The organism is Cupriavidus sp. 01L46 (assembly GCF_056399905.1).
Genome location: NZ_JBFTSF010000053.1, coordinates 1 through 50,453, shown reverse-complemented (window position 1 = coordinate 50,453; position 50,453 = coordinate 1). Strand labels below are relative to the sequence as shown.

Sequence of the window (50,453 nt, the reverse complement as noted above, 5' to 3'; positions counted from 1 at the left end):
GCTTCTTTCCGGGCATTGCGCTGGTGGTCACCATCGTGGCCATGAACCTGGTCGCCGACCAGCTTCGCGATGTACTCAATCCGCGCCTGCAAACGCAGTAACGCAGCACGACAGGAGCGAATATGAGCAAACCGACCCTAGTGGTGGAAGGCCTCAAAACCCAGTTTTCCACGCGCGGCGGTGTCGCGCGCGCAGTCGACGATGTCTCGTTCTCGGTTGGCCGCGGCGAGATCATGGGCCTGGTGGGTGAGTCCGGATCGGGCAAGTCGATGACCGGCTACTCGATCATGGGCCTGATCGATCCGCCCGGCAAAGTGGTGGATGGCCGCATCGAGCTGACCAGCCGCGACGGCGTCACGCGCGACCTGCGCAACCTCACGCCAGCGCAGATGCGCGATGTGCGCGGCAACCGCATCGCGATGATCTTCCAGGATCCGATGATGACGCTGAACCCGGTCCTGCGCATCGACACGCAGATGATCGAGGCCGTGCTGGCGCATGAGAAGGTCGACAAGGCGGTGGCGCGCGAGCGCTCCCGCAATGCGCTGGCACGCGTCGGGATTCCTTCGCCGGACGAGCGCCTGCGCGCCTATCCCCATCAGTTCTCGGGCGGCATGCGCCAGCGCGTGGCGATTGCCATCGCGCTGCTGAACAAGCCCGACCTGATCATCGCCGACGAGCCCACCACCGCGCTGGACGTAACCATCCAGGGCCAGATCCTGTACGAGATGCAGAAGCTGTGCCGCGAGTCCGGCACCGCGCTGATCTGGATCACCCACGACCTGTCCGTGGTGGCCGGCCTGGCCGATACCGTGTGCGTGATGTACGCAGGCAAGATCGTCGAAGCCGGCGATGTGCGCCAGGTGCTGGAGCGACCCGAGCATCCCTATACGCACGGCCTGATCAGCTCCGCGCCGTCGCGCAACCCGCGTGGCGCGCCGCTGCGGCAGATTCCCGGCATGACGCCGTCGTTGCTGAACCTGCCGGCCGGCTGCGCTTTCCGCGAGCGCTGCGCCTACGCCACCGATGTGTGCAAGACCACGCCGCCACTCGACACCGCGGCAGACGGGCGCCGCCTGCGCTGCTTTCATCCGGTTCTCTCCCAGCAGGAGGCCGCATGAGCGCCGCCGTTGTTGATCCCGCCCTCRCCGCCATGACGACTGATCCCAGCGCCGAACCCACGCCCAACGCGCCCATCCTCGAGTTGCAAGGCGTGTCCAAGCGCTTCGTCAAATCGCTCGACGCCGCAGCCAGGATCGCCAACCTCTTCGGCGCAKGGGCGAAGGAAGAGGTGGTGCATGCGGTCGACCGGGTCGACCTGTCCATTCGCGCGGGCGAGGTGGTGGGCCTCGTCGGCGAGTCTGGCTGTGGCAAGTCCACGCTGGGCCGCATGGCGGTGGGCCTGCATTCGCTGACCGAAGGCTCCCGCCTGTGGCGGGGCGTTGACCTGGACCGCCTGCCGCCGGAAAAGAAGCGCGAGAAGCAGCTGGCGATCCAGATGATCTTCCAGGATCCCTATGCATCGCTGAATCCGCGCCTGCGCGTGATGGATATCGTTGGCGAGGCGCCGGTCGTGCACGGCATGGTGCTGGCCAGCGAGCAGAAGCGCTACGTGGAAGACATGCTGGTGCGCGTGGGGATGGATCCCACCGTGCTGCGCCGCTTTCCGCACCAGTTCTCGGGCGGGCAGCGCGCGCGCATCGGCATTGCGCGGGCGCTGGCGGTCAAGCCGGAATTCCTTGTGTGCGATGAGTCGGTGGCGGCGCTGGATGTCTCGATCCAGGCGCAGGTGCTGAATCTCTTCATGCGCCTGCGACAGGACTTGAACCTGACCTACCTGTTCATCAGCCATGACCTGGGCGTGGTCAAGCACATCAGCGACCGGGTGGTGATCATGTACCTGGGGCGGGTGGTGGAGTCGGCGCCGGCGGAAGATGTCTTCGCCAGCCCCAACCATCCCTACACGCAGGCGCTGCTGGCCGAGGCCCCGAAGCTGGAGGTGGGCAAGAAGACCTTCGTGGCGATCAAAGGCGAGATTCCCTCGCCGCTGAACCCGCCACCGGGTTGCCATTTTCATCCGCGCTGCCCGCATGCGATGCCGCGTTGCCGGGAGGAGCAGCCGCTGTTGAAGGAAATCGCGCCGATGCGGTTTTCGGCTTGCCACCTGAACGACATGGCGTAGGTGCGCTCAGCATCTGGCCCGTCTCATGCGTGCGCGAGACGGGCCATGTGCCCATCAGCGGATGACCTGCCCCCGCGAGTTGATGATGGTCATCTCGACAAATTTCGAGCCAACGTGGCTGTCCGGGCTGAAGTTGATGATGTAGCCGCCGAGGTCGACGTTTCTCATGCTTTCCAGCGCGGTGATCAGCTTTTCGCGGGTGRGGTCCTTGCCGGCGCGGCGCGTGCCTTCGACAAAGGCCTTGGCGGCGATGAAGCCTTCGATGCTGGCGTAGTCGAACTCGTTGGGCTTGCCGGCCGCCTGCAGCAGGCGCAGGTATTCGCGCACCACCGGCAGGGTGGCGTTGCCAGGGTGGGGCATGACTTGCGAGATGATCACGCCGCTGCCCTTGGCGCCGACTTCCTTGGCGAGTGCCTGGGTGCCGACGAACGAGACGTTATAGAACTGGCCATTGAAGCCGCGGCGCAGCGCTTCCTTCACGAAGGCGCCAGTGGTTCGGTACGCGTTGATCATCACCACCGCGTCGGGCTTGGACTTCATGGAGCCCTGCATGGCATCGCCGATCTCCACCGTATTGCGCACCACGCCCTCGCGGGCGACGATCTGCACGCCGCTGTCGGGCGCGGCCTTGAGGGCGCGTTCGAGCGCTTCCAGGCCGGCCTTGCCGTAGGCGTCCTCGTTGTAGACCACGGCGACCCGCTTGAGGCCAGTGACACGGACCTGGCGCAGGATGGCCGCGGCTTCCTCGTTGAAGCCGGCGCGCACGTGGAAGGCATAGCGGTTGAACGGCTCGCGCAGCGACTGGGCGCCGCTGTAGGGGGCGAAGAACGGCACCCTGGCCTGGGTGGCCAGCGGCAGCGAGGCCTCGCCGGTCTCCGTGCCGACGTAGCCGAACAGCGCGAAGGCGTGGTCCTCGTCGATCAGCGCGCGGGTGTTCTTGGCGGCGGATTCCGGCTCGTTGAAGTCGTCCAGCACCTTGAGCTCGATCTTGCGGCCGTAGATGCCGCCGTGCTGGTTGATGTAGTCGAAGTAGAGCTGCGCGCCAGAATTGAGCTGCTTGCCTAGCATGGCGGTAGGCCCGGTGAGCGCAGCCGACTGGCCCAGCAGGATGGTGTCCGCGCTGACGCCGTTCTCGGCGCTGGCATTGGCAACGAATGAGCCGATGGCGCATGCCACCAGCAGGCCGGCAATGCGCCAGCCCCTGACCCCAGAATGCACTTGCATGGTTTCCCCGTGAAAAACGGTGTGTTCTTTACCCGTGAATGCCTTGCCGGTCTGTGCCGGCGCTGCCCTGGCGCCATCCCCCGGCGCAGCGTCGGGCTATCATAATCGAATACAATCGGAGCCTAACAATTTCCCCCGGCGGCGCCCGTCGGGGCGACGCCGGCATACAACACGCGGCGCCGCCAGGCTAGTCCGGCAACGGCCTTTCCTGCACGGTGACCAGGTCCCGCCGCGTGTGGCCGCTCAGCCGCCCCAATGCATGTTGCCCCATGGCAGTCGCGCCGCCCGCTCCCAATTGCTTGCCAGGAGAATCCATGGCTTCCCGCATCGTCCGTGCCGCTTGCCCGCACGATTGTCCCGATACCTGTGCCTTGCTCGTCACCGTCGAGGACGGCCGCGCGACCAAGGTGGCGGGAGATCCCGACCATCCTGGCACCCAGGGCGTGCTGTGCACCAAGGTCTCGCGCTACACGGACCGCACTTACCACCCCGACCGCCTGCTGACGCCGATGAAGCGGGTCGGCCGCAAGGGCGAAGGCAAGTTCGAGCCGATTTCCTGGGACGAGGCGCTGGACACCGTGGCCACCCGCTTGTCCGCCATCGCCGCGCGCGACCCGCAKGCCATCCTGCCGTACAGCTATGCCGGCACCATGGGACTGGTGCAGGGCGAGAGCATGGCGGCGCGCTTCTTTCACAAGCTGGGCGCCTCGCTGCTTGACCGCACGATCTGCGCCAGCGCCGGTGCCACCGCGCTGCGCTACACCTACGGCGCCAGCATCGGCATGGATATCGAGCATGTGCCCGATGCCAAGCTCATCATCATCTGGGGCGGCAACCCCATCGCCTCCAACCTGCATTTCTGGACGCGGGTGCAGCAAGCCAAGCGGCGCGGCGCCACCCTGGTGGCGATCGACCCGTACCGCTCGCTGACCGCCGAGAAATGCCATCGCCACATCGCCTTGATGCCCGGCACCGACGGCGCGCTGGCGCTGGCGATGATGCACGTGCTGATGCGCGACGGCCTGCTCGACTTCGAGTACATCGCGAACCACACGGTGGGCTTCGAGGCGCTGCGCGAGCGTGCCCAGGCTTACACGCCGCAGCGCGCGGCCGAGATTTGCGGCGTCAGCGTGGACGACATCGAATGGCTGGCCGGCCTCTACGGGCAACTCGCGGTGCGCGAGCGCCAGCCGGTGGCGATCCGCCTGAACTATGGCATGCAGCGTTCGCACGGCGGCGGCCAGGCGGTGCGCGCGGTGGCCTGCCTGCCGTCGCTTGTGGGTGCCTGGCGCCACGCGGCCGGGGGCCTGCAGCTGTCCACATCGGGCTTCTTCCCGGTGGACAACCTGGCGCTGCAACGCCCGGACCTGCTGCCGGGCCTGCCGGCGCTGCCGCGCACGGTCAACATGAGCACCATCGGCGACGCGCTGCTGGATGCCGGCGACGGCGCGGGCAACCCGAAGATCGAGGCGCTGGTGGTCTACAACAGCAACCCGGTGGCGGTGGCGCCGCAGTCGGCCAAGGTGGCCGAAGGCTTCGCGCGTGAGGACCTCTTCACCGTGGTGCTGGAGCAGTTCCGCACCGATACGGCTGACTRCGCTGACATCCTGCTGCCGGCCACCACCCAGCTCGAGCACGTGGATGTGCACAAGGCCTACGGCCATACGTACTTCCTGGCCAACAACCAGGCCATCGCGCCGCTGGGCGAGGCCGTGCCCAACACCGAGATCTTCCGCCGCCTGGCCCAGCGCATGGGCTTTGCCGAGCCGTGCTTTGCCGATAGCGACGAAGATATCGCCGCCCAGGCCATCGTGGCCACGGACCCGCGCGCGGCAGGCATCAGTTGGGAGTCCCTCAAGGCACAGGGCTGGCAAAAGCTCAACCTGCCGGCGGCGCCGCTCGCCGAAGGCGGCTTTGCCACGGCGTCCGGCAAGTGCGAGTTCTACTCGGAGATCATGCGCCGCGACGGTCTCGATCCCTTGCCTGACTACGTGCCCCCGTACGAGACCCCCGCGATCGCACCGGAACTGGCTGCGCGCTATCCGCTGGCGATGATCTCGCCGCCGGCGCGCAATTTCCTCAACAGCTCGTTCGTCAACGTCGACAGCCTGCGCGCCACCGAAGGCGAGCCGCACCTGGACATTCATCCTGAGGACGCCGCCCCGCGCGGCATCGCCAGCGGCAGCATGGTGCGGGCCTTTAACGACCGCGGCAGCATGCTGGCGCGGGCCCGCGTGACCGACCGGGCCCGGCGCGGGCTGGTGGTGGGGCTGTCGATCTGGTGGAAAAAGCTGGCGCCGGATGGCAAGAACGCCAACGAGCTCACCAGCCAGCGGCTGACCGACCTGGGCCGTGCGCCGGTGTTCTACGATTGCCTGGTGCAAGTGGAAGCTGCGCCGGCTACGGCCACCGCCACCGCCTAGCCACCATGAACCTGCGCCCGGCACGCACGCTTCAAGCCCTGGCTGCACTGGGGCTTGCCGCGCTGCTGTCCGGCTGCGACACGGTCGGCTACTACGCGCAGTCGATCGGTGGCCACCTTGGGGTGATGGCGGACGCTCGGCCATTGCCCGACGCCATTGCCGCGGCGCAGCAAGCCAAGGACACGCGGCTGGCTCAGCGCCTGGCTCTTGCCGGCACCATCCGCGACTTTGCCTCGCATGAGCTGAAGCTGCCGGACAACGGCAGCTACCGGCGCTACGCCAACCTGCACCGGTCGTATGTGGTGTGGAGCGTGTTCGCCACCCCCGAGCTGTCGATGGAACTGCACAAGTGGTGCTTCCTGGTGGTGGGCTGCATCAGCTACCGCGGCTATTACGCGCAGGCGGATGCCGACGGCTATGCGCAGGGCCTGCGCAAGGTGGGCCTGGAGCCCTATGTCGCCGGCATCCCGGCGTATTCCACGCTGGGCTATTTTGACGACCCGCTGCTCAATACCTTCGTCTACCAGCCCGAAGGCGAACTGGCACGGCTGATTTTCCACGAACTGGCGCACCAGGTGGTCTATGTGCGCAATGACACCACCTTCAACGAGTCTTTCGCCACCGCGGTGGAAACGGCCGGGGTGGAGCGCTGGCTGGCGCTGGCGGCGTCGCCCGATGCCCGCGCCAGCTACCGCCAGTACGACCTGCGCCGCCAGCAATTTCGCGCGATGCTGCTGGACGCGCGCGATCGGCTCGATGCGCTCTATCACTCGCCCCTGTCAGACGATGCCAAGCGTGCGGGCAAGGCGGAAGTCTTCGCCGGCCTGCGTGCGCGCTATGCGAAGCTCAAGCAAGAGTGGGGCGGCTACAGCGGCTACGATCGCTGGTTCGAGCGGCCGCTGACCAATGCGCAGCTTGCCGCGGTGGCGACCTACCAGCAATGGGTGCCGGCTTTTATGGTGCTCCTGGCGCAAAACGGTGGCGACTGGACGGCGTTCTATGCCGAGGTCCGGCGCATCGGCGATCTGCCGCGCGCCGAACGCGATGCCCGCCTGCGCCAGCTGGCGCCGCCGGCCAGTGGCGGCAACGCGCTGACCGCCGGCGAAAGCGGGACCGCGGTAGGGGCCGCGATCGGCGCGGCACGCGCCAGCGGCGCGCCCGACACGCCATCCGCGCCCGCGGCGGGTGCCAGGCCTTGATGCACTGACTAGGTGCCCGCTGGGCGCTTCATCCGGCAGACCGACGGCAGGTTCAGGTCCCCCCCTGGCGTCGTGCTGTCGAGGCGGAAGCCGTACTGCGTGCCTTCCACGCCAACCTTGACGGTCTTGCCGTCCACCGGCGCGATGGTCGAGACCACCTGCGGCAGCAGCAACTGGTGATCGCTCTTGCGCATCAGCACGTCGCCGACGGGCGAGCGGTACTGCATGCCCTCGAGCGCGAACGCGATGCTGGTCGGGTCGTCGGATCTGGCGCGGCGAATCGCCTCGCTGAGCATTTGCACGGCGATCAGCACGCGCGGGGCGAAGTACTCGCCCGCCGGGGTTTGCCTGACCCGCGCCGCCAGCGCAGCCAGCACCGGATCGTCGCCGTTGGGCAGGTACTCGGCCACCCAGGTCAGGTGCGCGTTCTTTGCCTGCGACACGGCCAGCACGGTGCCGGGCGCGCCGCCGCCGCTATGGTTCAGGTAGTTCAGTTCGTAGCCGGCCTCGCCGCCGGCCTTGATCAGCAGGCTGAGGTCCTGGCCCCAGTTGCCCGTGACCACGGTATCGGCGCCGCTTTCCTTGATCCGGCTCATGTACGGCGCGAAGTCCTTGACTCGCGCCAGCGGGTGCAGCGCCTCGCCGACGAACTGCACGTCGGGCCGCGCTCCCGCGATCATCTGCCGGCCCAGTGCTGCCCAGATGCGGCCCTGGGTGTAATCCTGGTTAAGCAGGTAGACCTTGTGCATGCCCTTTTGCTCGCGCGCGAAATTGGCCAGCGCGCGCATTTTCATCGCCGTGTTCGCCTCGGTGGCGAAGTGCCAGAAGCTGCAGCGCGCGCCCGTCAGGTCGGGGTCGAGCGAGGCGTAGTTCATGATCAGCACGCGCTGCCCGGGGTTGCGCTCGTTGTGCCGGTTGACGGCCTCCACCAGCGCCGTGACCACCGGCGAGCCAGATGCGCCGGTGAACACCACGCGCACGCCGGCGTCGATTGCGCTTTGCAGCGCGATGAGGCTTTCCTGCGCAGAGAGCTTGTTGTCAAAGCTCACCAGCGCGTAGTTGCGCCCGAGCACGCCGCCCTGTGCGTTGGCGTCATCGAGCGCGAACTTCAGGTTGGCCTGGAAGATCTGGCCCACGTTGGCCAGCGGCCCGGACAACTGGTCGATGAACGCTACCTTGATGGGCGCGGCGGCGTTGTCTTGCGTTTTTTCCTGCGCGTTCTCCCGGGCCTGTAGCGGCAGCGCGCCGACCAGCGCGAGTGCGGCAACGGCGACGCAGCGCGTGAACACGCCACGCGCCAGCGCGGCGGCCCTGGCGGTGGCGCGTGGCGCGCGCCTCAAGTCATGGGACATCGATGCTCTCCTTCTGCTTGTCACCACGTGTCGATGAAACGGCGCGATCCGGCCGCCGGCGTATCGGGCGCGGCCGATGCCGGGAGCGCCGAAGCCAGGCCGCGCAGCAGCCAGTGGCGTGTGTCGGCCGGGTCGATGACGGCGTCGATTTCCAGGTGGCTAGCCATATTAAGCGCTCGGCCGCGCTGGTAGGCGCCCTCGATCATGCGCGCAAACAAGGCTTCGCGCTCGTCCGGGTCGGCCACCGCTTCCAGTTCCTTGCGAAAGCCCAGCCGGATCGAGCCCTCGATGCCCATCGCGCCGAACTCGCCGCTGGGCCAGGCTACGGTAAAGAACGGCGCGCCGAAGCTGCCGCCGGCCATGGCTTGCGCGCCCAGGCCATAGCCCTTGCGCAGCACCACCGTGAAGAAGGGCACGCGCAGTGCGCCGGCGGTGACGAACAGGCGCGAGACGTGGCGCACCGTGGCGGTCTTCTCCGCCTCCGGTCCCACCATGAAGCCGGGCGTGTCGCACAGCGAGACGATGGGCAAGCCGTGCGCATCGCATAGCTGCATGAAGCGCGCGGCCTTGTCGGCGGCCGCGGCATCGATGGCGCCGCCCAGGTGCCGCGGGTTGTTGGCGATGCAGCCGAAGGCGCGCCCTTCGATGCGGATCAGCGCGGTGATGATGCCCGCGCCAAAGGCGGCGCGCAGCTCCAGCACGGAGTCGTGATCGGCCAGCGCCGCGAGCACGCCGCGCATGTCGTAGCTGCGCAGCCGGTTCTCAGGGATCAGGTGGCGCAGCGCGCGCGCATCGCCGGCCTCCCAGCCGGTGAGGTCGCCCTGGAAATAGGACAGGTAGCGGCGCGCCGTCTCCACCGCCGCTATCTCGTCGTCGACCAGCACATCGATCACGCCGTTGGGTGCTTGCACGCTCACCGGGCCGACTTCCTCGGGAGCGAACACGCCGAGCCCGCCGCCTTCGATCATGGCCGGGCCGCCCATGCCGATGGTGGCGTTGCGCGTGGCGATGATCACGTCGGCGCAGCCTAGCAGCGCGGCATTGCCGGCAAAGCAGCGCCCGGAGACGATGCCCACCAGCGGCACCTGGCCGGACAGCCGCGCGAACTGGATGAAGGACGTGCAATCCAGCCCGGCCACCACCGGGGTGTCGGTGTCTCCGGGCCGCCCGCCGCCGCCTTCGGCGAACAGCACCACCGGCAGGCGCCACTGGCGCGCCAGCGCCAGCATGCGGTCCAGCTTCTTGTGGCCGTAGAAGCCCTGGGTGCCGGCCAGCACTGTGTAGTCGTACGCCAGCACCATGCAGCGCGCATCCGTTGCCGGGAAGTGCTCGGCATTGACGGTGCCAATGCCGGTGACGATGCCGTCGGCCGGCGTCGCGCGCTCCAGGTCCTCCACGCTGCGGCGCTGGCGTTGCGCGGCGATGGCGAGCGCGCCGTACTCGATGAATGAGCTGGCATCGCACAGCTGGGCGATGTTCTCGCGCGCGGTGCGCCCGCCCCTGGCATGGTGCTTGTCCACCGCTTGCGGGCGGGCCGCGTCCTGCGTGAGCGCGTGGCGGGCCAGGGCGTCGCGCAGGTCCGCCCGGATATGGGCGGGATCCACGGCGGCGCCGGCCTGCGCCCCATGATGGCCGCCTTCGTCCAGCGACAGCACGATCACCGGCGCGCCCGCGCGCAGCACGTCGCCGAGCGCGGCCAGCACGCGTAGCACTTCGCCCGCCCCCGGCGCTTCCAGCGGGTGCTCCATCTTCATGGCTTCGATGATGGCCAGAGATTGCCCGCGCCGCACGCGCTCGCCGGGGCGCACCTGCACCGCTGCCAGCGCGCCGTCCATGGGTGCGCAGAGCAGCGCCGCATCGTCGGGCAGGTCGTCCGGCAGCGTGGATGCGAGCGCTTGCGCGCTGCTGGCCGCAGTCACCGCATGCAGCGCCGGATGGCCGGGATCGCTGTCCAGCGACTGCGTCGCGAGGGCCGGTAGCGCCGCGTCCAGGTACTGCGTGTGGACTGCGTTGCGCCGCACATCGTCGCGCAGCAGCAGGTCCTGCAGCAGCCTGCGGTTGGTGTCGATGCCCTCGATGCGGAACTCGCACAGCGCCCGATAGGCCTGGGCCAGCGCGCGCGCGTAGTTGCCGCCGGGTTCATGCACGATCAGCTTGGCCAGCAGCGAGTCGAAGCGCGGGTTGACCGTCATGCCGGCATGGCCCGCGCCATCGACGCGCACGCCGGGGCCGCTGGGCGGCTCGTAGGCATCGATGCGGCCGCTGGCGGGGCGCAACTGGCCTTGCGCGTCGAGGTGCTCGGCGTTGATGCGCAACTGCACTGCAATGCCGCGCGGCGCGGGCGCTTGCGCCAGCCCGAGGTGGCCGAGATCCTGCCCGGCGGCAATGGCCAGCTGCACCTGGAGCAGGTCCACGCCGGTCACCATTTCCGTGACGGTGTGCTCCACCTGCAGGCGCGGGTTGGCCTCCATGAACCAGAACTCACCATCCGCGCCATCCGCACCCAGCAGGAACTCGAAGGTGCCAATGCCGCGRTAGGCGCTGGCGCGCGCCAGCGTGATCGCGGCCTGGGCCAGGCGCGCACGCATGCCTGCATCGAGCGAAGGGCTGGGCGCCACTTCAACCAGCTTCTGGTGCCTGCGCTGCAGGCTGCATTCGCGCTCGCCCAGGGCGATCACGCCGCCGGCCGCGTCTGCCACCACCTGGATCTCGATATGGCGAGGCGCATGCACGATGCGCTCCACGTAGACGGCGCCGTTGCCAAACGCGGCCGTGGCTTCGGAGACGCAGCGGGCATAGGCCTCGTCGATGTCCGCTGCCGCGTGCACCGCGCGCATGCCGCGCCCGCCGCCACCGGCCAGCGCCTTGATCATCATGCCGGCCGCCTTGCCTGGCGCTTGCAGCGAGGCAAAGAACGCGTGCGTAGCCTGCAGCGTCGTCGGCCCGGTGGAGCCCGGCACCACCGGCACGTCGCACTCGCGCGCCAGCGCGCGCGCGCGCGCCTTGTCGCCGAACAGGCGCAGCACATCGGGTGCGGGGCCGGCAAAGGCCAGGCCGGCGTCCAGGCAGGCCTGGGCAAACTCGGCGTTCTCGGACAGCAGGCCGTAACCCGGGTGGACCACGTCGCAGCCACTGCGGCGCGCAGCGTCCACTACCTGCGCGATATCGAGGTAGGCGCGCGGGCCGGTGCCGGGCAGCGCTACCGCGCCATCAGCCTTGCGCACGTGGAGGGCGTCGCGATCGTCCTCGCTGTACAGCGCCACGCTTTCCAGGCCCATTGCCGCTGCGGCGCGGGCGATGCGGATGGCGATTTCACCGCGATTGGCGATCAGTAGCTTGCGGAACGTCATGATGCGAAGAAGGTGAATGTGGCGGATTTCATAGGGAAGGGCATCACGGGATCAGCCAAGCTGCTCGGCCAGCGGCGCCAGGTCCTGCTTGCGCACCTTGCCCGTGGCGGTTAGCGGCAGGGCGTCGACAATATGCACCAGCGGCACCTTGTAGACGGCCATGTTGGCACGGCACCATTGCACCAGCGCGGCGTTGTCCACCGTGCCGATGGCCTCGGGCTTGAGCATGACAAACGCCACGGGCAACTGGCCGCGGTCCTCATCCGCGCGGCCCAGCACCGCCGAGCCGAGAATGGCCGGATGCTGACCCAGCAGCGCCTCGATCTCGGCCGGGAACACGCTCATGCCGTTGACCTTGAGCATCTCCTTGCGCCGGCCCAGGTAGTGCAGGTAGCCGTGCTCGTCGATCAGGCCGATGTCGCCGGTGTGGAACCAGCCGTTGCGCAGCGATTCGCGCGTCGCGTCGGGTTTGTTCCAGTAGCCTTTGAGCAGGGTCGGCGTGCGCACGCACAGCTCGCCCTCGGCGCCCGGCGGCAGCAGCTCGCCGCTGGCGAAGTCGCAGATCTTGAACTCGGTGCCGGGCACGGGCAGGCCGACAAAGATGGGCTGGGCGCGCAGGTCCAGGTCATCGTCCTGCATGCCGTAGGCAAAGGTGTTGCAAGTTTGCGTCTCGGTCATGCCCCAGGCGGTCTCGGCGATGACCGAGCCGGTCAGCGCCTGCCACGCGCGGCGATACGGCAGGTTGAGCTTCTTGACGAAGGACGATACGCCCACGTAGCGCAGCGAGCGCAATGCGTACTGCGCCGCGCGCGGGTGCTCCATCACCTCCACCGCGTTGTCCACCAGCATCGACGCGTTGGTGACTTGGTAGCGCTGCACCGCCGCCATGAAGGTCTCGGGATCCCAGCGCGCCAGCAGTACCAGCGGGATGCCGAAGAAGGCGGGGAAGATCAGGCAGAGGTTTTCGCCCGCGATCCAGAACTCGGGGAAGAAGCCCAGCATGACGCTGTCGTCGGCGATGTCGAGCGAGACCGCGCCGAACGCGGCCGCCATGTCCACCATATCGCCCTGGGTGTGGATGCAGCCCTTGGGCAGGCCCGTGGTGCCGCCGGTGTAATTGAGCGCGGCCACGGCATCGAGCGAGGCCGGTGTGGCAGGGGCTGCGAGCGTGCACGCCGCCATCGCGGATAGCAGGTCGATGGCGTGGCCGTCGGCTTCGCAGTCATGGCGCGGCGCCTGCACCATGGGCGGCAGCGGCAGTGTGGGCTCGGCGGGAATCACATCGGCAAAGCTGGTCGAAAACAGCAGGGCGAGCGGATCCTGCGCGCCCAGCGCGGCGCGCGTTTCGCGCACCAGCGGCACCAGCTGGTCGAGCGCGATCAGCGCGCGCGGCGTGCTGTCGGCGAGTGCGTGCTGCAACTCGGCGCGCTGCGAGAGCGGGCTGATCGGCACGTACACGGCACCTAGCTTGAGGATGCCGAAGAACACGATGTGGAACTGCGGGCAATTCGGCATCAGCACCGCCACGCGGTCGCCGGCGCCGATGCCGTGTGCTGCCAGCAGCGCGGCGCAGCGGTCGCTCTGCGCGTCCAGCTCCGCGTAGGTGGTTTCGTGGCCGTAGAAAATCACCGCGGGGCGATCCGGCCGGGTGCGGCCCCAGTGGCGCAGCATGTCCGTGAGCGGCATGCGCCCCAGCGGATATTGCGGCGTGCGCGGGGTGCGCTCGGGCCATGCGCGCTGCCAACGCGCATGCATGTCGGCCAGGTAGGTGGTCTCGTCCATTGGCGGTGTCTCCTTGCTGGTGGGCCGCCAAGCCGGCTTGGGTTGGCGAAATTTACTCTTTGGTATATTTGTTTACCCTTCGGTATGATCGTATTGGCATTGCCGTCATGCGTCAAGCCAGGTGCCGCCCGCGTGAATCCATGGTTCACGGGGAGCGGGTCAACGCCAAAACGGACTGCCGGGCCTTCCAGCCGCGGCGCCATGCGAGAATCGCGTCATGCCGACTGCACAGAAAACCGCTCCCGCCGCCGAGGCCGCTCCGGAGATCGCTCCGGACGCCGTACCCGCCCGCTCGCATATCGCCGAGCGGCAGGAAGCGCGCCGCCGCCAGATCCTCGATGCCGCTGCCCAGCTGTTCTATACCAAGGGCTATCCTGGCATGACGATGAACGACCTGTGCCGCGCGCTGGGCGTGACCAAGCCGGCGGTGTACTACTACTTCACCGACAAGTACGAGATGTTCGACATCCTGTGCCGCGAGTCCGCGCAGACCTGCCTGCCGGTCATCCGCGAGACCGCCGACCCGGCCTTGCCGGTGCGCGAGCGCCTGCATGCCTGCCTGCTGGAAATGGCGCGGCGTTGCATTGCCTGCTACGTGCCCGCCACGCTCAGCTTTCGCGACAACCAGTACCTGCGGCCGGAAACGGTGACGTGGCTGGGCAATATGGCGCGCGCCTTCTACCGCGACCTCTATGCGCTGCTGGAGGAAGGCAAGCGCGCGGGGGTGTTCAGCTATGGCGACGCGCGCGTGACCGCCCATGCGATCGGCAGCGTGGTTGGCTTCATGTACACCTGGCACCAGCCCGAGCGCATGGAGGCGCAGGCGCTGGCGGAAGAGCTGGCCACGAGCATGATGAAGATGGTGTTGCCGGTGAACGGCTGACTTCGGCAGGGCTTTTCGTCGCGGCCTGGCGCAAGCCGCTAGGGGAATTCCCCAGTCCGGATTGAACTGTGCGCTAAACTTCACGTCAGACGGTGGATCGGGTCCAGAGGACTTCATCTAACGTGTTGTCTTAACCGGGTCGCGCGTTTAGCATCTGTCGAAAATCGAACGACCATTCAGAAAATCAGGAGACGGTGCATGGAAAGACTGTGGCTGAAGCATTACCCGGCCGGCGTGCCTGCCGAGATCGATAGCAGTCAGTTCCGCTCGCTGGCCGAATTGCTCGAGGCGTCCTTCCGCACCTATGCTGATCGCCGTGCCTTTGTGTGCATGGACAAGTCGATCACCTACGGCGAGCTCGACCGCATGTCGCGGCAGTTCGCGGCGTKGCTGCAGTCGCGCGGGCTCAAGCCGGGCGCGCGCGTGGCTATCATGATGCCCAACGTGCTGCAGTATCCGGTGGTGCTGGCCGCCGTGCTGCGTGCCGGCTTTGTCGTGGTCAACGTCAATCCGCTCTACACCCCGCGCGAACTCGAGCATCAACTCAAGGACAGCGGCGCCGAGGCCATTGTCATCCTCGAGAACTTCGCTACCACGCTGCAGCAAGTGCTGCCCGCCACGCCGGTCAAGCATGTGGTGGTGGCCAGCATGGGCGACCTGCTGGGCGGCCTCAAGGGCGCGATCGTCAATTTCGTGGTGCGTAACGTCAAGAAGATGGTGCCGGCCTGGGAACTGCCCAACTGCGTGCGCTTCAACGCGGTGCTGGCAGAGGGGCGCGGCATGCAGCTGCAGCCCGCCACCACGGGCCCGGACGACATTGCCTTCCTGCAATACACCGGCGGCACCACTGGCGTGTCCAAGGGCGCCGTGCTGCTGCACCGGAACATCGTCTCCAACGTGCTGCAGTCCGAAGCCTGGATGCAGCCGGCGCTGGCCAAGGGCGCACCGATCGACCAGGTGATCACCATCACGGCGCTGCCGCTGTACCACATCTTCGCGCTGACGGTCTGCTGCCTGCTGGGCATGCGCAGCGGCGGCCTGAGCGTGCTGATCCCCAATCCGCGCGATATCCCCGGCTTCATCAAGGAGCTGCAGAAGTACAAGTTCAACATGTTCCCGGCGGTCAATACGCTGTACAACGCGCTGATCAACAGCCCGGATATCGACAAGGTCGACTTCTCGGGCTTGCGCGTGGCCAACGGCGGGGGCATGGCGGTGCAGGAAGCGGTGGCCAAGAAGTGGCTGGCCAGGACGGGCTGCCCGGTCATCGAGGGCTACGGCCTGTCGGAGACCTCGCCTTCGGCTACCTGCAACCCGACTGATTCCGACGCGTTCTCCGGCACCATCGGCCTGCCGCTGCCGTCGACCGACATCGCCATTCGTGACGACGACGGCGCGGACGTGCCGCTCGGCCAGGCTGGCGAGATCTGCATCCGTGGCCCGCAGGTGATGGCCGGCTACTGGAACCGCCCGGACGAGACCGCCAAGGTCATGACGGCTGACGGCTTCTTCAAGTCTGGCGACATCGGCGTGATGGACGCGCGCGGCTACACCAAGATCGTCGACCGCAAGAAGGACATGATCCTGGTGTCCGGCTTCAACGTGTACCCGAACGAGGTCGAAGGCGTGGCCGCAGAGTGCCCGGGCGTGCTGGAGGTGGCAGCGGTGGGCGTGCCCGACGAGCATTCGGGCGAAGTGGTCAAGCTGTACGTGGTCCGCAAGGATCCCGCGCTGACAGAAGCCGAGCTGATCGCCTTCTGCAAGGAGCGCCTGACCGGCTACAAGCGGCCCAAGTTCGTGGAGTTCCGCAGCGAGTTGCCCAAGACCAATGTGGGCAAGATACTGCGCCGCGAGCTGCGCGACAGCCGCACGGYGGCCTGARCGAAGGGCGCAAGCCAGCCACGCACGCCGCGGCAAGAACGGCCTCCCGCAAGGGAGGCCGTTCTTCATTCAGCGGGGCGCGTCAGCATTCCCGGGAGGGCACGAGCAGCGGCTCGGGGGCGCCGTCGGGATAGACCATCCGCACGCAGGCGCCGGGTTCCAGGCCAGGCGCCGCGGGGCCATTGACGATGACGTTGCCGCCGCTGCCATCCAGTGGCGCCACCGTGTACTGAAACAGGTCCATGCGCGGCCGCGGGCGTAGCAACGTATTCAGGTCGATGGAAAAGCCAACGCCTGCGCCGCTCGAGCCACCGCCGTTCCATGCACCGCCGCCAACGCCCACGGCGGTGCTCGCCGCACCGTTGTCCGGCATGTCGACCTGGCCCACCAGCGTCTTCGCGCCGATGCGCCCAAGCTTGATGCTGACGTTGAGCGGTGACACCTTGGGCCCCGGCGGCGTGCTCTGGCAAGCCACGAGGAGTAGCGTCAGCAGCGAGGCGCAAAGCGCGCCCGCTGCCGAACGGGTCGCGTTCATGCGCTCACCAGCCCGGTCTTGAGCCGGCCCAGCAAGCGGAACAGGGCGCGCCGATCGGTCTGGGGCAGGCCGCCGAACAATTGCTCGATCCAGTCTTCGTGCGCGCGCGCCATCTTGGAGAATGCGGTGCGCCCGGCCGGCGTGAGCCGGATCAGGTAAGCGCGGCGATCGCTTGGCAATGCCTCGCGCGAGACCAGGCCTTCCTGCTGGAGCTGGTCCGTGATGCCGGTGACGTTGCCGCCGGTGACCATCATGCGGCGCGATAGCTCGCCCATCTTCAGGCCCTCCGGATGGCGGTCAAGCTGGGACATCAGGTCGAAGCGCGGCAGGGTGCAGGCGAAATCCTGACGCAGCCGGGAGCGGATGTCGGCCTCGACCAGATTGGTGCAGGTCAGCAGACGCAGCCACAGGCGCAGGGCGTCGTGGGCGTTATCGTCGGCACTGGTTTCGAGATCGACCGGCGCTTCTTCGGCGCCGGCCTTGGGCGGGGCCTCGGCGGCAGGTGGGATGGGCATCGCGGCACGCTGGTTGTTTGATGCCTCAAGTATATGCGCTCGCACGCCGCCACGGGCCGGCCCGCGCCTCAATCGACCTTGGCGCCCGAGTCCCTGACCACCTTGGCCCATTTGGCGAGCTCGGCGCGGATAACGGCGGCGAACTGCTCCGGCGTGTTGCCGACCGGGTCGGCACCCTGGGCCAGCATCTTTTCGCGCATGGCCGGCGTGGCCAGCGCGCGCGCGACTTCCTGCTGGACGCGCGCGACGATCTCGTGCGGCGTGCCGGCGGGCGCCAGCAAGCCAAACCAGGAGCTGGCCTCGAAGCCCGGCAGGCGGGCCGCCTCTGCCACCGTTGGCACGCCCGGCAGCGCCGGCGAGGGTTTGGCGCTGGTGACGGCCAGTGCCTTGAGCTTGCCGCTCTTGATCAGCGCCATCGATGAGGGCAGGTTGTCGAACATCAGCTGCATGGTGCCGCCGGCCAGGTCGGTCAGGGCCGGGCCGCTGCCCTTGTAGGGGAAGTGCACCATGAAGGTACGGGTCTGGGTCTTGAACAGCTCGCCTGCCAGGTGGATCGAGGTACCGTTGCCGCTCGACGCCATATTGAGCTTGCCGGGGTTGGCGCGCGCATAGGCGATCAGGTCCGTGACGCTGTTGATGCGGTTTTGCTGCGCGAAGGCGGGGTTGACCACCAGCACATTGGGCACCGAGGCCACCTCGGTGATGGGGGCGAAGTCCTTGACCGGGTCGAACGGCAGCTTGCCGTACAGAGACTGGTTGATGCCATGCGTGCCCACCGTGCCCATCAGCAGCGTGTAGCCGTCCGGCGCGGCCTTGGCGACCATGTCGGTGCCGATGTTGCCGCCCGCGCCCGGCCGGTTGTCGACGACTACGTTCCAGCCCTGGAGCTTCGACAGCTCGGCGGCCACGGCGCGCGCCAGGATGTCCGTCGTGCCGCCGGCAGGGAACGGCACCACCAGGCGGATCGGCTTGTTCGGGTAGGGGTCCGCGGCTTGCGCGGGCGCTTGCCAGGCAAGGGGGGCAAGGCAGGCACCAGCGATGGTGGCAAGCAGCCTGTGGGTCGCGCGGCGGCGGGTGCGGTGCATGGGAGTCTCCTTATGGGTGCCTGCGTTTTGCCGGATGGCGCGATGGCGCAATGACGCGGTACGCATCGCCGATGCATCCGGAAGGCTGCTGCATTGTAGTGTCGGCATAACAATGTGCCGATGAGGTGATGCCCTAGGACCGAGAGGCGAGGCCGCGCCATGAAAAAAGGCACCCGAAGGTGCCTTTGCCGTGCCGCGCGGATGCGCTTAGAACTTGTGGCGGATACCCACGGCGGCGCCCAGCATGTTGTTGTTGTTGCTGCCGAGGAAGTAGGTATTGGCGAAGCTGATCGCCGACGTGTCGAGGTTCAGGCCGGCGTTCTTCGCGTACGCGGCGGTCAGATAAACGTCGGTGCGCTTGGACAGGTTGTAGTCGGCGATGAACGAAATCTGCCACGGGTTCTTGACGTTGACGCCGCCGAGGTTCTTGACGTCGTCATAGTTGTACTGCAGCGTCAGGCCCAGTGGTGCGGTGACCTGGTAGTTGGCGCCGATCCAGTAGTAGTTGTCGCGCAGCACGGTGGCACCGGTCTGTGCCTTGGTTTGGCCCCAGCGATAGCCGCCCATGATCTTGGCCGGGCCAAAGGCATAGCTGCCCGCGACGGCAGCCTTCTTGGCCGTGCCAGTGCCGAGGAAGGCGGCAGTAGCCGGATTCGAGATGCTCGGGTTGTATTGGTCGTAGGCGATAGTCGCGCCGAACGGACCGGCAGCGTAGGCCACGCCGGCGCCATAGCCGGTGTCGCGGCGGAACTGGCCCGGGACTTCGCCGTTGCCTGCCACGCCGTTGCCGAAGGACCAGTGTGCGATCGCGGTCACCGGACCGAATACGCCCGTGTACTTRGCCGTGTTGTCGGAGCGGAAGTTCAGGCCGAGCTGGGCGACCACCGGCTCATACTGGGTGGCGTAGCCGCTGGGCGAAAAGTTGGCGAGCAGGTCGAACAGCGTGGTGTACTGGCGACCAAAGGTGAAGCGGCCAACTTGGGCGCTTTCGATACCTACGTACGCTTGACGACCGAACAGGCGGCCGCCTTGCTGCAGCGAGCCGGTGTCGAGGGCGAAGCCGTTTTCGAGCACGAACAGCGCCTTCAAGCCGCCGCCCAGGTCTTCCACGCCGCGCAGGCCCCAACGCGAGCCGGACAGGCCACCGGAGGACATGCGAAAGACGGAGTCGCCGCGACCGGTACTGAGGCCGTTGGCGGCCGACGGTGCAACGCCGAGGTGATTGACGTATTCGAGGTTCATATCCGCAACGCCGTACAGCGTCACGCTGGACTGGGCCTGTGCGGCACCCGCGAATGCACCCAACGCAGCCAGCGCGAGAAGCGATTTTTTCATGCTCGATGATCTCCGTGTAAGAATTATTGGTGGCCAGCGGAGAAACCTCCTGAGTCTCCATTTTCCGCTTACCCAACTTCGTCAGAAGCTGCCAACTACTGTAACAAACCGCCCTCGATTCACAATCGGGTTCACTGCCCTTGTCAGCTTTTCACAACTCAGGGTTTTGGAGTATCTGGCCCTTGCCAGCGCAGGCCGGGCGGGAGAGGCCAGGCAAGTCGGCCACGGTACAATGCGGGAAATCCCGAGAGCGTATTCATCGGCCCATCCCCCCTTCGCCAGGGCGTGGGACGCGGAACCGCTCCGAGCAACCACCAGCGCATGCATCCATGGATACCTTGATTCGCGAATTCGATGTGGCCTTGCGCGCGATCGCAGGCGTCACCCGCGCCAGTCGTGCCAATCCCGCCGAGGCGCTTGCGCCCGATGCGCAGAGCCTTGACGAGACGCAACGCCGCCACGTGGCCGGGCTCATGCGCATCAACCACGTGGGTGAGGTCTGCGCGCAGGCCCTTTACCAGGCGCAGAAGCTGACCGCGCGCACGCCGCAGGTTCGCGCACAGATGGATGAGGCCGCGCGCGAGGAAGAAGACCACCTCGGCTGGTGCGCCGAACGCCTGCGCGAGCTCGGCTCGCGTCCCAGCCTGCTCAACCCGCTCTGGTACGCAGGCGCGTTTGCCATTGGCTGGGCGGCGGGGCGAGCGGGCGACCGGGTCAGCCTGGGATTCGTCTCCGAGACCGAGTACCAGGTCGAGCAGCACCTGAATGGCCATCTCGAGCAGATTCCCGTTGCCGACGACCGGTCGCGCGCGATCCTGGAGCAGATGCGCGATGACGAGGTGAGGCACGGCGCCGCCGCGCGCGAGGCGGGCGGCATGCCGCTGCCCTCGCCGGTGCGCGCGATGATGCGGGCGGCCTCCAAGGTGATGACCACCGCCGCGTATCGGATCTGAGTGACGGCGCCGGAGCGGGAAGCCCCGCCCCATCGCCTCGCGCGCCGGCAAGTCAGGTGCCCCCCCGCACGCGGGGTAGACGCGAAAACGTTGTATCCTTCCATCGGTCCGGCTCGGCCGTATTTCCTGCTGCAGGCAGTTCCTTCCTCAGTTGTTCTCAGGTGGTTTCTCTGCTTTCTTCCATAAGATCTTCATTTCATTGGGAATTCACTTTTTCGGTGCGCGAGGTGTGCGCGCTAAGTCATTGTTCTAATTAAAAAAACCCGGATTGTTGCCCCATAACGAGCCTTGACCCGTGAAATCGCTTCCTCTAAAGTGGGAAATAGTGTGAGGAAGTGTGTTTTTGTGTGAAAACGCAGTCTGGCTATGGGATCATCGCCCAACGTCGGATTTAAAGGATTCACGCGCCAGCCGGTGGCAAGCATGCCGGCGCGGACCGGGGAGCTAGCTTGTTTCAGGGCGCATCGGCGCTGTCACTGGATGCCAAGGGCCGGATGTCGATTCCGGCGCGGCACCGTGAAGCGCTACAACAGCAGGCCGAGGGCCGGGTAACGCTGACCAAGCACCCGGACGGCTGCCTGCTGCTGTTTCCGCGCCCTGAATGGGAAAACTTCCGTGGTCGCATTGCGRCTTTGCCGATGGACGCGCACTGGTGGAAGCGCATCTTCCTGGGCAATGCCGCTGATGTCGACATGGACGGCGCGGGCCGGGTGCTGATCGCGCCCGAGCTGCGTAGCGCCGCCTTGCTCGACAAGGAAGTCATGCTGCTCGGTATGGGCAGCCATTTCGAAGTCTGGGATGCCGCAACCTACGCCGCCAAGGAACAGCAGGCGATGGCGCAGGGCATGCCGGAAGCATTAAAGAATTTCTCTTTTTGACGAGGTCATGAGCTCAACCCAAACGCCGGGGACCACCGCCCTGCGCCATCGCACCGTGTTGCTGGACGAGGCTGTCGAAGCCCTGGTCTGGCGGCCCGATGGCGTCTATGTGGACGGCACCTTCGGCAGAGGGGGGCACAGCCGGGCAATTCTGGCCCGGCTGGGCCCGGCCGGGGCACTGGTGGCCTTCGACAAGGATCCGGCAGCAATCGCAGAGGCGGGCACCATCAAGGATGCCCGCTTCTCCATTGAGCACACCAGCTTCGCCGAGATGCCGGCGGCGCTGGCGGGCCGGGGAAAGGTCGCCGGGATATTGCTCGACCTGGGCATCAGCTCACCCCAGATCGACGACGCGGAGCGGGGGTTTTCCTTTCGCTTCGAGGGACCGCTGGACATGCGCATGGACACCACGCGCGGCATGACCGCCGCGCAGTGGCTGGCGCAAGCGGATGAGCAAGACATCGCAAGGGTGATACGGGACTATGGGGAAGAACGGTTTGCTGTACAGATTGCAAAGGCGGTTGTTGCTCGCCGGAGCGAACCCGGCCATGGCGGACCGCTTACCACTACTGCCGAGCTTGCCGCGCTCGTGGCGAAAGCCGTCAAAACACGCGAGAAGGGTCAGGACCCTGCGACCCGCACCTTTCAGGCTCTACGGATTCACGTCAATCAAGAGCTTGCGGACCTCGAAAGCGGCCTGAGCGCCGCTTACGACCTGTTGCAGGAAGGCGGGCGGCTGGTGGTCATCAGTTTTCATTCGCTTGAGGACCGCATCGTCAAGCGGTTCATGCAGGCGCACGCCCGTCCGCAGCAGAATGCCGATCCCGCCATGCGCCGCGCGCCCCTGCGCGCGGACCAGCTGCCGCAGCCCACGCTGAAGCTGCTCGGCCGGGTCAAGCCGGGCGCCGAAGAGGTTGCCGCCAATCCGCGTGCCCGCTCCGCAGTGATGCGCGTGGCCGAGAAGCTGCCGTCCCCGGCGTCCCCTTCGTCCGCCTCCACCCAGAAGGCGGGYCGCCCATGAACCGCCTGACTTTCTTCCTGCTGGCTGCCCTGATGCTGTGCGCGCTCTCGCTGGTGAGCGCGCAGCACCAGGCCCGCACCCTGTTCGTCGCCCACGAGCGCGCGCAGGCGGAAGAAAAGCAGCTCGACATGGACTGGTCCCGCTTGCAGTACCAGCAGAGCTCGCTCGGCAAGAGCGCGCGCATCGCGGACGCGGCGCGGACACAGCTGAAGATGACGCCGGTGCTTCCCGGCAGGACCCAATACCTGGCCGGCGTGGTGCTGGACGCGCCGCCCGCCAGCGCGCCCGCGGCTGCAGCACCCGAGGGGAGTAAGCCATGACCATCGCCCGGCCCTCGCAAAACGCCCAGCGCGGCAACCCTTCGCGCCCGCGCACCGGCCAGTTCGCCGCTAGCCCCGTGCTTGGCCTGCGCTTGCCGATGTGGCGCTCGAAGCTGGTGGTGTTCATGATGTTCGCCGCCTTCGTCGCCCTGGCCGGGCGCGCGCTCTGGATCCAGGGCCCGGGCAACCAGTTCTACGAGGCCGAAGGCAAGAAGCGCTTCCAGCGCACGCTCGAGCTGCCCGCAACGCGCGGCAAGATCCTCGACCGCAATGGGCTGGTGCTGGCGACCAGCTTGCCCGTGAAGGCCATCTGGGCGGTCCCGGAGGATGTGCCCGATGAGATCGACGCTGACAAGATCCGCCAGTTGAGCAAGCTGCTCGACATGAGCGACAAGGAGCTGCGCCGCAAATTCACGGAAGACAAGAGCTTCGTCTACCTGAAGCGCCAGGTGCTGCCGGATGTCGCGGACAAGATCGCCGCGCTCAAGATCGAAGGTATTCACCAGACCCGCGAATACAAGCGCTTCTATCCGGAAGGCGAGGCGATGGCGCACATCGTCGGCTTTACCAATGTCGAAGACCGCGGCCAGGAAGGCGTGGAGCTGGCGCGCGAGGGCGTGCTGGCCGGCAAGTCCGGCGCGCGCCAGGTGATCAAGGACCGCCTTGGCCGCGTGGTGGAGGATGTGGGCATCCTCAAGACGCCGCGCGACGGCGAGGACCAGCAGCTCTCCATCGACGCCAAGATCCAGTACCTGGCCTACAACGAGGTTAAGGCCATCGTCGAGCGCAGCAAGGCCAAGGCGGCCAGCGCCGTGGTGCTCGACGCGCAGACCGGCGAGGTGCTGGCGCTGGCCAACTGGCCGACCTACAACCCCAACGACCGCACCCGCCTGTCGGGCGAGCAGCTGCGCAACCGGGTCCTGACCGACACCTTCGAGCCGGGCTCGATGATGAAGCCGATCACGATCGGGCTGGCGCTGCAGCTCAAGCGGGTCACGCCGTCGACGGTATTTGCCACGACCGGCAAGTTCACCTACGAAGGCGCCACCATCAGCGACACCCATAACTACGGTGCGCTGACCGTGGCCGGCATCATTCAGAAGTCCAGCAACATCGGCACGACCAAGATTTCGATGCTGCTCAAGCCGCAGGAAATGTGGGATATGTATATGAGCGTGGGCCTGGGCCAGGCGCCCAAGATCGGCTTCCCCGGCGCCGTGGCCGGACGGGTGCGCCCATACAAGAGCTGGCGGCCCATCGAGCAGGCGACCATGTCCTATGGCTACGGCCTGTCGGTGTCGCTGTTCCAGATCGCCCACGCTTACACCATCTTCGCCMATGATGGCGAGCTGATCCCGGTCACCATGTTCCGGAACCAGGGCCCGGTCACTGGCGAGCGCGTGCTGTCGCCCGAGGTGGCGCGCCAGGTGCGGGCCATGCTGGAGACGGTGACGGCGCCAGGCGGCACTGCGCCCGAAGCCCAAGTGATGGGCTACCGGGTCGGCGGCAAGACGGGCACGGCGTACAAGCACGTGGGCCGCGGCTACGACCGCAGCAAGTACCGGGCTTCCTTCATCGGCCTGGCGCCGATGTCCAACCCGCGCGTGATCGTGGCCGTGAGCGTGGATGAGCCTACCTCGGGCAGCCACTATGGTGGCGCCGCGGCGGGCCCGGCCTTCTCCGCGATTACCGGCGGCGCGCTGCGCGCGCTCAATGTGCAACCGGATTCGCCGATCCGCCAGTTGGTCGTGAGCGACAAGGTGCAGGAAAGCGAACCGTGGAGCGCGACGCAATGACCCGGACGCTGCTTCCCCTCGAGATCTCCGCCCAGGCCGCCGACGCGCTGGCCTGGCTGCGCCAGCACGCCCCCGCCGGCGCCAAGCTGACCGGCGACACGCGCCGGCTGGCCCAGGGCGACGTGTTCTTTGCCTATGTGCTGGGCAATGCGCGCCTGTCGACCGATGGGCGCCCGCATATCGCCCAGGCGATCGCCCGTGGCGCCAGCGCCGTGGTCTTTGAGGCCGATGGCTTCGCCTGGCCGCATGGCGAAGGCGTGCCGCACCTTGGCGTGTCGAGCCTGCACCAGCTCGCCGGCCCGATTGCTGCCGGCTGGTATGACAACGCCGCGCGCGATCTCGCCGTGACCGGCATCACCGGCACCAATGGCAAGACGTCGTGCTGCCAGTGGCTGGCGCGCGTGCTGCAGGCCGCGGGCAAGCGCTGCGCCACCATCGGCACGCTTGGCACCGGTTTTCCTGACGCGCTCACGGCGACCGGCTTCACCACGCCCGACGCCGTTCAGCTGCAGGACAGCCTGGCCGCGCTGCATGGCGCCGGCGCGCGCGCGGTCGCCATGGAAGTGTCCTCGCACGGCCTGGAGCAAGGCCGCGTGGCCGGCACCCACTTTGCGGTTGCAGTGCTGACCAACCTGACCCAGGACCATCTCGACTACCACGGCACCATGGCCGAGTACGAGGCGGCCAAGGCCCTGCTGTTTCAATGGCCCGGCCTGCGTGCCGCCGTGATCAACCGCGACGATGCCATGGGTGGCCGCCTGCTGGCAAACTCCGCGCTCGCCGCGCAGGTGATCGAATACGGCATCGATGGCGCAGCCGCCCCGAGCCGCAAGACCGGCCAGTGGCTGCGCGCGACCAACGTGCGCGCCACCGCGGCCGGCACCGCCTTCCATGTGGATGGCAGCTTCGGCAGCGCCGATGTCAGCACGCCGATGATCGGCGCCTTCAATGTCAGCAACCTGCTCGCCGTGCTGGGCGCCACGCTGGCCAACGGCATTGCCTGGGACGCTGCCCTCGACGCGCTGCGCACGCTCAAGCCGGTCGACGGCMGCATGGAGTTGTTCGGCGGCAGCCATGGCGGCCAGGACGGGCCGCTGGCGGTGGTCGATTACGCCCATACCCCGGATGCACTGGAAAAGACGCTGGACGCGCTGCGCCCAGTGGCCCAGGCCCGCAAGGGCCGGCTGTGGTGCGTGTTCGGCTGTGGCGGYGACCGCGACCCGATCAAGCGCCCGCTGATGGGCGAAGTGGCCGAGCGGCTTGCCGACGAGGTGGTGCTGACCAGCGACAACCCGCGCAGCGAAGACCCGCAAGACATCCTGAACGCCATTGCCGACGGCATGGCCGACCGCAGCCGCGCGCACCTGATCGAGGACCGCGCAGCCGCCATCCTGTATGCCATCAAGCACGCCACCGCAGCCGACGTGGTGCTGGTGGCCGGCAAGGGGCATGAAGCCACCCAGGAGGTGCAGGGCCGCAAGCGGCCTTTCTCCGACCGCGAGCATGTCCGCCTGACGCTGGGCACGCGTGGGGTGTCAGCATGACGCAATACACCATGACCGATTTGCAGCAAGCCGCCGGCTGGATCGCCGGCGCGCGTCTTTCCGGGCCCGATGGCGCAGCCAGCCGGGCGTTCTCCCGCGTGCTGACCGACAGCCGCACGGTTCAGCCGGGCGACCTGTTCGTCGCGCTCAAGGGCGAGCGCTTCGACGCGCACGATTTCCTGGCCGACGTGGTGGCGCGTGGCGCCGCCGCGGTGCTGGTGGACCGTGAGCCCGACGCCGCGCTTGGCATGCCCGCCATCGTGGTGCCCGATACCCGCCTGGCACTGGGCCAGCTGGCCGCCGGCTGGCGCCGCCGTTTCAGCCTGCCCGCGGTCGCGGTGACGGGCAGCAATGGCAAGACCACCGTCAAGGAGATGATCGCCGCGATCTTCGCGGCGGCGGTAGGGGAGGGCGCCCGCCTGGCAACGGGCGGCAACCTGAACAACGATATCGGCTTGCCGCTGACCGTGCTGCGGCTGTCCGCCGCGCACCGGCTCGCCGTGCTCGAGCTCGGCATGAACCACCCGGGTGAGACCGTCTACCTGGCCAGCATCGCCCAGCCTACCGTGGCGGTGGTGACCAACGCGCAGCGCGAGCACCAGGAGTTCATGGTGAACGTCGAGGCCGTGGCGCATGAACACGCCGCGGCGATCGCTGCGTTGCCCGCAGACGGCGTGGCGGTGTTCCCGCTCGACGCCGAAGGCGGCGGCGCGCATGCGGGCATCTGGCGCCAGGCAGCCGGTGCGCGCCGCGTGCTGTCGTTTGGCCTGGATGCCAGCGCCGATGTCCGCGCCGATGTGGCTCTGGACGACGGCGTGCAAGTGATGCAGGTCAGCGCGCCCGGTGCCGCGTTCGAGGTCCGCCTGTCGGTGCTTGGCACCCACAACGTGTGCAACGCGCTGGCGGCGATCGCCTGCGCGCTGGGCGCGGGCGTCGGCATCGAGGCGATCCAGGCAGGGCTGGCCGGGTTTGCCGCGGTCAAGGGCCGGCTGCAGGTCAAGCATGCCACCGGCGGCACGCTGGTGATCGATGACAGCTACAACGCCAATCCCGATTCGGTACGAGCGGCCATCGACGTGCTGGCGGGGTTTGCCGCGCCGCGCCTGCTGGTGCTGGGTGACATGGCGGAAGTGGGCGACCAGGGGCCGGCCTTCCATACGGAGATCGGCGCCTACGCGAACGCGCGCGGCATCGAGACGCTGTGGGCAACCGGCGAGGCCATGGTGCACGCCGTGCAGGCATTTGGCGCCACAGCCCGGTATTTTGAACGGGCCGAGGACCTCGCCCAGGCGTTGGCGCAAGACAAGGACGGTACCGTGGCGGCGGCAAGCGCGGTACTGGTGAAGGGATCTCGGTTCATGCGGATGGAACGGATGGTCGATGCGCTGGTCGCAAACACTCCMACGCATTAATCGTCATCAACAGTAATTAACGAATCAATCTGATAGCCCGGCCCGACCGGGCGGTTGTCGAAAGGAATACGGACACACGATGTTATTGGCTCTGGCCCAGTGGCTGCAAAACGACTACAGCTTCCTGCGGGTCTTCAACTACCTGACCTTCCGCGCGGTGATGGCTAACCTCACCGCGCTTTTGATCGGGCTCGGCCTTGGGCCSTGGGTGATCCGCAAGCTGACCGAACTCAAGATCGGCCAGGCGGTGCGCACCATCGGCCCGCAGTCGCACCTGGTCAAGGCCGGCACGCCCACCATGGGCGGCGTGCTGGTGCTGGTGTCGATCGCCATCTCCACGTTGCTGTGGTGCGACTGGGGCAACCGCTTTATCTGGGTCGTGATGCTGGTGACCCTGGGCTACGGCGCGATCGGCTGGGTGGATGACTACCGCAAGGTGGTCTATCGCGATCCGCGCGGCATGTCGAGCCGCGAGAAGTTTTTCTGGCAGACCCTGATCGGCCTGGTGGCCGCGGTCTACCTGGCGTTCTCGGTATCGGAAAGCAGCAATGTGCGGGTGTGGGACCTGTTMCTGGGCTGGGTCGAAGGCGGTTTGTCGCTCGACATGCCTTACAAGTCCAACCTGATCGTGCCCTTCTTCAAGGAAGTGAGCTATCCGCTGGGCGTGGCCGGCTTCATCGTGCTGACCTATCTGGTGATTGTGGGTTCGAGCAATGCGGTGAACCTGACCGATGGCCTGGACGGCCTGGTGATCATGCCGGTGGTGCTGGTTGGCAGCGGGCTGGGCGTGTTTGCCTACGTGATGGGCAGTTCGGTCTACAGCAAGTACCTGCTGTTCCCGCATATTCCCGGGGCTGGCGAGTTGCTGATCTTTTGTTCGGCGCTGGCGGGGGCGGGCCTGGCCTTCCTCTGGTTCAACGCGCACCCGGCCCAAGTCTTCATGGGCGACGTTGGCGCGCTGGCGCTGGGCGGCGCGCTGGGCACCGTGGCGGTGATCGTGCGCCAGGAGATTGTGCTGTTCGGTGGAAACGCTGTCGGTGATGCTGCAGGTGGGCTGGTTCAAGATCACCAAGCGGCGCTACGGCGAAGGCAGGCGGTTGTTCAAGATGGCGCCGCTGCACCACCACTTCGAATTGTCTGGCTGGAAGGAAACGCAGGTGACGGTGCGCTTCTGGATCATCACCATGTTGCTGGTGCTGATTGGGCTGTCGTCGCTCAAGCTGCGCTGAAACCAGCGCGTATCTACTAACGCAGTAACGCAAAAAAGGCGGGAATCGAAGTGTTTGGCGAGTTGCAAAAACCTCATGTGCTGGTGCTGGGCCTCGGCGAATCGGGGCTGGCGATGGCGCGCTGGTGCGGCCTGTATGGTGCCCCCGTGCGCGTTGCCGACACGCGCGAGGCTCCCGCCAACCTGGTCTTCCTGCAGGCCGAGCTGCCCTCGGCCGAGTTTCATGGCGGCGCCCTGGCCGAAACGCTGCTGGACGGCATCGAACTGGTAACGATCAGCCCTGGCCTGTCGCCGCTGGAGAGCGATACCGCCGCGCTGCTGGCAGTGGCGCGCGAGCGTGGCATTCCAGTCTGGGGCGAAATCGAGCTGTTCGCGCGTGCACTCGCGCATCTGCGGGCAGAGTCCGGCTACGCGCCGAAGCTGCTGGCCATCACCGGCACCAACGGCAAGACCACCACTACCGCGCTGACCGGGCGCCTGGTGGAGCGCGCCGGCAAGAGCGTGGCGGTGGCGGGAAATATCAGTCCGTCGGCGCTGGACAAGCTGGCCGCCTGCATCGCCTCGGCCACGCTGCCCGAGGTCTGGGTGCTGGAACTGTCGAGCTTCCAGCTGGAGACCACGCACACGCTGGCGCCGCACGCGGCCACGGTGCTCAACATCACCCAGGACCATCTGGACTGGCACGGCAGCATGGAAGCCTATGCCGCCGCCAAGGCTCGGATCTTCGGCCCGGCGCCGGCGCCCGGCGAAGCCGGCTGCCTGCAGATCCTGAACCGCAACGACCGTCTCAGCCTGGATATGGCCCGCCCGGCCGGCGCACTGGTGACCTTCGGCACCGATCTGCCCGAGTTCCCGGGCTGCTTCGGCGTCCAGCGCGAGGGCGGCATGCCCTGGCTGGTGATGGCCGAGCCCGATAGCGAAGCCGAAGGCGAGAACAAGCCGCGCCGCCGCAAGGCCGCTGCCGCCGAGAGCGTGGAAGCCGTGCCGGTGCGCCACAAGCGCCTGATGCCTGCCGACGCGCTGCATATCCGTGGCATGCACAACGCCACCAACGCCATGGCCGCGCTGGCGCTGTGCCGCGCCATCGACCTGCCGATGAACGCGTTGCTGCATGGCCTGCGCGAGTACCGCGGCGAGCCGCACCGCGTGGAGTGGGTCGCCACGGTGGATGATGTCGAGTTCTTCGATGACAGCAAGGGCACCAATGTGGGCGCCACCGTCGCCGCGTTGTCCGGCCTGGACAAGCGGGTGGTGCTGATTGCCGGCGGGGAAGGCAAGGGGCAGGATTTCTCGCCGCTGGCCGCGCCGGTGGCGCAGTACGCGCGCGCCGTCGTGCTGATCGGCAAGGATGCCGGCGAGCTGCGCCGCGCGCTCCAGGACACCGGCGTCACGCTGGCCGATGCCGCCACGCTGGAGCAGGCGGTCACGCTGGCAGCCGGTGCGGCGCAGGGCGGCGACGCCGTGCTGCTGTCGCCGGCGTGCGCCAGCCTCGACATGTTCCGTAATTATGTGCACCGTGCCGAAGTCTTTCGCGCCGCGGTGGAAGAACTGGCGATGTCCAGGGGGATCGTGCCATGAGCGACGCACAGGTCAAGCGTAGCGGCTTTATCGGGGCCACCATCGGCAACGCCTGGGGCGGCCTGCGCGATGCGGTGTCCGGCGTCAAGCCGACGCGCTCGCGCATGATGGAGTACGACCAGCCACTGCTGTGGGTGGCGATCGTGCTGCTCGCGCTTGGCCTGGTGATGGTCTATTCGGCTTCGATCGCGCTGCCTGACTCGCCGCGCTATGCCAACTACCGCGAGAGCCACTTCCTCGCGCGCCACGCGTTTGCGCTGTTCATCGGGCTGTCCATGGGCCTGCTGGCCTTCCAGATCCCGGTCAAGTTCTGGGATAAGTACGCGCCCAAGCTGTTCGTGATCGCGCTGGTGATGCTGATCGTCGTGCTGGTGCCGTTCGTGGGCAAGGGCGTGAATGGCGCACGGCGCTGGATTCCGCTGGGCATCATGAACTTCCAGCCCTCCGAGTTCATGAAGCTGGCGGTGGTGCTGTACACCGCCAACTACACCGTGCGCAAGCAGGAGTGGATGCAGAACGTGGGCAAGGGCTTCCTGCCGATGGGCGTGGCCGTGGTGGTGGTCGGCATGCTGCTGCTGCTGGAGCCCGACATGGGCGCCTTCCTGGTGGTGGCCACCGTCGCCATGGGCATCCTTTTCCTCGGCGGCATCAACGGCAAGCTGTTCGCCGGCCTGGTTGGCGTGGCGGTGGGCGCCTTCGCGCTGCTGATCACGGCGTCGCCCTGGCGGCGCGAGCGGATCTTCGCATATCTCAACCCGTGGGAAGAAGCCAACGCGCTGGGCAAGGCTTACCAGCTCACCCATTCGCTGATCGCCTTCGGCCGCGGCGAGTGGACCGGGGTGGGGCTGGGCGGCAGCATCGAGAAGCTGCACTACCTGCCCGAAGCGCATACCGACTTCATCCTCGCCGTGATTGGCGAGGAGTTCGGCTTCGTGGGTGTGCTGGTGGTGATCGTCTTGTTCTACTGGATGGTGCGCCGCGCCTTTGGCATCGGCCGCACCGCGCTGCAGCTCGACCGCACCTTTGCCGGCCTCGTGGCCAAGGGCATCGGCATCTGGGTTGGCTGGCAGACCTTTATCAATATGGGCGTGAACCTTGGCCTGCTGCCGACCAAGGGGCTGACCTTGCCGCTGGTGAGCTACGGCGGCTCGGGCATTTTGATGAATTGCGTAGCGCTGGCGATCCTGCTACGCATCGACTATGAGAACCGGGTGATGATGCGCGGAGGGAAGGTATGAGCGTAGCGCAGCAGACCGTGGCGCAGCATCACTTGGTTCCGGCGGAGGCTAACTTCCTGCGTAAGCAGGAAGTTAAGCGCAGCGGCCGTAGCCAGAATCACTCAATGATGCGCGGAGGGAAGGTATGAGCGCACCGCGCACCTTGCTCGTGATGGCTGGCGGCACCGGGGGGCACGTTTTCCCCGGGCTGGCGGTCGCGCGCGCGCTGCGTGAGCAGGGCTGGCGGGTGGTATGGCTGGGCAACCGCACCGGCATGGAAGCCACGCTGGTACCCAAGTACGACATCCCGATGGAGTTCATCCAGTTTGGCGGCCTGCGCGGCAAGGGCCCGCTGACCAAGCTGATGCTGCCGCTGAACCTGTTGCGCGCCTTCTGGCAGAGCCTGCAGGCGCTGCGCCGGGTGCGGCCCAATGTGGTGCTGGGCATGGGCGGCTATATCACGTTCCCCGCCGGCATGATGGCCTCGCTGCTGGGGCGCCCGCTGGTGCTGCACGAGCAGAACTCGATTGCCGGGCTGGCCAACAAGGTGCTGGCCAAGGTCGCGGACCGGGTCCTGTGCGCCTTCCCGAATGCCCTGCCGGACAGCGAGTGGACCGGCAACCCGGTGCGAGACGAAGTGGCGCACATGCCGGCGCCCGAAGCGCGCTACGACGGCCGCACCGGCCCGTTGCGGCTGCTGGTGGTGGGCGGCAGCCTGGGCGCGGCGGCACTCAACGAGGTCGTCCCAAAGGCGCTGGCGCTGCTGCCGCAAGGCGAGCGCCCGCTGGTCAAGCACCAGGCCGGCGCGAAGCAGATCGACACGCTGCGCGCCAACTACCAGGCTGCCGGCGTGGCGGCGGAAGCCTTGCCCTTTATCGACGACATGGCGGCGGCATACGCAGAGGCGGATCTGGTGATCTGCCGCGCGGGCGCAATGACCGTGTCGGAGGTGGCGGCGGCAGGCGTGGCGGCACTGTTCGTGCCGTTCCCGCATGCGGTCGATGACCACCAGACCACCAATGCGGAATTCCTCTCGACCCAGGATGCCGCCTTGCTGGTCCAACAGAACGAACTGACCGCGAGCGGGCTGGCGCAGACGCTGGCCTCGCTGTCGCGGCCCCGACTCAGAGAGATGGCGCATCAGGCGCGCGGTCTTGCCAAGCCCGAAGCGACCCGGCGCGTGGCGGAGATCTGCAGCCAGATGGCCAGGGATTGAACCAACGGATTCATGAAGCACATCGTCAAGAATATCCATTTCGTAGGCATCGGCGGCGCCGGCATGAGCGGCATCGCCGAGGTCCTATTGAACCTGGGCTACAGGGTCTCAGGGTCCGACGTGGGCAGCAATGCCGCCACGCGGCGCCTCGCGTCGCTCGGCGCGGCCGTGATGCACGGGCATGATGCCGCCAACGTCAACGGCGCCAATGCCGTGGTGGTATCCACCGCCGTGACCAACGACAACCCCGAGGTGCTGGCCGCGCGCGCCAAGCGTATCCCGGTGGTGCCGCGCGCGGTGATGCTGGCCGAGCTGATGCGCCTGAAGCAGGGCGTGGCCATCGCCGGCACGCATGGCAAGACCACTACCACCAGCCTGGTGGCGTCGGTGCTGGCTGAAGGCGGGCTCGATCCCACCTTCGTGATCGGCGGCCGGCTTAACTCGGCGGGCGCCAACGCGCGCCTGGGCACGGGCGACTTCATCGTGGCCGAGGCCGACGAGTCGGATGCCTCGTTCCTGAACCTGTTCCCGGTGATCGAGGTCATCACCAACATCGACGCCGACCACATGGACACCTACGGGCATGATTTTGCCCGGCTCAAGCAGGCGTTCGTGGAGTTCACCCAGCGCCTGCCGTTCTATGGCATCGCCGTGCTGTGCGTGGACGACCCCAACGTGCGCGAGATCATGCCGTTCGTGTCCAAGCCAATCGTGCGCTACGGCTTTGCCGAAGATGCGCAGGTGCGCGCGGTTAATGCCCGCGCCGTCGACGGCCAGATGCATTTCACCGTGCTGCGCCAGTTGAACGGACACGCAGAGGCGCCGCTGGAGGTGGTGCTGAACCTGCCGGGCATGCACAACATCCAGAACGCGCTGGCGGCGATTGCCATCGCGACCGAGCTGGAGGTGCCGGACGCCGCCATCGTCAAGGCACTGCGCGAGTTCCACGGGGTGGGACGCCGCTTCCAGCGCTATGGCGAAGTGGCCTGCGCCGGCACCAACGAGCAGGGCGAGGCCAAGGGCGCAGGCACCTTCACGCTGGTCGACGACTACGGCCACCATCCGGTCGAGATGGCCGCGACGCTGGCCGCCGCGCGCGGTGCGTTCCCGGGSCGCCGSCTKGTGCTGGCGTTCCAGCCGCACCGCTWYACSCGSACGCGCGACTGYTTCGARGAYTTCGTSAAGGTGCTSGGCACCGTGGAYGCGCTGCTGCTGGCSGAGGTCTATGCCGCCGGCGAAGCCCCGATTGTGGCCGCCGATGGCCGCGCGCTGACGCGCGCGCTGCGCGTGGCAGGCAAGGTTGAACCCGTTTTTGTGGAGCAGATCGACGAAATGCCGCAGGCTATCCTGAACGCCGTGCGTCCCGGCGATGTGGTGGTGACGATGGGCGCGGGCACGATTGGTACCGTGCCCGGACAACTGGTTTCGCAGCAAGCCGGGGGGCAGGCATGAGCTTCGTCGCCCATCCCAATATCGATCCCAAAGCGCTGGGCAAGGTTGGCGTGCTGCTCGGCGGCCGCTCGGCCGAACGCGAGATCTCGCTGCTGTCGGGCAACGGCGTGCTGGCAGCGCTGCGCTCGCGCGGCGTCGATGCCCATGCCTTCGATCCCGGCCTGCAGTCGGTGGCCGAGCTGGCCACGGCTGGCTTTGACCGCGTCTTTATTGCCCTGCATGGCCGCTACGGCGAGGACGGCACCATCCAGGGCCTGCTCGAGCAGCTCGGCGTGCCCTATACCGGCAGCGGCGTGCTGGCCTCGGCGCTGGCCATGGACAAGCAGGCCACCAAGCGCCTGTGGACCACGCACGGCCTGCCGACGCCGCGCTTCGCCATGCTGCACGCCGATACCGATTTCGACGCCGTGGTGGCCGACCTGGGCCTGCCCCTGATCGTCAAGCCGGCGCGCGAGGGCTCGTCCATCGGCCTGTCCAAGGTGACCGAAGCCGGCCAGATGCGTGCCGCCTTCGAGAAGGCCGCGGCGCTGGACAACGACGTGATCGCCGAAACCTTTATCGACGGCGCGGAGCTGACCTGCCCGATCGTGGGGGAGGGCGCTACCGCCGAAGCGCTGCCGGTGATCCGCATCGTCGCCCCCGGCGCGAACTACGACTATCAAAACAAGTACTTTACTGACGATACCCAGTATCTGTGCCCATCGGGCCTGCCGGCCGATGTGGAAGCCGAAGTCCGGCGCCTGGCGGTGCAATCCTTCCGCGTGCTGGGTTGCCGCGGCTGGGCGCGTGCCGACGTGATGCTCAGCGCCGACAACAAGCCTTACCTGCTCGAGATGAATACCTCGCCCGGCATGACCGGCCATTCGCTGGTGCCGATGGCGGCGCGCGCGGTGGGCATCAGCTACGAGGATTTCGTCATGCAGGTGATTGCCGCGGCCACGCTGGACCTGCATCCCAGCGCGGCCTGGAAGCCCGATTGAGCATGGACCGAGCCAACACTGAACCCTGACTGACCGGAACCGGGACAACCCAACGCCATGTGGCACAACACTCGCCTGCTTAACCTGATCGCCTCCACGCTCTATGCGCTGGTGGCGATGATGGCGTTCGCGGCCGGCTTGCTATGGCTGGCGCAGCGGCCGGTGTTTGCCATTACCCACGTCGAGCTGGTGTCGATGGAAGGCGGCACCCTGCGCCATGTCAATGCGCCGAGCGTGCGCGCCAACGCGCTGGGCAAGCTGTCGGGGAGCYTTTTCACGCTCGACCTGAATGAGGCGCGCCAGATCTTCGAGTCGGTGCCCTGGGTGCGCCGTGCCAGCGTGCGGCGCGAATGGCCCAACGGGCTGGCGGTCGAGGTCGAGGAGCACGAAGCCCTCGGTACGTGGGGCAATGCCGACAGTGGCCGCCTGATCAACACTTATGGCGAAGTTTTCGTCGCCAATCCGGCCGAAGCCGAGGAAGATGCCCAGTTGCTCGCACTCGATGGCCCGCCGGACAGCGAGGGCGACGTGGTGGACAAGCTCGAAGTCATGCGCGAGTGGTTCAAGCCGCTGAAGGTGGAGCCGCTGGCGGTCACGCTGTCGTCCCGCTACGCCTGGCGCGCCAAGCTCTCCAACGGCATGGTGGTGGAGCTTGGCCGTGAACAGAACGACGAGGAGCGCGACGCCATGGGCCAGCGCGTCAAGCGCTTCGTGGTGGCCTGGCCCCAGGTCACGGAGCAGTGGGGCAAGCAGATCGAGTATGCGGACCTGCGATACCCCAATGGGTTCGCGATTCGCGCGGCTAACGTGCGCTTCCTGACCGATGCCCAGGCAGCGGCGGCGGCCAAGGCGAGAGCGGCCGGTTCCAGCACGAGCACCAGCGCGAACACGAACGCCAGCACCAATCCGAACAACAATCCGACGCGACTCAAGAGTAAGAACGCGGAGAAAAACCGATGAGCAAGGAATACAAGGACCTACTGGTCGGTCTCGATATCGGCACTTCCAAAGTGGCCGCGGTGGTGGCGGAGTTGCGCCCCGACGGCAGCTACGAAGTGATCGGGATGGGCCAGTCAGAGTCCAAGGGTCTGAAGAAAGGGGTTGTGGTCAATATCGAGGCCACGGTGCAGTCCATCCAGCGTGCGCTGGAGGAGGCTGAGCTGATGGCCGACTGCAAGATCTCCGAGGTGTTTACCGGCATTGCCGGCAGCCATATCCGCAGCTTCAACTCCAGCGGCATGGTGGCGATCAAGGACAAGGAGGTCACCCAGACCGATGTGGCCCGGGTGATCGAGACCGCCAAGGCGGTCAATATCCCGACCGACCAGCAGATCCTGCACATCCTCACGCAGGAATTCATCATCGACGGCCAGGAGGACGTGCGCGAGCCGATCGGCATGAGCGGCATCCGCCTGGAAGTGAAGGTGCATATCGTCACCGGCGCGGTCAGCGCGGCGCAGAACATCGTCAAGTGCGTGCGCCGCTGCGGCCTGGAGGTGCACGACCTGATCCTGCAGCCGCTGGCTTCCAGCCTGGCGGTGCTGACCGAGGACGAGAAGGAACTCGGCGTGGTGCTGGTCGACATCGGTGGCGGCACCACCGATATCGCCATCTTCAGCGAAGGCGCGATCCGGCATACGGCCGTGATCCCCATCGCCGGCGACCAGATCACCAACGACATCGCCATGGCGCTGCGCACGCCCACGCCCGACGCCGAGGACGTCAAGATCCAGTACGGCATCGCCAAGCAGGCCATCGCCGATCCGGAAGACATGATCGAGGTCCCTGGCGTGGGCGACCGCGGCACGCGCTCGCTTTCGCGCCAGGCGCTGGCGGCCGTGATCGAGCCACGTATCGAGGAGCTGTACTCGCTGGTGCACCAGGTGGTGCGCGAGTCGGGCTATGAAGAATTGCTGTCGTCGGGGGTCGTGATCACCGGCGGCACCGCGATGATGCCGGGCATGGTGGAACTGGGCGAGGACATCTTCCTCAAGCCGGTTCGGGTCGGCGTGCCGGAATATCGCGGAAATTTGCACGAAGTAGTAAAGAGTCCGCGCTATTCGACCGTAATGGGACTACTGCTCGAAGGCCGCGTGCAGCGCATGCGCGGGCGCAAGGTAGCGGTGCAGAGCGGCTCGGTCAAGCAGGTGTGGACCCGCATGAAGGAATGGTTCGTCGGCAACTTCTGAACGTTGCAGGCGACTGGATGGCACTGGTTTGAATGGCTGGCCTGTCCACCGAATGGCGGGCAGGCCGTTGAACACGCAGTTTTTTGATGGTTTCTTGTTCAGTAACCAAGGGTTGCGGCGGGGAGGCTGCAGCGTTTGGCGGCTGATTCTTCTTGGAGGCAGTGATGGACTTTGACATGATCGAAACGGAATTGCAGGACGGCACCATCATCAAGGTGATCGGCGTGGGCGGCGCGGGCGGTAACGCTGTGCAGCACATGATCAGCCGTGGCGTGCAAGGCGTCGAATTTATCTGCATGAACACGGATGCGCAGGCGCTCAAGCGCTCCAGCGCTTCGCGCGTGCTGCAGCTCGGCAACACCGGCCTGGGGGCCGGTGCCAAGCCGGAGGTCGGCCGCAATTGCGCAGACCAGGCGCGCGAGCAGATCGCTGACTCGCTGCGTGGTGCGCACATGGTCTTCATCACTGCCGGCATGGGCGGCGGCACCGGTACCGGCGCTGCCCCGGTCGTGGCCCAGGTTGCCAAGGAAATGGGCATCCTGACCGTGGGCGTGGTCAGCAAGCCCTTCGAGTTCGAAGGCGCGCGCCGCGCCAAGGTGGCGGAAGCTGGCTCGGGCGAGCTGGAGTCCTGCGTCGATTCGCTGATCGTTGTGCTCAACGAAAAGCTGTTCGAAGTGATGGGCGATGACGCCGAGATGGACAAGTGCTTCCAGTGCGCCGACGACGTGCTGCACAACGCGGTTGCCGGCATTGCCGAGATCATCAATGTCGATGGCCTGGTGAACGTCGACTTCGAAGACGTGAAGACGGTCATGGGCGAGCAGGGCAAGGYCATGATGGGCACGGCCACCGTGTCGGGCGTTGACCGCGCCCGCCTGGCTGCCGAGCAGGCTGTCGCCAGCCCGCTGCTGGAAGGCGTGGACCTGTCGGGCGCACGCGGCGTGCTGGTCAACATCACGGCCAGCCGCTCGCTCAAGCTGTCGGAAACCAAGGAAGTCATGAACACCATCCGCAGCTACGCCGCGGAAGATGCCACCGTGATCTTCGGCACGGTGTACGACGACGCCATGGGCGATGCACTGCGCGTGACGGTGGTGGCGACGGGCCTGGGCCGTTCGGCCAAGAAGCAACAGCCGATGACCCTGCTCAAGACCGGTACCGACAACATGCCGGTGCAGATGATGGGCAACATGACCAGCAACGTGGGCGTAAGCCACAGCAGCGCGCCGGACTATAGCAATCTGGACACGCCGGCGGTATGGCGCAGCTCGCGCGAGTCTGCGTCCGCCCACGTGGCTGCGCTGCAGGAAAAGGGCGTGGATACGTACGACATCCCGGCCTTCCTGCGCAAGCAGGCGGACTGAGTTGGCTCGGCAAGGTGCCGGCAGGGCCGGTTGCCAGCAGGCCGCGACCCCGGACCAGCGAAACACGCAAGCGCTCCCTACGCTCGTGTTCCGCCCGGTGGTTGCGGTCGTCCGCGCGCCGTTCGCAAGATCGGCGCGCGGATTTATTTCGAGAACAGTGCGGCCCGCAGCATGAAGAGCCGCCTTGAAGTGATGTAGTCGTCGCGCGTCACACAGCGCGAGCGCCCGATGTTCCCTGCGCGAGAGCCTGGGCACCGCTTTGTCGGAGGATGCCGACGACGCAGCGGGCGGTGAACCGCCTTGGGCACCCGCGGTGGGCGCACTATGATGCTAAACAGGGTTTTTACCGAGACAGGAAGACACAGCATGATCCCTATTGGAGCGCGTGTGCCGGACGCCACGCTGAATGAATTCTTTGAGGTCGAAACCGGCGGCTGCGCCCTTGGGCCCAATGCCTTCTCAGTGGCGGAACTTGCGCGTGGCCGCAAGATCGTGGTGTTCGGCCTGCCTGGCGCCTTTACGCCGACCTGTTCCGCCAAGCATGTGCCGGGCTTTGTCGCGCAGGCAGACGCGCTGCGCGCAGCCGGCGTGGACGAGATCTGGTGTGTATCGGTCAACGACGCCTTTGTCATGGGCGCCTGGGGCCGCGAGCAGAAGACCGGCGACCGTGTGCGCATGATGGCCGACGGCAGTGCCGAATGGACCCGCCGGCTGGGCCTGGAGCAAGACCTGACCGCGCGCGGCATGGGTGTGCGCTCCAAGCGCTATGCCATGGTGCTTGACGATGGCGTGGTGTCCCATCTGTGGCTTGAAGCGCCCGGCGAGTTCAAGGTCAGCAGCGCCGAAGCCGTGCTGGCCGCGTTGCGCGCGTAATACGAGAGTGTGTCAGGACACGTCAAAGAAATGACGTTTTGCGCACTTACGGCGATTTATTTCTTCTTGATAACACACCGAAACAAAGTGATGCAGCGCAGCAAACGAAGCAGTGGTAAAATCGCTATATTGGAAAGTGTACTTGATAGATTTTAATAATAGCTGAGACTGTCATGCTAAAACAGCGCACCATCAAATCCCTGGTCAAGACCGTTGGCATTGGTTTGCACTCGGGCCGTAAAGTGACGCTGACGCTGCGCCCGGCCCCGGTGGATACCGGCATCGTATTCACTCGCGTCGACCTGCCCGAAACGGTCGAAATCGTCGCGAGCGCGTCGGCCATTGGTGACACGCGCCTGGCGTCGGTCCTGCAGAAGGACGGCGCACGCGTCTCGACCGTGGAGCATTTGATGTCCGCCTGCGCGGGCCTTGGCATCGACAACCTGTATGTGGATGTCGACGCCGAAGAAATCCCCATCATGGATGGCAGCGCCGCGTCGTTCGTTTTCCTGCTGCAGTCGGCCGAGATCGAGCAGCAATCGGCGCCCAAGCGTTTCATCCGCGTGAAGAAAGCCGTGGAAGTGCGTGAAGGCGACAAGCTGGCGCGGCTGGAGCCCTTCTTTGGCTTCAAGCTGGCGTTCACCATCGATTTCCGCCATCCTGCGGTGGACAAGACGGGCCAGACCTTCGCCATTGACTTCGCCGACACCAGCTATGTGCGCGAAATCGCCCGCGCCCGCACCTTCGGCTTCGCCCATGAAGTGGAAGCCCTGCGCGAGATGGGCCTGGCGCGCGGCGGCAGCCTGGACAATGCGATCGTGCTCGACGAGCACCGCATGCTGAACAACGAAGAACTGCGCTACGGCGACGAGTTCGTGCGCCACAAGATCCTGGATGYGATTGGCGACCTGTACGTGGTCGGGCATCCGCTGATTGGCGCGTATATCGCCAACAAGTCCGGGCACGGGCTCAACAACCAGCTGTTGCGCGCATTGCTGGCCGATCAGGAAGCCTACGAGATGGTGACGTTCGAGCGCGTCGAGGATGCGCCGCCAGCCTTCCTGCCGCAGTTGGCGCCGGCGTTCGCGTAGCGCGGGAAGGGAAGGGAAGGGAAGCCAGGGCCGCTGCACGGTCCCATGAAAAAGCCGGCCGCCAGGCCGGCTTTTTCACGTTTGGGCGTCGAATCGGCTCCCGCCGACGCTTTTCAGCGATGGTGGGACAACAGCGTATTCAGCGCATCGCGCAGCGGCGATTCGGGTAGTTCCTGGGCCAGCTGGGTCAGGCTGKACAAGCCGGTCGCCGACATCCGCGCCACCTTGGGCTTCACCACTGGCCCGGTGTCCCAATCGCTCTGCCGCCCGACCTCCGGTTGTACCCTCACCCGGATTGCGGTAATCTGCGATCCCCGCTGTTGCAGTCTCGAAAGTAGCGTCGGGACCACTTGCCGGACTCGTGCCGCTGCGGCCCCATGGGCTGCAAGCAACAGTAAAGTTCGCTCCGACTGGCCTTGCCCGATGCCGCGGGCGTCTTGCTTGACGCCGGCTACAGCGATGCCATCCTGCAGTCCGCGTGGCAGGAGCGATAGCACCTCAGCCTCCAGTACCGCCAGTTCCCGTGCCGTCTGCATCAGGGCCGAGACCGGGCCAGCCTTGTCCAGCCAGTCGTTAAGCGGCTTGGCGGCGGGCGTCTGGAGGGCGTAATGGGTAAACATGCGCATGCGCGCATTCTAGCGTGCCGTTCGCGCCAGTGCGGCGGCTTATGCGCCGCGGCTGCCCGGCGCCGGCCGGGCATGAGAAGGAGTTGCGCCATGCAGATCATCGTGCTTCACCCACGCCTACCGCGTGTTCGCCATTTCACCCTGTCGCGGGGCAAGGTCCTTGCCGGCATCGCGTTGCTGTGCCTCGTCGTTGCGCTGGTGTCGTCTGCCCTGACCTGGATCGTGGCGCGCTCGGGCATGACAGCGCCGGCCCGCGCGCCGGGCGACGATGCTTACCTGCGGGCCAACCTCAATGTGCTCGCGATCCGCGTCGGTGAGATCCAGGCCCGGATGGTGCGGCTGGACGCGCTTGGCGAGCGGGTCTCAGGGCTTGCCGGCATCGCGCCCAAGGAATTCAACTTCCAGCAGCCACCCGGGCGCGGCGGCCTGGCTGCATCCGCGCAGTCGCGCACCTCGAGCCTGCCGGAGCTGCAGCTCGCGCTGGCACGCCTGTCGGACCAGGCCGAGCAGCACGCGGACTATTTTGACGTGGTGGCGAGCACCTTGCTGGACCGCCGGAGCGAGAGCCGCCGTGTCCCGCGCGTGCTGCCGGTGGCGAGCGGATACGATGCATCCGGCTTCGGCTGGCGTTTCGACCCGTTCAGCGGGCGCCGCACCCCGCATGATGGTGTGGATTTTTCGGCACCCACGGGTACCCCGATCGTGGCGGCGGCCGGCGGCGTGGTGGTGGCGGCGGAATGGCATCCAGAATATGGCAACCTGATCGACATCGACCACGGCAACGGCCTCAAGACCCGCTATGCGCACGCGTCCAAGCTGCAGGTGAAGGCCGGCGACCTCGTCAAGCCTGGCCAGCAGATCGCCCTGGTGGGCTCCACCGGGCGCTCCACCGGCGCGCACCTGCATTTCGAGGTGCATGTGGACGGTGTGCCGCAAAACCCGAATCGCTTCCTGGCCATCGCCAAGCCTGCGCCGGCCCAGGTCGCGCAGGCGCCGGACCCCACCGATCGCAATCTCATCCGTTGAAGAACCGGGGCGCCGCCCCGATGTCGGAAGGATTGGATGTGCGGGTTGTGTCCGGGCCGTCAAGTGGCGGGGGACGCGTGGTGTGGTTTGCACAGCGTTTCACCTGCCGCTTGGTTCCGGTCGTGACCCGCGCGCATGATAAACTCGGCGTTTTGCGCCAATCTTCCTATTTCCTCGCGCGGTCCGCCCTGGGCAGCCGGCCAAGCCGGCGGCTAGGCCGCCCTAGTGCGTACCACGGCGGCGTACCACTCGCGTAGGTGAAAGCAATCGATGATCACGGGCCTTCTCAAGAAAGTCTTCGGCAGCCGTAATGAACGGCTGATCAAACAATATGGCAGGACCGTCGCGCAGATCAATGCGCTGGAACCGAAGTTCGAGGCACTTTCGGATGACGACCTGCGTGGCATGACCGAGATTTTCCGGCAGCGCCATGCCGCCGGGGAGTCGCTCGAGGCGTTGCTGCCCGAGGCTTTCGCGGTGTGCCGCGAGGCCAGCAAGCGGATCATGAAGATGCGCCACTTTGACGTCCAGCTGATTGGCGGCATGGTGCTCAACGACAACAAGATCGCTGAAATGCGCACCGGCGAGGGCAAGACCCTTACCGCGACGCTGCCGGTGTACCTCAATGCCATTACCGGCCGCGGCGTGCACGTTGTCACGGTCAACGACTACCTGGCTCAGCGTGACGCCGAGTGGATGGGGCGCCTGTACAACTTCCTCGGCCTGTCGGTCGGCGTGAACCTGTCGCAGATGCCGCACGACCAGAAGGCCGCTGCCTATGCGTCCGACATCACGTACGGCACCAACAACGAGTTCGGCTTCGACTACCTGCGCGACAACATGGTCTATGACCCTGGCCAGCGCGTGCAACGTCCGCTGAACTACGCCATCGTCGACGAGGTGGACTCGATCCTGATCGACGAAGCGCGCACGCCGCTGATCATCTCGGGCCAGGCGGAGAACCAGACCGACCTGTACCAGCGCATGAACGGCGTGCCCAAGCTGCTGGTGCGCCAGATCGGCGAGGAAAAGGCCGACGRCACCGGCGTCGAGAAGCCGGGCGACTACTTCGTCGACGAAAAGGGCCACCAGGTCTACCTGACCGAGGCGGGCCACGAGAAGGCCGAAGAGATCCTGATGCAGCAAGGTCTGATCGGCGAGGGCGAATCGCTCTACGCGCCGCAGAACATCACGCTGATGCATCACCTCTACGCCGCGCTGCGCGCGCAGAGCCTGTTCCATCGCGACCAGCACTATGTGGTGCAGAACGACGAGGTCGTCATCGTCGACGAGTTCACCGGCCGCCTGATGACCGGACGGCGCTGGTCCGACGGCCTGCACCAGGCSGTGGAAGCSAAGGAAGGCGTGACGATCCAGCAGGAAAACCAGACGCTGGCGACGATCACCTTCCAGAACTACTTCCGCATGTACGAGAAGCTGTCCGGCATGACCGGCACGGCCGATACGGAAGCCTACGAATTCCAGGAGATCTACGGCCTGGAAGTGGTGGTCATCCCCACCAACCGTGGCGCCCAGCGCAAGGACTTCCAGGACCAGATCTACAAGACCTCGAACGAGCGCTACGACGCCGTGGTGCGCGATATCCGCGACTGCTACGAGCGCGGCCAGCCCGTGCTGGTGGGYACCAYCTCGATCGAGACCTCGGAATACCTGTCCGGCCTGCTCGACAAGGCCAAGCTGCCGCACCAGGTGCTTAACGCCAAGCAGCACGAGCGCGAAGCCGAGATCGTGGCGCAGGCGGGCCGCCCCAAGATGATCACCATCGCCACCAACATGGCGGGCCGTGGCACCGACATCGTGCTGGGCGGCAACGTGGAGAAGCAGGCTGGCTTCATCGAAGCCGACGAAAGCCTCGCCGACGCCGACAAGGCCGCGCGCATTGCCCATCTGGAAGGCGAGTGGCAGTCGCTGCACGAGCAGGTCAAGGCCGCTGGCGGCCTGCATATCGTKGGCACCGAGCGCCATGAGTCGCGCCGTATCGACAACCAGCTGCGCGGCCGTGCCGGCCGCCAGGGCGATCCGGGCTCGTCCCGCTTCTACCTGTCGCTGGACGACCAGTTGCTGCGCATCTTCGCCGGCGACCGCGTGCGCGCCATCATGGAACGCCTGAAGATGCCGGAAGGCGAGCCGATCGAAGCGGGCATCGTCACGCGCTCGATCGAATCCGCCCAGCGCAAGGTGGAGGGCCGCAACTTCGATATCCGCAAGCAACTGCTGCAGTACGACGACGTGGCCAACGACCAGCGCAAGGAAATCTACAAGCTGCGCAACGAAGTGCTCGAGTCGCAAGACGTGGGCGAGATGGTGAAGAACCTGCGCCAGAGCGTGCTGGTCGAGATGTTCCGCGACCACGTGCCGGCCGACACCATGGAAGAGCAGTGGGACATCAAGGGCCTGGAGACCAAGCTGCGCGAGGAATGGTCCCTGGACGTGCCGCTGGCCGCGACCATCGAGGCCGCCCAGAGCATCGAGGACGAAGTGCTGCTGGACAAGATCATGCACGCGGCCGACGAGCGTTACGACGCCAAGGTCAACCAGGTTGGCCKCGAATCGTTTGCTGGCTTCGAGCGCTCGGTGATGCTGCAAAGCATCGACACGCACTGGCGTGAGCACCTGGCCGCGCTGGATCACCTGCGCCAGGGCATCCACCTGCGCGGCTATGCGCAGAAGGATCCCAAGCAGGAGTACAAGCGCGAGTCGTTCGAGCTGTTCGCCCGCCTGCTGGACGTGATCAAGGTGGAAGTCACCCGCGTGATCTTCAACGTGCAGATCCAGTCGCCGGAAGAGCTCGAGCAAGCTTCGGAGCAGATCGAGGAAGGCCTGTCGCACCTCGCCAACGTGCAGTACAAGCACGAGGAGTTCGACGAGGCCACGCAGGGCGCGGAGAGCGTGGGCAGCAGCGCGCCCGAGCGCGCCGGCATTGCCTACGCCGCCGCGGCGGAAGCTGCGGGCATGGCCAAGGTGGGGCGCAACGATCCCTGCCCATGCGGCTCCGGCAAGAAGTTCAAGCAGTGCCACGGCAAGCTCAGCTAAGCCGCGCACCGTGAAGTCAGCAAACATGCCCGCGCAAGCGGGCATGTTCGTCAGGGGCTGTGCATTCAGTAGAAAGCGCCGCCGTCTGGCACGAGCAAAACCAGCAACGTCGAACGCATAGAGGAACGCACATGGCCGTCAACCTGCCCCTGCCGCTGGCAGAAAACCTGAAACCTGTCGCCGGCGTCGAGCTCGGCTGGGCCGAAGCGGGTGTCCGCAAGGCCAACCGCAAGGACGTGCTGGTGGTGCGCGTTGCCCAAGGCAGCACCGTGGCGGGCGTGTTCACCCGCAACCGCTTCTGCGCCGCGCCGGTGCAGGTCTGCCGCGAGCACCTGGCCGCCGGCAAGGGCATCCGTGCGATCGTGGTCAACACCGGCAACGCCAATGCCGGCACGGGCGAGCCGGGCCTGGCCAATGCGCGCGCCACCTGTGATGCGCTGGCCGCGCAGCTCGGCATTGCACCCGAGCAAGTTCTGCCGTTCTCGACCGGTGTGATTCTCGAGCCGCTGCCGGTGGACCGCATCACCGCCGCGCTGCCCGCTGCCATCGCCAATGCCAAGCCCGACAACTGGCTGGCCGCGGCGGAGTCGATCATGACCACCGACACCCAGCCCAAGGCCGCCTCGCGCACCGTGCAGATCGGCGGCAAGACCGTGACGCTGTCCGGCATCAGCAAGGGCGCGGGCATGATCCGCCCCAATATGGCCACCATGCTCGGCTTCGTCGCCACCGATGCCACCGTGTCGCAGGATGTGCTGCAGGCGCTGGTGTCGTACGCGGCGGATCACTCCTTTAACAGCATCACCATCGACGGCGACACGTCGACCAATGACTCCTTCGTGCTGATCGCCAGCGGCAAGGCCGGCGCGCCGGCCATCGAGCGTGCCGAGGGGGCGGACTTCGAGACGCTGCGAGCCGCGCTGACCGACCTGTCGCAGGAACTGGCGCAGATGATCGTGCGCGATGGCGAAGGCGCCACCAAGCTGATGACCATCCAGGTCGAGGGCGGCAAGGACGTGGCCGAATGCCGCCTGATCGCCTACGCGGTGGCGCATTCGCCGCTGGTCAAGACCGCCTTCTACGCCTCGGACCCCAACMTGGGCCGCATCCTGGCCGCGGTGGGCTATGCCGGCGTGGACGATCTCGAAGTGGAGCGCGTCAATCTGTGGCTGGACGATGTCCTGGTCGCGCGCGACGGTGGCCGCAACCCCGAGTATCGTGAGGAAGACGGCCAGCGTGTGATGAAGCAGGCCGAAATCACCGTGCGCATCGCGCTGGGCCGCGGCGACGCCACCGCCACGGTCTGGACCTGCGACCTGTCGCACGACTACGTTTCGATCAACGCGGACTATCGTTCGTAGGCACCAGCCAGGCACGCATTGCGTGCGTGCCGCTCCCGCCAGCGCGGGCTCGGCACGCCAGCCGCCCGCCCTCCTGCCAACGATCCGCTTTTCCCCCCAAGCCGCCATGTCAGACCTTGCTGCCCGCCTCGATAGTTTCCTCGCCCGCCTTGAACAATGGCTGCCGCCCCAGCTGACCGAAGCTGACTGGGAGCAGGCCGTCGCCTTCCGCTGGCGCAAGCGGCAGAGCCTGTTCGGCAACATAGGCTACCTGCAGGCGATCCGCCAGCTGCCGCCGATCCATCTCGACGACCTGAAGAACATCGTGCGGCAGAAGGATGCCATCGTGGCCAATACGCGCCAGTTCGTGCAGCACCTGCCGGCCAACAACGTGTTGCTGACGGGCGCGCGCGGCACCGGCAAGTCCTCGCTGATCAAAGCCTGCCTCAATGCCTTCGTCAAGGATGGCCTGCGCCTGGTGGAAGTGGACAAGGATGACCTGGGCGACCTCGGCGATATCGTCGAGCAGTTGTCGGCGCGTCCCGAGCGTTTTGCCATCTTTTGCGACGACCTGTCGTTCGAAGAAGGCGAATCGGGCTACAAGTCGCTGAAGTCGGCGCTGGACGGCTCCGTGGCCGCGCAGTCGGACAATGTGCTGATCTATGCCACCTCCAACCGCCGCCATCTGCTGCCCGAGTACATGAAGGACAACGAGACCTACCGGCACACCGACGATGGCGAGATCCATCCCGGCGAAGTGGTGGAGGAAAAGATCTCGCTGTCCGAGCGTTTCGGGCTGTGGCTGTCGTTCTATCCGCCCAAGCAGGACGAGTACCTGGCCATCGTCGGCCACTGGCTCGGGCACTTTGGCTGCAGCGCCGAAGACATCGCCGCAGCACGTGGCGATGCGCTGGTGTGGGCGCTGGAGCGCGGCTCGCGCTCGGGGCGGGTGGCCTGGCAGTTCGCCCGCGACTGGGGCGGCAAGCATGGCAAGCCCTATATGGCCTCGGCGCAGGACGGCCAGGCATGAGCGAGGCATCGCAGGTAACCGATGCAGCGGCGCCGGCGGCGCGTAAGGTGACCGAGGTTGCCGTTGGCGTGCTGGTGCAGCCCGACGGGCGCTTCCTGCTGGCCCAGCGGCCGGCGGGCAAGCCCTATGAAGGCTACTGGGAGTTCCCGGGCGGCAAGCTGGAACCGGGCGAATCAGTCGAAGAGGCGCTGGCGCGCGAGCTGCATGAGGAGCTCGGCATCGAGGTGGGCGCCAGCGTGCGCTGGCACGTGCTGGAGCATGACTACCCGCATGCCTATGTGCGCCTGCATTTCTGCAAGGTCACCGCGTGGACGGGCGAGCTGGTCGGCCGCGAGGGCCAGGCCTTCTCGTGGCAATCGGCGCCGGTGGACGTGGGCCCCTTGCTGCCGGCTACGATCCCCGTGGTCGACTGGCTGGCTGCCGAGAGCGGCACCGCCTGAACTGTCGGGGCCGTCGTCGGGGTCACCGGGGCCGCAACGGTCGTGCGGTGCTTAGTCCTCGTCTTGATCGTCCGGCGAGGGCTCTTCGCCGGGTTTGCCGCCAATCACGTATTTCTCGGACGCCCACGCGCCCAGGTCGATCTGCTTGCAGCGGTTCGAGCAGAAGGGACGGAATTTACTCTCGGGTACCCAGGCCACGTCCGTGCCGCAGGTGGGGCATTTGACTACGGTTGTCATTGCTTCAGAAATTACAGAGCTTGAGCAGGAAAGGGATGTCGGCGTCGACCGAACGGGGACGCAAGTCGCCATCCTGCTGCGTGAAACGGACCCACAGCATGTACTTGTTGGCGCTCATCTCGGGGATGAAGGCCAGCAGCGATTCATCCAGCAGCACCTGCATCAGCTGGTAGCTGCGACCGGACAGCATCTGCTGGTAGCTGCCGCCGGTGGCGATGACCTTGCCGCTCTGGCCGGACTCGCGCAGCAGGCGCAACACGGTGTTGGTGCCAAGGCGCAGGGGCACCAGCGGGCGCGCCCACTTGAGGATGTCCGCGCGGCGGTCTTCGACGGGACGGTGCTGCCAGGCGTAGTAGGCCGGCAGGTCGAACTCGCAGGTGCCGCCAGGGATGATGGCGCGGCTGCGGATGCTGGTCAGCCACTCGTTGTCGGTCAGCAACTGCCCGGCCTTGCCAACCGACTGGTTAAGCTGGGTGACCGCCTGCTCGATCTCGCTGATGACGCTATCCAGCGCACCCTGGTCGATCTGCGGATTGGCGCGCAGCGCGGCAAGCGCCTGGCGCTGGCGTTCCAGTTCCTTGAGCAGGTCGGTCTTCAGGTCTGCGCGGCCGGCGACGTCGATGATCTCGAACAGCGTCGTCAACGCCACGTGATGCTGCAGGGCGTGATCCTGGCCGAGAAAATAATCCAGCCGATCGAACAGGTCTTCCAGGCGCAGGAGAGTCCTGATGCGTTCGTTAAAAGGATATTCGTACAGAATCAATGGGTGTATTCGTGCAACAGGGCGGGTTGGCGGGTGGGCACTCTGACCCGGGCGGCGTTGCCGGAGCGGCGAGGCTTCCGGTGTATCCGGGCCTGCGCGATGCGAATCGGCCCGGGCCCGCAATATCGGCAGTATGCGGCCATTTCCCGCGTGATTCCAGCGCATTCTATGCGAGACCGCCAAACAGGACAATGAAACGTCCGACTTAGGGTGCCGCATGCAGCACCGCACAAAGTTGGTGCGGATGCGGCCAGTCACTCAGCCCGTGGCTGCCCGGGCGCTAGCCAGGGTGCGGTACAACTGGTCCAGGCGATCCACCTGCGCTGGCAGGGCCTCCGGCAGGCCCTCGTTGTCGACCACATCGTCGGCAGCGGCCAGGCGTTCGCTGCGCCTGGCCTGCCTGGCCATGATGGCCTCGACCTGGCCCTGGGAAAAGCCGTTACGTGCCATGACCCGTGCAATCTGCGTGGCCTCGCTGCAATCCACCACCAGCACCCGGTCCACCCGCGCGCGCCATGAGCCCGATTCGACCAGCAGCGGGACCACGTAGATCAGGTAGGGATGCAGCCCGGAGGCGCGGATCGCGGCGGCGCGCGCCTCGGTCAACTGGCGGATCAGGGGGTGGGTGATGCCCTCCAGCCGGGCCTTGGCCGCCGGGTCCGAGAACACCAGCTCGCGCATGGCATTGCGGTCCATGGCGCCGTCCGCGCGCAGGCAGGCGGGGCCAAAGGCTTCCAGCAGGGCAGGAATGGCCAGCCCGCCCGGCGCGGTGATCTCGTGCGCGAGCAGGTCGGTGTCGATCAGGGCGGCGCCGCGCGCGGCGAACAGGTCCGCCACGCGGGTCTTGCCAGAGCCGATGCCCCCGGTCAGTCCGATTTGCAGCATGTAGGTCTCGAAGCTTGCTGTGGGTGTGATAAGGGCGGCCCTAGGTCGGCCGGCGGCCGGCGCCCGTTCAGCCCGCAATGCCCAGCGGCAGCACGTTGGGCCCAAAGAACAGCACAAGCAGCCCGGCTCCGGCKATATAGGGGCCGAAGGCGAAGTGCGTATCGCGATCCTGACGGCGCAGCGCGATATTGGCA

40 protein-coding genes and 2 pseudogenes are annotated in these 50,453 nt (G+C 66.7%); 30 read left to right on the top strand and 12 right to left on the bottom strand.

Annotated elements, in window-relative coordinates:
- From AC1DS3_RS12160 to AC1DS3_RS12150, 3 genes and pseudogenes are all read left to right on the top strand, one after another.
- Nucleotides 1-101 (top strand): annotated as a pseudogene (locus AC1DS3_RS12160) (ABC transporter permease); the annotation flags it as partial.
- Between the two features lie 21 nt (nt 102-122).
- Nucleotides 123-1,121: an ABC transporter ATP-binding protein gene (locus AC1DS3_RS12155; protein ID WP_441634009.1), complete on the top strand. Its 999-nt coding sequence runs from the start codon at nt 123-125 to the stop codon at nt 1,119-1,121.
- Nucleotides 1,118-2,182 (top strand): ABC transporter ATP-binding protein, encoded by a 1,065-nt coding sequence (locus AC1DS3_RS12150; protein ID WP_477127234.1) that lies wholly within the window; start codon nt 1,118-1,120, stop codon nt 2,180-2,182. Before AC1DS3_RS12155 ends, AC1DS3_RS12150 begins: the two co-directional genes overlap by 4 nt.
- Nucleotides 2,183-2,236: 54 nt before the next feature.
- Here the strand turns inward: AC1DS3_RS12150 and AC1DS3_RS12145 are convergent, their stop codons facing one another.
- Nucleotides 2,237-3,406, bottom strand: a complete 1,170-nt coding sequence (locus AC1DS3_RS12145) for an ABC transporter substrate-binding protein (RefSeq protein ID WP_477127233.1) — start codon at nt 3,404-3,406, stop codon at nt 2,237-2,239.
- 314 nt (nt 3,407-3,720) lie between these two features.
- Here AC1DS3_RS12145 and AC1DS3_RS12140 point away from each other — a divergent pair, with 314 nt between their 5' ends.
- Both AC1DS3_RS12140 and AC1DS3_RS12135 read left to right on the top strand, forming a co-directional pair.
- Nucleotides 3,721-5,829, top strand: a complete 2,109-nt coding sequence (locus AC1DS3_RS12140; protein ID WP_477127232.1) for a molybdopterin-containing oxidoreductase family protein — start codon at nt 3,721-3,723, stop codon at nt 5,827-5,829.
- Between the two features lie 5 nt (nt 5,830-5,834).
- Nucleotides 5,835-7,028, top strand: a complete 1,194-nt coding sequence (locus AC1DS3_RS12135) for an aminopeptidase (protein ID WP_441634001.1) — start codon at nt 5,835-5,837, stop codon at nt 7,026-7,028.
- 8 nt (nt 7,029-7,036) lie between these two features.
- Here the strand turns inward: AC1DS3_RS12135 and AC1DS3_RS12130 are convergent, their stop codons facing one another.
- From AC1DS3_RS12130 to AC1DS3_RS12120, 3 genes are read right to left on the bottom strand one after another with little or no spacing between them, the layout of a single operon-like run.
- Nucleotides 7,037-8,380 carry a branched-chain amino acid ABC transporter substrate-binding protein gene (locus tag AC1DS3_RS12130; protein WP_441633999.1) on the bottom strand — a complete coding sequence of 448 codons (1,344 nt, stop codon included), beginning with the start codon at nt 8,378-8,380 and terminating at the stop codon, nt 7,037-7,039.
- Between the two features lie 20 nt (nt 8,381-8,400).
- Nucleotides 8,401-11,730 (bottom strand): acetyl-CoA carboxylase family protein, encoded by a 3,330-nt coding sequence (locus AC1DS3_RS12125; RefSeq protein ID WP_477109258.1) that lies wholly within the window; start codon nt 11,728-11,730, stop codon nt 8,401-8,403.
- A 51-nt stretch (nt 11,731-11,781) separates the two neighbouring features.
- The gene (locus AC1DS3_RS12120; protein WP_441633995.1) at nt 11,782-13,512 is read right to left on the bottom strand and encodes an AMP-binding protein; all 1,731 of its coding nucleotides are present in this window, start codon (nt 13,510-13,512) and stop codon (nt 11,782-11,784) included.
- 217 nt (nt 13,513-13,729) lie between these two features.
- On the opposite strand from AC1DS3_RS12120, the gene AC1DS3_RS12115 reads away from it, so the two are divergent.
- Both AC1DS3_RS12115 and AC1DS3_RS12110 read left to right on the top strand, forming a co-directional pair.
- Nucleotides 13,730-14,395, top strand: a complete 666-nt coding sequence (locus AC1DS3_RS12115) for a TetR/AcrR family transcriptional regulator (RefSeq protein WP_441633993.1) — start codon at nt 13,730-13,732, stop codon at nt 14,393-14,395.
- Between the two features lie 198 nt (nt 14,396-14,593).
- On the top strand, nt 14,594-16,276 hold the full coding sequence (locus AC1DS3_RS12110; RefSeq protein ID WP_477127231.1) for a long-chain-fatty-acid--CoA ligase: 1,683 nt from the start codon (nt 14,594-14,596) through the stop codon (nt 16,274-16,276).
- An 82-nt stretch (nt 16,277-16,358) separates the two neighbouring features.
- Here the strand turns inward: AC1DS3_RS12110 and AC1DS3_RS12105 are convergent, their stop codons facing one another.
- The 4 genes from AC1DS3_RS12105 to AC1DS3_RS12090 all read right to left on the bottom strand — a co-directional run bounded on the left by AC1DS3_RS12105 (nt 16,359) and on the right by AC1DS3_RS12090 (nt 19,746).
- Nucleotides 16,359-16,811, bottom strand: coding sequence for a hypothetical protein (locus AC1DS3_RS12105; RefSeq protein ID WP_441633991.1), 453 nt, complete (start codon nt 16,809-16,811; stop codon nt 16,359-16,361).
- On the bottom strand, nt 16,808-17,326 hold the full coding sequence (locus tag AC1DS3_RS12100; protein WP_441633989.1) for a MarR family winged helix-turn-helix transcriptional regulator: 519 nt from the start codon (nt 17,324-17,326) through the stop codon (nt 16,808-16,810). The genes AC1DS3_RS12105 and AC1DS3_RS12100 overlap by 4 nt, the downstream gene beginning before the upstream one ends.
- 68 nt (nt 17,327-17,394) lie before the next feature.
- A complete protein-coding gene (locus tag AC1DS3_RS12095; protein ID WP_441633987.1) occupies nt 17,395-18,411 on the bottom strand; it encodes a Bug family tripartite tricarboxylate transporter substrate binding protein in 1,017 nt (338 codons plus the stop codon).
- Nucleotides 18,412-18,618: 207 nt separating this feature from the next.
- Nucleotides 18,619-19,746, bottom strand: coding sequence for a porin (locus AC1DS3_RS12090; RefSeq protein WP_441633985.1), 1,128 nt, complete (start codon nt 19,744-19,746; stop codon nt 18,619-18,621).
- 329 nt (nt 19,747-20,075) lie between these two features.
- On the opposite strand from AC1DS3_RS12090, the gene coq7 reads away from it, so the two are divergent.
- The 18 genes and pseudogenes from coq7 to lpxC all read left to right on the top strand — a co-directional run bounded on the left by coq7 (nt 20,076) and on the right by lpxC (nt 40,858).
- Complete coding sequence (gene coq7 / locus AC1DS3_RS12085) at nt 20,076-20,699, top strand: 2-polyprenyl-3-methyl-6-methoxy-1,4-benzoquinone monooxygenase (protein ID WP_174423057.1); 624 nt, start codon at nt 20,076-20,078, stop codon at nt 20,697-20,699.
- A gap of 449 nt (nt 20,700-21,148) precedes the next feature.
- Complete coding sequence (gene mraZ / locus AC1DS3_RS12080; RefSeq protein WP_477127230.1) at nt 21,149-21,577, top strand: division/cell wall cluster transcriptional repressor MraZ; 429 nt, start codon at nt 21,149-21,151, stop codon at nt 21,575-21,577.
- Nucleotides 21,578-21,584: 7 nt separating this feature from the next.
- On the top strand, nt 21,585-22,598 hold the full coding sequence (gene rsmH / locus AC1DS3_RS12075) for a 16S rRNA (cytosine(1402)-N(4))-methyltransferase RsmH (RefSeq protein ID WP_441633983.1): 1,014 nt from the start codon (nt 21,585-21,587) through the stop codon (nt 22,596-22,598).
- Nucleotides 22,595-22,918, top strand: a complete 324-nt coding sequence (ftsL, locus tag AC1DS3_RS12070; RefSeq protein WP_441633981.1) for a cell division protein FtsL — start codon at nt 22,595-22,597, stop codon at nt 22,916-22,918. Before rsmH ends, ftsL begins: the two co-directional genes overlap by 4 nt.
- On the top strand, nt 22,915-24,714 hold the full coding sequence (locus AC1DS3_RS12065; protein ID WP_477127229.1) for a peptidoglycan D,D-transpeptidase FtsI family protein: 1,800 nt from the start codon (nt 22,915-22,917) through the stop codon (nt 24,712-24,714). The genes ftsL and AC1DS3_RS12065 overlap by 4 nt, the downstream gene beginning before the upstream one ends.
- Nucleotides 24,711-26,258 carry a UDP-N-acetylmuramoyl-L-alanyl-D-glutamate--2,6-diaminopimelate ligase gene (locus tag AC1DS3_RS12060; protein WP_477127228.1) on the top strand — a complete coding sequence of 516 codons (1,548 nt, stop codon included), beginning with the start codon at nt 24,711-24,713 and terminating at the stop codon, nt 26,256-26,258. Before AC1DS3_RS12065 ends, AC1DS3_RS12060 begins: the two co-directional genes overlap by 4 nt.
- Nucleotides 26,255-27,670, top strand: a complete 1,416-nt coding sequence (locus AC1DS3_RS12055) for a UDP-N-acetylmuramoyl-tripeptide--D-alanyl-D-alanine ligase (protein WP_441633975.1) — start codon at nt 26,255-26,257, stop codon at nt 27,668-27,670. Before AC1DS3_RS12060 ends, AC1DS3_RS12055 begins: the two co-directional genes overlap by 4 nt.
- A 79-nt stretch (nt 27,671-27,749) precedes the next feature.
- Nucleotides 27,750-28,899, top strand: a pseudogene (gene mraY, locus AC1DS3_RS12050) (phospho-N-acetylmuramoyl-pentapeptide-transferase).
- A 50-nt stretch (nt 28,900-28,949) separates the two neighbouring features.
- On the top strand, nt 28,950-30,476 hold the full coding sequence (gene murD, locus AC1DS3_RS12045; protein WP_441633972.1) for a UDP-N-acetylmuramoyl-L-alanine--D-glutamate ligase: 1,527 nt from the start codon (nt 28,950-28,952) through the stop codon (nt 30,474-30,476).
- On the top strand, nt 30,473-31,714 hold the full coding sequence (gene ftsW, locus AC1DS3_RS12040) for a putative lipid II flippase FtsW (protein ID WP_441633971.1): 1,242 nt from the start codon (nt 30,473-30,475) through the stop codon (nt 31,712-31,714). The genes murD and ftsW overlap by 4 nt, the downstream gene beginning before the upstream one ends.
- A gap of 124 nt (nt 31,715-31,838) precedes the next feature.
- Nucleotides 31,839-32,909 (top strand): undecaprenyldiphospho-muramoylpentapeptide beta-N-acetylglucosaminyltransferase, encoded by a 1,071-nt coding sequence (murG, locus tag AC1DS3_RS12035; RefSeq protein ID WP_441633969.1) that lies wholly within the window; start codon nt 31,839-31,841, stop codon nt 32,907-32,909.
- Nucleotides 32,910-32,921: 12 nt separating this feature from the next.
- Nucleotides 32,922-34,361, top strand: a complete 1,440-nt coding sequence (gene murC, locus AC1DS3_RS12030; protein ID WP_477127227.1) for a UDP-N-acetylmuramate--L-alanine ligase — start codon at nt 32,922-32,924, stop codon at nt 34,359-34,361.
- Nucleotides 34,358-35,341: a D-alanine--D-alanine ligase gene (locus AC1DS3_RS12025; protein ID WP_441633965.1), complete on the top strand. Its 984-nt coding sequence runs from the start codon at nt 34,358-34,360 to the stop codon at nt 35,339-35,341. Before murC ends, AC1DS3_RS12025 begins: the two co-directional genes overlap by 4 nt.
- Before the next feature lie 57 nt (nt 35,342-35,398).
- Nucleotides 35,399-36,301 carry a cell division protein FtsQ/DivIB gene (locus tag AC1DS3_RS12020; protein ID WP_477127226.1) on the top strand — a complete coding sequence of 301 codons (903 nt, stop codon included), beginning with the start codon at nt 35,399-35,401 and terminating at the stop codon, nt 36,299-36,301.
- Nucleotides 36,298-37,530 (top strand): cell division protein FtsA, encoded by a 1,233-nt coding sequence (gene ftsA, locus AC1DS3_RS12015; RefSeq protein WP_035875601.1) that lies wholly within the window; start codon nt 36,298-36,300, stop codon nt 37,528-37,530. The genes AC1DS3_RS12020 and ftsA overlap by 4 nt, the downstream gene beginning before the upstream one ends.
- A gap of 164 nt (nt 37,531-37,694) precedes the next feature.
- On the top strand, nt 37,695-38,894 hold the full coding sequence (ftsZ, locus tag AC1DS3_RS12010) for a cell division protein FtsZ (protein ID WP_477127225.1): 1,200 nt from the start codon (nt 37,695-37,697) through the stop codon (nt 38,892-38,894).
- Nucleotides 38,895-39,260: 366 nt separating this feature from the next.
- On the top strand, nt 39,261-39,767 hold the full coding sequence (locus AC1DS3_RS12005) for a peroxiredoxin (protein ID WP_441633959.1): 507 nt from the start codon (nt 39,261-39,263) through the stop codon (nt 39,765-39,767).
- Nucleotides 39,768-39,940: 173 nt separating this feature from the next.
- Nucleotides 39,941-40,858 carry a UDP-3-O-acyl-N-acetylglucosamine deacetylase gene (gene lpxC / locus AC1DS3_RS12000; protein ID WP_477127224.1) on the top strand — a complete coding sequence of 306 codons (918 nt, stop codon included), beginning with the start codon at nt 39,941-39,943 and terminating at the stop codon, nt 40,856-40,858.
- Between the two features lie 113 nt (nt 40,859-40,971).
- Here the strand turns inward: lpxC and AC1DS3_RS11995 are convergent, their stop codons facing one another.
- Nucleotides 40,972-41,484, bottom strand: a complete 513-nt coding sequence (locus tag AC1DS3_RS11995; protein ID WP_477127223.1) for a hypothetical protein — start codon at nt 41,482-41,484, stop codon at nt 40,972-40,974.
- A 90-nt stretch (nt 41,485-41,574) separates the two neighbouring features.
- Between AC1DS3_RS11995 and AC1DS3_RS11990 the strand changes: the two genes are divergently transcribed.
- The 5 genes from AC1DS3_RS11990 to AC1DS3_RS11970 all read left to right on the top strand — a co-directional run bounded on the left by AC1DS3_RS11990 (nt 41,575) and on the right by AC1DS3_RS11970 (nt 48,374).
- Nucleotides 41,575-42,510: a M23 family metallopeptidase gene (locus tag AC1DS3_RS11990; protein WP_441633955.1), complete on the top strand. Its 936-nt coding sequence runs from the start codon at nt 41,575-41,577 to the stop codon at nt 42,508-42,510.
- Nucleotides 42,511-42,780: 270 nt separating this feature from the next.
- Nucleotides 42,781-45,564 (top strand): preprotein translocase subunit SecA, encoded by a 2,784-nt coding sequence (gene secA, locus AC1DS3_RS11985; protein ID WP_477127222.1) that lies wholly within the window; start codon nt 42,781-42,783, stop codon nt 45,562-45,564.
- 131 nt (nt 45,565-45,695) lie between these two features.
- Nucleotides 45,696-46,925, top strand: coding sequence for a bifunctional glutamate N-acetyltransferase/amino-acid acetyltransferase ArgJ (argJ, locus tag AC1DS3_RS11980; RefSeq protein WP_477127221.1), 1,230 nt, complete (start codon nt 45,696-45,698; stop codon nt 46,923-46,925).
- A gap of 106 nt (nt 46,926-47,031) precedes the next feature.
- On the top strand, nt 47,032-47,934 hold the full coding sequence (locus tag AC1DS3_RS11975; protein ID WP_441633949.1) for an ATP-binding protein: 903 nt from the start codon (nt 47,032-47,034) through the stop codon (nt 47,932-47,934).
- Nucleotides 47,931-48,374, top strand: a complete 444-nt coding sequence (locus AC1DS3_RS11970) for an NUDIX domain-containing protein (protein ID WP_441633947.1) — start codon at nt 47,931-47,933, stop codon at nt 48,372-48,374. The genes AC1DS3_RS11975 and AC1DS3_RS11970 overlap by 4 nt, the downstream gene beginning before the upstream one ends.
- A 51-nt stretch (nt 48,375-48,425) precedes the next feature.
- Here AC1DS3_RS11970 and AC1DS3_RS11965 read toward each other — a convergent pair whose 3' ends face one another.
- The 3 genes from AC1DS3_RS11965 to coaE all read right to left on the bottom strand — a co-directional run bounded on the left by AC1DS3_RS11965 (nt 48,426) and on the right by coaE (nt 50,259).
- Complete coding sequence (locus tag AC1DS3_RS11965; protein ID WP_441633945.1) at nt 48,426-48,611, bottom strand: DNA gyrase inhibitor YacG; 186 nt, start codon at nt 48,609-48,611, stop codon at nt 48,426-48,428.
- Between the two features lie 4 nt (nt 48,612-48,615).
- Nucleotides 48,616-49,374, bottom strand: a complete 759-nt coding sequence (gene zapD / locus AC1DS3_RS11960) for a cell division protein ZapD (protein WP_441633943.1) — start codon at nt 49,372-49,374, stop codon at nt 48,616-48,618.
- 258 nt (nt 49,375-49,632) lie between these two features.
- Nucleotides 49,633-50,259: a dephospho-CoA kinase gene (coaE, locus tag AC1DS3_RS11955; protein ID WP_441633941.1), complete on the bottom strand. Its 627-nt coding sequence runs from the start codon at nt 50,257-50,259 to the stop codon at nt 49,633-49,635.
- Nucleotides 50,260-50,453: the final 194 nt, after the last annotated feature.

What these genes read in the sequence shown, in the direction of transcription:
- AC1DS3_RS12025 (WP_441633965.1), top strand. Translation starts at nt 34,358, where the DNA reads ATGAGCTTCGTCGCCCATCCCAATATCGATCCCAAAGCGCTGGGCAAG.
- AC1DS3_RS12100 (WP_441633989.1), bottom strand. Translation starts at nt 17,326, where the DNA reads ATGCCCATCCCACCTGCCGCCGAGGCCCCGCCCAAGGCCGGCGCCGAA.
- AC1DS3_RS11965 (WP_441633945.1), bottom strand. Translation starts at nt 48,611, where the DNA reads ATGACAACCGTAGTCAAATGCCCCACCTGCGGCACGGACGTGGCCTGG.
- AC1DS3_RS12005 (WP_441633959.1), top strand. Translation starts at nt 39,261, where the DNA reads ATGATCCCTATTGGAGCGCGTGTGCCGGACGCCACGCTGAATGAATTC.
- AC1DS3_RS11975 (WP_441633949.1), top strand. Translation starts at nt 47,032, where the DNA reads ATGTCAGACCTTGCTGCCCGCCTCGATAGTTTCCTCGCCCGCCTTGAA.
- AC1DS3_RS11970 (WP_441633947.1), top strand. Translation starts at nt 47,931, where the DNA reads ATGAGCGAGGCATCGCAGGTAACCGATGCAGCGGCGCCGGCGGCGCGT.
- ftsA (WP_035875601.1), top strand. Translation starts at nt 36,298, where the DNA reads ATGAGCAAGGAATACAAGGACCTACTGGTCGGTCTCGATATCGGCACT.
- AC1DS3_RS12105 (WP_441633991.1), bottom strand. Translation starts at nt 16,811, where the DNA reads ATGAACGCGACCCGTTCGGCAGCGGGCGCGCTTTGCGCCTCGCTGCTG.
- ftsW (WP_441633971.1), top strand. Translation starts at nt 30,473, where the DNA reads ATGAGCGACGCACAGGTCAAGCGTAGCGGCTTTATCGGGGCCACCATC.
- ftsL (WP_441633981.1), top strand. Translation starts at nt 22,595, where the DNA reads ATGAACCGCCTGACTTTCTTCCTGCTGGCTGCCCTGATGCTGTGCGCG.
- AC1DS3_RS11990 (WP_441633955.1), top strand. Translation starts at nt 41,575, where the DNA reads ATGCAGATCATCGTGCTTCACCCACGCCTACCGCGTGTTCGCCATTTC.
- AC1DS3_RS12155 (WP_441634009.1), top strand. Translation starts at nt 123, where the DNA reads ATGAGCAAACCGACCCTAGTGGTGGAAGGCCTCAAAACCCAGTTTTCC.
- coq7 (WP_174423057.1), top strand. Translation starts at nt 20,076, where the DNA reads ATGGATACCTTGATTCGCGAATTCGATGTGGCCTTGCGCGCGATCGCA.
- coaE (WP_441633941.1), bottom strand. Translation starts at nt 50,259, where the DNA reads ATGCTGCAAATCGGACTGACCGGGGGCATCGGCTCTGGCAAGACCCGC.
- AC1DS3_RS12095 (WP_441633987.1), bottom strand. Translation starts at nt 18,411, where the DNA reads ATGCACCGCACCCGCCGCCGCGCGACCCACAGGCTGCTTGCCACCATC.
- AC1DS3_RS12135 (WP_441634001.1), top strand. Translation starts at nt 5,835, where the DNA reads ATGAACCTGCGCCCGGCACGCACGCTTCAAGCCCTGGCTGCACTGGGG.
- murG (WP_441633969.1), top strand. Translation starts at nt 31,839, where the DNA reads ATGAGCGCACCGCGCACCTTGCTCGTGATGGCTGGCGGCACCGGGGGG.
- AC1DS3_RS12120 (WP_441633995.1), bottom strand. Translation starts at nt 13,512, where the DNA reads ATGGACGAGACCACCTACCTGGCCGACATGCATGCGCGTTGGCAGCGC.
- AC1DS3_RS12130 (WP_441633999.1), bottom strand. Translation starts at nt 8,380, where the DNA reads ATGTCCCATGACTTGAGGCGCGCGCCACGCGCCACCGCCAGGGCCGCC.
- AC1DS3_RS12115 (WP_441633993.1), top strand. Translation starts at nt 13,730, where the DNA reads ATGCCGACTGCACAGAAAACCGCTCCCGCCGCCGAGGCCGCTCCGGAG.